Source organism: Ignavibacteria bacterium, assembly GCA_025612375.1.
Lineage (GTDB): Bacteria > Bacteroidota > Ignavibacteria > Ignavibacteriales > SURF-24 > JAAXKN01.
Map to the genome: position 1 here is coordinate 1 of JAAXKN010000002.1, position 57,671 is coordinate 57,671.

The window sequence follows — 57,671 nt, forward strand, 5'->3', positions numbered from 1 at the left end:
CGCTGTCTTTAAGGGATATTCCTTTTTAACTATGACTACTACCTAAATAGTTACCAACGTTCGACGTTCAACGGGAAGACAAAACAGGGCGATGGGAAGGAATTTTCCGTATGTTGGGTGATTTGGGGCAAGATTGATATTTAATGAATACAATGGGAGCGGCATATACGCAGAAACTTCTTTTGCCTTTATTCTTCATTATCTATATTGTATAATATCTTTAAAAATTACTTTATAAATAGAGATGAAGGATAAAAATGGCGTTTAAACTAGAACGACTGAATAATTTCCACGGCAGAAAAGGCCCCCTTTTACTTATAATAATGGATGGAATGGGACTTGGAAAGGATGCTGACAACAATGCAATCTATCTGGCCAAAACTCCCGTATTAGATAAACTGATGACAATTCCTCTTAAAACAAAGCTAAAGGCGCACGGCCCGGCCGTCGGCATGCCTTCGGAAGACGATATGGGCAACAGCGAAGTCGGCCATAATGCACTGGGAGCAGGACGCGTATTTGCACAGGGAGCTGCCCTGGTAAACCTGGCTATTGAAAACGGTGCGATATTTAAGTCAAAGACCTGGAAAAAGATACTTGAGATCGGTAAAAGCGGTCATACGGTTCATTTTATCGGGCTTCTTTCAGACGGGAATGTCCATTCGCACATCCGTCACCTTTTTGCGCTTCTGCACAACTGCGAGGCCGAAGGCGTTAGAAAAGTGCGCGTGCATGCACTTTTAGACGGGCGCGACGTGGGCGAAAAATCGGCACTTACTTATGTCTACCCCACCGAAGAGCTCTTAAAGAAGATATCCGGAGAAAACGGCTTCGACTATAAGATAGCCTCGGGCGGCGGCAGAATGAATGTTACAATGGACAGGTACAATGCCGACTGGTCGATTGTAAAGCGCGGCTGGGAGGCACACGTGCACGGCGAGGGAAGAAAGTTCCCATCGGCTACAGAGGCCGTTACAGCTTTCTACAATGAAGACCCCAAGATGACTGACCAGTATATGGATTCGTTTGTGGTTGTGGATGAAAATGAGAAGCCTGTCGGGAAAATTGAAGACGGCGACGCGGTTGTGTTCTATAACTTCAGGGGCGACAGGGCAATTGAGATTTCAAAGGCATTTGAAGACAAGACGCTGGATACATTCGACCGCGGAAGAATTCCTGACGTATTTTATGCCGGAATGATGGAGTATGATGGTGACCTTCATATACCATCGAACTTCCTTGTTTCACCGCCTGAAATCGAATGCACTGTAAGCGAATACCTCTGCGGCGAGAAAGTTACAAGCTTTGCCATTTCGGAGACACAGAAGTTCGGTCACGTTACATATTTCTGGAACGGCAACCGTTCGGGCTACATTGACGAAATGCTTGAAAAATACCTGGAGATCCCATCCGACAGGATTACATTCGACAAGGCTCCATGGATGAAGGCCAATGAGATCACCGAAGAGACAATAAAGCTCTTAAGGACCGGGCAGTATAAGTTCGGGCGCCTTAATTTTGCCAACGGCGACATGGTAGGCCACACAGGCGACATGCAGGCCGCAATTACGGCTGTTGAGACTGTGGACAAATGCGTGGGCGAGCTCCTAAAGGTAGTGGAAGAGCTGCACGGCATTGCACTTGTAACAGCAGACCACGGCAACGCCGAGGAAATGTTTACGGTTAAAAACGGTGTAAAAACGCCTAAAACCTCGCATACATTAAACCCCGTGCCGTTTATTATATTTGATCCTGAATACCAGGGAGAATATAAAATGGCAGAGGTCAAAAATGCGGGTCTCTCCAACGTGGCTTCAACTATATTGAACCTCCTAGGGTTTAAGAAAGTTGAAGAATACGATGAATCTTTGATTTCTGTTGATTAAATTCATAAAAAGGGCGGAGCAAATGAAGCGCTCCGCCCTGCTCTATCCGGGTGAAGCAATTTAACCTTGATTTTCACGCTTAATTTCTGAATTTTTTCGTTCAAAATTGCCACGATTAATACTTGTTTGGAGTTAAATAAATGCTTAAAAAAATGTTGCTTCCCGTCTTTCTGCTGGCCTTGTTCGTTACACAGGCGCATGCCCAGCTGAAAATCGGTAAGTATGCCGGGGAATTTATGGCCATCGGTGTCGGGGGCAGGGCAAATGCAATGGGAGGAGCTTACGTAGCCGTGGCAAATGATGTTACGGCGGGCTACTGGAACCCTGCGGCTCTGGCAAGGATAGACTATCCCGAGATCTCGCTTATGTATTCGCAGAACTTCGGCAACCTGGTAAACTATAACTACGCCTCAGCGGCCATTCCCTACGGGGAGGATATGAGCTTCGGGCTTTCAATTATCCGCCTCGGGGTTGACGGCATTCCCGATACAAGGCAGGCTCTGGTAGATGACAATAATAACAGCAATGTGATTTACAACATCTACAGCCCAAACGCTCACATTGACCCTTCGCGCGTAAAGGAATTCAGCAACGCCGACTGGGCATTTTATTTTACCTTTGCCAAAAGGCACTCAGACAAGCTTTATTACGGTGCAAACGTTAAACTGATAAGGCGCGACCTTGCCGAATACAACGCTATGGGCATCGGATTCGACGTGGGCCTTCTTTACCAGCCCACGAGCAGGCTTTCTCTGGGAGCAAACGTACAGGATATTACAACAACACTTGTTGCATGGAATACCGGTACAAACGAGCTTATTTCCCCGACAGCCAAAACGGGCGTTGCTTACACATTTGACTTTCTTTACGGAAAAGTTACCCCTGCAGCGGGTTTCGACATGAGGTTTGAGAACCGCAGGTTTGCAAGCCAGATGAACGTGGGGCCTGTAAGCCTTGACTTCAGGGGAGGACTTGAGTACAGCTACAACGATGTAGTTGCAGTCCGTATGGGCTACAACGACATAAAAGATTTTACCGTAGGCGCAGGCGTGCGTCTTCCAAAGCTCAGCATCGATTACTCATTCGCGCACTTCAGCGGTGCAAAGGATGATGCTCTGGGCGACTCGCACAAGATTTCTTTAATGCTTACGCTTGAATCCCCGAAGTTCTTAAGGGGAGCAAGTAAATAATATCTTAAGATGAAAAGACTTCCGGAAATATTAAAAATACTCTTCCGCCTAACTGTAATTCCGGCGGTCTTTTCATTTCCTTTTCTTCTTAATTCATGCGCTCCATCGCGGGTGGGAAGCGCAGTGTACCCCAATGCCGATTATCCACTTACAAACGATACCGTTTATTCAGCTTCAAGCGATCTTACTTTCCGCATCCCGAGGGGGTGGACGAGGGCGGAAAGTGGTGAAAATAAAACTTTAGACCTCTGGCTGATCAGAGACGATTTTTCCGCAACACTGAACCTGGTAGCGCTTAGTGCCGACAGCATTTTCAGGGCGCAGGCAGTTGAAGACTCGCTTTTATTTGCGCTTAACTACAGCCGCCAGCTGAAGATAAACAGGATGGGTGCGGGCTACAAGGCAGCGCGTGAGGATGAATTTTTTAATTTTAACCAGAAGAGGTTCGGCGCCTATGAATACGAAGGCACAGAAGGCCTACCGGTGAGGGTTGTAGTATTTACCTATAAGGGAAGGTATTTCGAGCTCTCGGCTGTACCCACGCAGAGCATAGGTCAGATAAAGGTGGACCCCAAAGATCTTTTCCGCGTGCAGCAGTCGCTGATTGCGACAATAAGGTAACCTTACAGTTTTCACCTCCTTATATGTGGATTAAAATATAATTCGATAAATTTCCGGGATATATTATATTGTCTATACGTGTAATTTAAGGAAATATCGACCGGCATTTAGCCACGGGGAGGAGAAATGAAATTTTTAAAAATTTTTGCTCTTTTGGTCTTATCTTCAGCCGCAGTTACGGCCCAGCAGCAGGCCCCAGGCGTACAGGGCGCCAACACTCAGGGTTTTAATACATTTAACGTCGAGACCGATTTTCTGCTCACTTCGCCGGGCGCCATGCGCTACGGCCTTCTGGGCTACGATAACCCGGCTATTTTAACATATATTGAAGGCCCAGAGCTCGAGTTCGACTGGTCGGATGAGCAAGGCCGCTGGAACGACTTTAAGCGCTACGGGCTTTTCGGCGCCATAAGAAATTTGGGGCTGGGAATGATACACAATAAAGTCGGTGACAACTCGGTTACAGATTACAGGGTTTCCTTAGGCTTCGGTAACAGGGCCTTCAGCCTGGGTTTGGGTTACGGCTGGTCGGGCGGGGACGTTGATCTTTTCGGGCGCTCAAAAATTATAAGGGGCGGAATGCTCATACGACCTTCCAGGTATCTATCGCTTGGGGCCTCAGGAATTGTCTCCACCACTTATTCAACCAAGGAATTATATACTGAACTTGCAGCCCGCCCGCTTGGAAATGAATTTATAACGCTTTTTGCCGATATAGTCTTAAGGAATACTGAAATTATAAGAGGAAAGAAAGAAATCTGGAGCGCCGGGGCGGCCCTGGAAGTAATACCGGGCTTCAGGATTACTGGCAGGTACTTCCAGACAAAAGCCTTCAGCGCAGGCCTGCAGCTTTCACTTGGAAACATAGGCTTTTCGGGGCAGGCGCACTATAACGACAACCAGGCGCATGCCTATAATACATACGGAATAAGGGTCGGGACATACGACAGGAATTTTTTCAGCTCACTTTTCCCTTCAAAAGATTACTTAAATGTTACGCTTAAAGGAGAGCTTAAGTACCAGCGCTACATGTTCTTTGATGAATCCAACACGCTTTATGACATAATAAGTCAGATAAACGCCGCAAAGACGGATCCCGGAATTAAAGGTATTGCCTTAAATGCCACGGAGCTCCGGGTGCCGGGTGAAATGCTGTGGGAGCTGCGTGAAAGGCTTCTGGATTTCAGACGCTCAGGCAAGAAGGTGGTGATTTTCCTGGAGCGCCCGGATATGGCAGACTACTACTTTGCAAGCGCGGCAGACAAGATTGTTTTAGATCCTCTGGGAAACCTGGCTTTTCAGGGGCTTATTGCAGGAAGAACTTTTTATAAAGGTACACTGGATAAGTTAGGCATCGGCTTCGATGAGCTGAGGTTTTTCAAGTACAAGTCGGCCATGGAAAGCTTTTCGAGGGAGGATATGACGGAAGCCGACCGTGAGCAGAGGCAGAGGCTGATTGACGTTTATTACGACCTTATGCGAGACGGGATAAGCCGGGCGCGCGGGATATCCCCTGAAAAGGTGGACAGCATTGTAAATTATAAAGTTGTCCTCCTTCCCCGTGAAGCCATGGAACTGGGGCTTGTGGATACTCTGGACCGCTGGGAGAATTCAAGCGAGGTGATAAAGAAAATTGAAGGGACGAAAAGGCCGCTTGTCTCGGCAGGATCGCTTGAAAAATATAAGCTTCCGGATGACAACAAGTGGGGTGAGTTTGAAAGAATTGCAATAATCTATGCAATAGGGGCAACTTCGATGGACGGGGGAATTAACGCGCGCAAGCTTGTCAAGGACGTAGAAAGCGCCGCCGAAGACCCGCACGTAAAGGCTATAGTAATAAGGGTGGACTCCCCCGGCGGCGACGCAATGGCTTCGGACTATATTGCTGAGGCGATAAAGAAGTACAAGAAGCAGAAGCCTGTTATTATTTCACAGGGCGCCGTTGCGGCATCGGGCGGGTATTGGCTTTCAATGTATGCCGATACCATCGTCTCGGCTCCTAACACAATTACGGGCTCAATCGGTGTAATAGGCGCGTGGGTTTATAACGGGGGCTTATCGGAAAAGCTGGGCTTTACGACGGACTTTGTAAAAAGAGGCGACCATGCGGATCTGGGCTTCGGGGCCTCGCTCCCCTTTATGGGCCTGGGACTTCCCGACAGGGCGCTGACGCCTGAGGAAAGAGGAAGAATTGAATACATTATTAAAGACAGCTACGACCTGTTTATTACAAAAGTTGCCGAAGGAAGGCGCTTAAAGCCTGAGTACGTGGATTCAGTAGGGCAAGGACGTGTATGGATGGGTCCCGATGCCCTGAAGCTCCGTCTTGTGGACATAATAGGAGGCCTCAACGAGGCAATTAAGGTAGCAAAGGAAAGAGCGGGTATTGAGAAGGATAAGGACATAAGATTTATACAGTATCCGCAGATGCCTCTTTTTGACCTAAGTTTCTTAAGGCCCGGAATACTGGGATTCGGGGCAAAGGAAATGGAATTTGCGGATTACATGAAGCTCATAATTGAGCATAACGGGCAGGCCATGCCGAGGCTTCCGGTAGAGGATCTGCACCTGATAAAATAAATTCATGGGATGCCGGGAATCTTTCCCGGCATCATTCGTCTCCTTGTTAAATAATCCTCATTTTATTATTTTATCCGGCAATAAAGAACATCAGTCTAAATAATGTATAAACCCGTAAAAAAAATCGCGCTCATCTTAATTCTTGTAATACTTCTCCCCGTTGTATTCCTCTCTGTTTATGAGCTCTCAAGCGTGAATGAAAATGAAGGGCTGATAGAAGAGACTTTTACTAATCAGCTGAACGCTATTCTCTTCAGCGTGAACCAGTACACCGAAGACGTTGCAAACGACTGGGTAAGCAGGATCAACTCTGGGCTCCTGGAAAAAGATCTGAAGCCGGAAAATTTCCAAAGCGCAGTTGAAAAGCTTCAGAGTGAAAATCCCATTAGCCTCATCTTTACGGCAGATGACATAACACTTAACAATTTTTCAGTTTTAGGCAGCCTGAAGGATAAGCGCAATCTGGAAGAAGTAAAAGAAGGGCTTAAGAAAATACTGGGCGAAAACGGGCAGAAAATAAAACGCCTTTATACGTATAAGCGCGGGGGATATACAAAAATTGAAGCCCTTTCAGGACTTCCGGGATATTTTACGGGACTCATGGTTTTTATTCCGGAGGGCACAGAGGGGAAAATTGCAGGCATCGGAATCAGCGCCGAGGACTTTGTGCGCAATAAAATGGGGCCCAAACTTCAGGAGATCTCGGGCGGGAGGATGCTTATTTCTGTATATAAAGGAGAAAACACGCCGGTCTACAGGACGGATGCGGCATATAGGACTGAAGCCACGCAGAAGCGCCCCATATGGCTTCTTCCAGGCTACAGCCTGGGCATAGCGCTTAAAGGCGCCACAATTGAAGAACTCGTTTCCTACAGGTCCCGCTTAAGCCTTATACTTGTTATTTCAGTTAACGTACTTTTAATTGCAGGCATATGGCTGGTATTTAGAAGCATAAAGAAAGAGATACGCCTGGCGCAGATTAAGTCGGACTTTGTTTCAAATGTTTCGCATGAATTAAGAACGCCGCTTGCCCTGATCAGCATGTTTTCGGAGACGCTTGAGATGGGGAGGGTGAAAACAGAAGAAAAGAAAAAAGAGTATTACGGCATAATAAGTCAGGAGGCAGGGCGCTTAAGCCGCATAGTAAATAAAATACTGAGCTTTTCGCAGATTGAAGCGGGAAGGAAAAAGTACAATCTGAAGGAAAGCGATCTTAACGGGGCGGTTCAGGAAGTTTTTAATACATATAAATTCCACATGAAAAATAACGGCTTCAGCTTTTCATTTGTGCCTAAGGAAGATCTGCCGCGGGTTATGCTGGACTGTGAGGCCGTAAGTCAGGCTGTAATTAACCTGATTGATAACGCCGCCAAGTACAGCAGTGAGAAGAAAGTTGTTAAAGTTATTACGGGTAAAGATGAGGATTATGTTTTTGCTGAAGTTATTGATGAAGGCATAGGTATTCCTCAGGAAGACCAGGAAAAGATATTTGAGAAATTCTTCCGCGTCTCAACGGGCGACGTACATAACGTAAAGGGTACGGGGCTTGGTCTTACGCTGGTAAAGCACATAATGGAAGCGCACAAGGGAAAAGTAACGGTAAAAAGCCGCGTTGGTGAAGGAAGCACTTTCAGGCTCAGTTTTCCTATTACAGAACAAAATTTGAGGAAAATGGTATGACCAGAATTCTGATTGTTGAAGATGAAGCCCACATGAGGATGGGGCTTGCAGACAACCTTGAGTTTGAGGGCTACGAGGTGGATCAGGCAGAAGAAGGTATGGAGGGCTTAAAGAAGATACTTGAAAATGAGTACAGCCTGATCCTGCTGGACGTGATGCTTCCAAACATGTCGGGTTTTGAGATCTGCAAAAAAATCAGGACAAAGGGAATTTCAACGCCGCTAATCCTTCTTACGGCAAAGGGTGAAGAGATTGATAAAGTCAGAGGTCTTGAGATGGGGGCTGACGATTACATAACAAAGCCATTTAGTTTAATGGAGCTCCTTGCGCGTGTAAAAGCCGTATTAAGAAGAGGCGGGATGAACTCTTCAGGAAAGACGTCCGCCATGGCAAAGATCGGGAGGCTTGAAGTTGACTTCCCTTCCTACAACGCCTTTTCGGACGGCTGCCAGGTGCAGATGTCGCACAAGGAATTTGAGATATTAAAATATCTTTACGAGCACAAAAACAGGGTTGTCAGCCGCGACGACCTGTTAAAGAACATATGGGGCTATGAAGAAAGGGTTACAACGCGTACGGTGGACAATTTCATTTTAAAGCTGCGTCAGAAGATAGAAGAAGATCACGAGCACCCGCAGGTGATCCTGACTGTGCACGGAACGGGCTACAAATTGTTGGGGTAGATTTTCATTTATTTTGGGAATCTCCCATCCACGAGCTAAAGCTCGTGGCTATTCAACTGAGAAAGTCCGCTGAAGCGGACTCAAAAATGTTTTCTAAATAACCCCCGCTAAATTATTTTTGATTGAATAGCAATAATCCACTATTTCCCTGCCCTTGTGACAATTTTTTACAAACCTTTACGGAACCATGACAACTTGTTTCAGATTAAGGCCGTCTTAACTAGTAGATTACAGATAGAAAGATCAACTAATTAAACACTTTATGGAGGCCCGAAATGAAACGCAATACTTTGAAACGCAGATTAGTGAAAAGCAGCAGTCTTTTAGCCGCAGCTTTACTGGTTATGATACTTTTAACTTCCACGAGCTCTTTTGCCCAGACAAATTCAGTCCCTGTTAAAGCTTTAGTTGTAAACAGGACTGCCATCGGCAATCTCATAATGGGAATAGAATCTGACAACACAGGCTTAAGCAGAAGCTCCATCTATTATGCCGGGCTCTACAGGGTGCCTGAGGCAGTGAAACCTCTTCTGGAGAAGATGAGGTCGGAAAGCGACGCTTCGACAAAAATACTCATTGCTTTGGCACTTTTCAGAATAGGCGACCCTGAAGGAATGGATATGATAGAATCCCTTTCAGTAAAAGACCCGGATTCCAGGGTCAGAAGAATGTGCAGCGCAATATTTAATGAATATGTTTCTCCCGATTCACTGAACTATGTCGCTCGATAACATGCGGGGAAAATAATTTTAATATAAATAAAAGAATTATTTCCGGAATTATTATATTTTAAGCCTCTATGATACAGAATAAATTAAAATTATTCGTAATTACGGCATCAGTCCTGACGATGTTAAGTCAAAATGCTTTCGGTCAGGAGAGCCAATGGAAGGCGTTCGGCCTTAAAGGGAAATGGAAGTTTTCCATAGGCGACGACAAAAAATGGGCGCGCCCTGACTTTAACGACAAAGCCTGGGAGGAGATCTATGCTCCGAGTCCCTGGGAGGACCAGGGTTTCCACGGTTACGACGGTTATGCCTGGTACAGGAAGCATTTTTATTGCCCCGCATCAGTTAAAGGGAAATCGCTTTTACTCCAAATGGGCTTTATTGATGACGTGGACGAGATTTATATCAACGGGAAGCTTGTTGGCTCTACGGGCTCATTCCCACCGGAGTACCAGACGGCTTATGACGCTGAGAGAAGATATCCAGTGCCGGAAAGCATACTTAAGATTAGCGCCGATAACGTAATTGCCGTTCGCGTCTACGACGCGGAGCTTGGAGGGGGCATCATGTCGGGAGAGCTGGGGCTTTTTGTCCGGCAGTATCCCATCTGGCCAGATGTTGCGCTCGAAGGCTACTGGAAGTTCCGCACGGGCGACAGCCCTGAGTGGAAGAATAAGGATTTTCAGGACAACGCCTGGAATGAGATTGTTGTTCCAGCTTTCTGGGAAAACCAGGGCTACGCCAACTACGACGGCTTTGCATGGTACAGGAAAAAAGTTGTTATTCCCTCGTGGCTTAACGGCAAACAGCTGGTACTGATGCTGGGTAAAATTGACGACAAGGATGAAGTTTATTTTAACGGGAGGCTCATCGGCCGCACGGGTGACCTGAGGGAAGAGTCGACAAATGACCGTGACTACCAGATGTTCCGCGGCTACTATATACCGAAGGATATTATTACAAATGGTAATAATACCATTGCCGTAAGGGTATACGACGGTTTCAGGGACGGGGGAATTTATCAGGGACCAATCGGCATTACCACGCAGGAAAAGTACAACCAGATGTGGAGAAAACAAAAGAAACACAAGTCGTTCTGGGAGCTCTTCTTCTAAAGGGTGTAAAATAAGCCCTTTAGTCCGGTTTGTCCATGTCCTTTTTTTTGCGTAAATTTCGTGGCATATTTTTGGAATGTTTGATTAGAGTTCTGGAAACTGGTAAATGGATTTAAGCATAAAGGATGTTGCGAACCTTCTGATGCTTGAAAAAAAGGAAATTGAGAAGTTAGTTAAAAAGAAATTAATCCCTTCCCAAACAATTCAAGACAAGGTCCGTTTCAATAAGCAGGCCATTATAGAATGGGCGCTGCTAAACAATAAGCCTCTTAACCTGTCGGATTCTGCGCAGTTCAGCGAATTCAGATTCGACGGATTATCTGCAATACTGGATGAGGAATCGTTCTACCCGAACTGCGGCTTTACCGAAGGCAACTACATCGAAGAGATGGTGCGCATGCTCAGGCTGAAGGAGGACATCGACCGCAATGTGATTACCGAGCTTTTGATAAGCCGCGAAAAACTGATGTCTACGGCAATCGGAAACGGGATCTCTCTGCCCCATCCAAGAATACCAATTATACTCGGACGCGAAAAACCGCTTGTCTGCTTTTTCTTTCCCGAAAAGCCCCTCAATATTGAATCTGTTGACGGCGAGGCTGTTCATACTCTCATACTGCTTGTTTCGCAGACAATAAAACAGCACCTGTACATGCTGGCACATTTGAGCTACCTGCTTTCAAAAGAAGAATTCCGCCTGGCTCTTAAAGGCCGCAAGGCAGCAGGTGAGGTCTTAAGGCTGGTTTCTGAACTTGAAATGCAGAGAAATAAAGTTTCTTGATATTCAGCCCAAGGCATGCAGTTTTTCATTCTCGTGCTAACCGGACATATAGTTTAACAGGAATAAAATGATTTTGAATTTATTTGCTATTGGACTCATAATCCAACTCCTGGGCGCATTAGTGCCCCTTTTTATTAAAGGCGACAAAAAGTTTTCGGCTTTAAGCCACTTTACGGCGCTTGCAGGCGTCGGGGTAAGCTTTATTGGAACGCTTGGCATGATGATCTTCCAAAACGCCGGAATTGTGGGCATCTTTGAAAGCCCTGCCTGGGGCGTTATAAGCCTCAGGTTCGACATGCTGGCGCTTTTCTTTACGGCTATAGTTCAGCTTTTAAGCATACCGGTCCTTGTCTACAGCTTCAGCTATCAGAAGCCTTATATTGAAGAGGGAAAAAGCATAAGGCTTCCGGTGTTCTCGTTTATTACGCTTACCATTTCGCTTCAGGTGCTTACAATTGCAAACCACGCAATACTGTTCCTGATATTCTGGGAGCTGATGGCGGTACTTTCATACATCAACATGATATTTGAAAACGAGAAGCCTGAGGTTCAGAAAGGAAGCTTTGTCTACTTTGTCGCAACACACGCCGCAACTTTTATTCTTTATGTCTTTTTCCTTATACTGCACGCCAGGACAGGCTCGTGGAATTTCTCTGACTTTCACCTTACAAATGACGGCACCGCACTTTATTACGTCCTGTTTGCCCTTGGCTTTATCGGTTTCGGCATCAAGGCGGGCTTCATGCCGTTTCATTTCTGGCTTCCCAAAGCGCACCCGGTTGCACCTACTTACCTGAGCGCATTCTTGTCGGGCGTAATAATTAAGCTTGGTATCTACGGCATCTTCAGGGTAGTGGAATTCTTAACTCCCAGTGATCCCTGGATCGGCTGGGCAGTTTTGGTAATAAGCCTTATAAGCGCCATTTTCGGCGTCTGGTATGCCCTGGCGCAGCACGACGTTAAGACTCTTTTGGCCTATCACTCAATTGAAAATATAGGCATTATAGGAATGGGTTTAGGCCTCGGCATTTTAGGCATGTCTTACGGCAGCCAGACAGTTGCAGTACTCGGTTTTGCAGGAGCGCTTCTTCACACGCTTAACCATGCAATTTTCAAAAGCCAGCTTTTTATGGGTTCAGGCATAATTTACCAGAACCTGCATACAAGAAATATTGAAAAGATGGGGGGCATTGTGCATTACGCCCCGTGGCTTACGGCTTTCTTTTTAATTGGATCCGTTGCAATTTCAGGCATCCCGCCATTAAACGGTTTTATCTCGGAATTTATAATTTATAACGGGCTCTTCCAGTCCGGAAACCTTGCTCCTAACTACACGATTTTTATGCTCATTGTTGTTGTGGGGCTTGCGCTTGTAGGCGGGCTTGCAGTTGCGTGCTTTACAAAGGTAAACTCAATTATGTTCCTGGGTTCAAAGAGAACTGATTTTAAGAAGTTTAATGTCTCTAAAGCCGAGTATTTCTCCATTGGGTTTCCTGCCCTTCTCTGCATTGCAATAGGGCTTTATCCCATGCCTGCCTTAAGGGTGGTCTCCGGGGTAATTGAAGGGCTTGGCCTCAAGGGCTTCAGCCTGGCGCATTATGGGGCGTCATTTAATATGCTGCCGGACTTTCTGCCGCTTACAATGATATTTGTGCTCCTTTTCGCCCTCATTGGAATATTCTACGGAATAAAGAAATTCCGCTCCTCAAGGGCTTCGGGAATAAGGGTTTCAAAAGCCTGGGGCTGCGCCTACGACGGGCTGACGGCAAGGATGCAGTACACTGCGTCTTCGTATGCTGACGAGCTTAATTCAATTCCGGCAAACATTCTTCTTATCAAAGAGCACGCATTAGTCCCGCAGGATATATTCCCTGTAAGAGGCGCACACTTTGAATCGCATTCTGAAGATTACACGGAAAAGAAACTGGTAATGCCGGTTTACACAAGGATAATCGAAACATTCAAGAAAGCCGGGATATTAAACAGGCACGACATCAGGGTTTACATTGCATACATGCTCGTGGCTCTTATAGCATACTGCGTAATCGGATTTTTATGGAAATATTAATAGCGTTATAAATAATGGAAATACTCTCTAAAATACTTATTTACCTCATTTTCATCTTTGCGGCCCCTTTGTTTATAGGGATCGTGAATAAGCTGAAAGCCCGCTTAACCGGAAGGATAGGTCCTTCAATATTCCAGTCTTATTACGATCTAAGGCGCCTGATGAGAAAGGAAACAATTTACGCCACCTCGGCATCTTTTATCAGCCGCGTGTCTCCTGTAGTAAGCTTTGCAAGCATACTCTTTGCCGGGATGATTCTGCCTATAGGTTTTACGAGGCCACTGATCAGCTTTAACGGCGATTTGATACTTTTTGCCTATCTGTTGGGGTTATCCAGATTTTTCCAGATACTGGGAGCCATGGACATTGGAAGCTCATTTGAAGGCATGGGCGCGGCTCGTGAGGCAACATTTGCGGTCTTTGCCGAACCGATCTACTTTTTTACGCTTGGAAGCCTGGCATTCATATTCGGGCAAACTTCTATGTATGAGATCTTTCACTCAATTACGCTTAACGATCCGTCGTTCCTCGTATTTATAGCTGTAGCCAGCATATCGGTTTTCTTCCTTATGATTACCGAGACCTCCAGAATGCCGGTAGATGACCCGAATACGCACCTGGAGCTTACGATGATACACGAAGTAATGATACTTGATAACTCGGGGCAGGACTTGTTTTTATACCAGTATTCAGCGTACCTGAAGATATTGATCTATGCGACTTTTACTTCAAACTTCTTTAATCCGTTTAATGCTCAGAACTATGCATTAGGATTTTTTGTCTATCTGGCGGTAATGATGGCACTAATAGCCTGCCTGGTATGGGTTGAAACCATGCTCGGGCGTTTTAAGATGAAGAGTATCCCGCAGTACCTGCTTTTTGCGGCATCAATAGGAATTCTTAATCTTCTGATTTATTCATTCTTTAAGAGATAAGTTTTACACAATGGGAAATGTATTAAACATACTGTTTTGTCTGAGCCTTCTTTATCTTGCAACCACAACAAGGGTGACGGCGTATCTTAAAGTGTTTGTCCTGCAGAGCATACTCCTCTTTTTTATTGTCATGCTCCCTCTGTTAAACCACATATCTGTCTTTACGCTGCTGCTTCCCTTGACGATACTGGTTGTAAAAGCGATACTGATACCCTGGTACATAAGAAAAAAGATCATCTACGAGCTGGAGATAAATACAACGATTGAGTCCAACATTCAGCAGTTCAATTTCCTTTTGCTTTCAGTCTTCTCGATGGTTGCTGTTTTTGTCTTCTGCAATATTATTACGAAAGACGCAGCTGTAGCCCCAATACCTTTTTCCGCCGCTTTCTCTAGCGTTGTAATAGGGCTTTACGTAATAATATTCAGGAAGAAACTGATTGTGCACGTAATAGGATTTCTTGTAATGGAAAACGGCATTTTCCTTCTGGGCATTGCCGTTGCAAGCGAGATGCCGTTTTTAATTGAGCTTGGGATGCTGCTGGATATTTTTGTAGTGGTATTCTTAATGGGAATTGCGATAAACAGGATTTCTTCGACCTTTGCCGCCGATGAAGTCTCGGCGCTGGACAAACTGAAAAATTAAAAGAATAACCGGGTCAAGAATCCGTATGGATACTTAACCTTAACCTAAACATTAACATTTTTTAAGATGCTCGTTTTAATTTACATACTCATCCTACCGCTTTTAGCCGGAGGATTGTTTTTCATACCGGGAGGCAGGAAGCTGAAGTATCAGCTTTCGCTTATGGTTTCAATAATTCATCTTGTTACCTCGTACCTGGTATTTACAGGCTTTGCCACGCCGGCAGATTCGCAGTGGTTCAGGTGGGATGCTTTTACAAAGCTTTTCCTACTGGTGCTTTCGCATATTTACTTCTGGGTAATTCTGAACTCATGGCATTTTATAAACCAGTCTTCTACCTACAGCCCGGAAAAGTCGAGGAAAAGTTTCTTCAGCATGATGAACCTGTATCTTTTTGCAAATACCCTGGCTTTAGTGAGCAATCATCTGGGGCTTTACTGGGTGGCTCTGGAATCGACGACGCTTTGCGTGGCGCCGTTGATATACTACTACCGCAATAAAGAGTCGCTGGAAGCCATGTGGAAATACCTGTTTTTGGTTTCAGTAGGTATTGCATTTGCTTTTATAGGGATACTATTTCTGGCGCTTTCGGCACAGGGAACGGATATATTTGAAAAGGGGCTTTTCTTAAACGATTTAATTGAAGGCTCCTCTAAGCTTAACCTCGTATGGCTGAAGGCGGGTTTTATATTTATTTTTGCGGGCCTCAGCACAAAAGCCGGAATTGCACCTATGCATCCGGGTGAAGTTGACGCCCTAAGCAACTCCCCGAGCCCCGTTGCGGCACTTGTTTCAGCATCCTTAAGCGAGACGGCCTTAATCGGAATTTTCCGCCTCCTGCAGATTACAGCCGGAACGCAGGTGCACCAGTTTGCGCAGGTGCTCATGATTACAGGAGGCGTCGTCTCACTTCTTGTTGCCGTGGTTTTTATGTTCAGGGTAACGAACTTTAAGAGGATGATTGCCTATTCGAGTGTTGAGCACATAGGACTAATTGTTCTTGGGGCAGGCATCGGCGGCCCGGCGCTAATTGGCTCAATGCTCCACATGGTATACAACTCACTAAATAAAACCGCAATGTTTTTAATGGCAGGCAACATTCACAGGGCATACAAGTCGCGTGAAGCCAAAGATGTAAAAGGCGTGCTTAAAAATATGAGGTGGACGGGAATACTTTTTATGCTGGCTTTCCTGGCTGTAGTTGCAATGCCTCCTTTCGGGCTATTCTTCAGCGAGCTTATGATATTCCGCGGGCTTATTGAAGCTGAGCGCTATGTGCTGCTTGCAGTAATTCTCTTTATACTTCTTTTCGTCTTTATAGGGATGAGCCGCCAGACATTTTCAATTTTATACGGGAAGACCGACACCTCTTCGGGCCAAAAGCCCGCGACGGATGAAAAATTCAATATATCTCACCTTTCGGCCATGGCACTGCTTCTTCTGCTGGCACTTTCAGGGCTTTTTATGCCGGGCAGTTTTATAGGTGTGATAAATCAAATTGCAGGAGAGCTTACAAGATGAAACGTTTAACCGTACAGAACCAGAGGCCTTTTGAACTCTCCCTGGTTCCTGAACTGACAGCTGCGGAATTTGAGGCAGAAGGAAGGCAGATTTTAAGCGAAGGAAGCCGCATGATGGGGCTTTTTGAAGTTGAAAAGACTTCAGGCGGCAAAAAAGTGCTTGCCGTTTTCGGCAACAATGAGACTTCGCAGATATACATCGTTAAATGTGTTTTTCCCAAAGAAGGTGAGCGCTTCAGGAGTTTTGCATATGAATTTCCAAACACAAACTATTTTGAATGCGAGCTGGCTGAAAACTCCGGTATTCTTCCGGAAGGGCACCCGTGGCTGCGTCCGGTAAGGAAGCAGAATACAATTTTGGGGAATATTCCCTATCAGTTCTACAGGGTGGAAGGTGACGAGGTCCACGAGGTTGCAGTAGGCCCCGTACACGCGGGAGTAATTGAGCCGGGGCATTTCCGTTTTCAGTGCCACGGTGAGACGGTCTATCACCTGGAGATCAGTCTTGGCTATCAGCACAGGGGTATAGAGAAGCTCCTTCTAAAGGCTGATGACAACAAGCGCGCCCTGCTTGTTGAATCCATTGCAGGAGACACGGTCATAGGCCACAGCATGGCATATTCACTTGCCATGGAGGCTTTGTCCAAAACAGGCGTTTCATTAAGAGCAAGCGTAATCCGCTCCATAGCCGAGGAGCTGGAAAGAGTTGCAATGCACCTCTCCGGGCTTTCAGGAGTGGCAAACGACGTGGGTTTTGCAATAGGTGCTGCTGCATACGGGCGCTTAAGGACTCTCGTAATTAACAGCCTTCTTCTGATCTCGGGCTCCAGGTTCGGGCGCGGGCTTGTGCGTCCCGGAGGCGTAATGTATGACCTCACGGAAGGCGCGGTAAAGAAAATTACAGAAAACCTCCTCATAGTGCAGAAGGATATTGCAGAGATCAACGACTTTATGTTCAGCTCCACTTCTGTTATGACGCGTCTTGAGGCAACGGGTAAAGTCCACTACAAGTGGGCAAGTGAGGTAGGGATGGTTGGACCTGCTGCCAGGGCTTCAGGTGTAAAGACCGACGTAAGGCAGGATTTCCCGTACGGAGCCTACCGCTATCATGCAACGCAGACCGTAACGCTGGACTCGGGTGACGTTTTTGCGCGCGCCCGGATCCGCTCGCTTGAAATTGAGGAGTCCCTTGGATTTATACTTGAAAGGTTTGTGGACATCCCGCAGGGTGAAATATTCTCTGAGGTGAAGGCTCTCAGGGAAAACACGGGTGTCATATCCTTAAGCGAGGGGTGGCGAGGCGAAATAATGCACGCCATATTAACAGGTCCCGACGGGAAGATCTCCTCTTACAAGGTTAAGGATCCGTCATTTAACAACTGGTACGGCCTGGCTCTTTCGGTAAGGGGCGAGGGGATTTCAAATTTCCCGCTCTGCAACAAGAGCTTTGACCTGTCTTATTCAGGGCATGACCTCTGATAAAGGACGGTTTAGAATAATTTTTAACATTTTACTTATAATTCTATGTATAAAGGCTTAAAGATACGCCTGGCTCAGGGAGAGCCGGCGATAAAAGATTTACAGAAGGCCAGCCTGCCTGAATTGTTCAGGGGTATGCCGCAGATTGACGGGCAGAAGTTTACAGACGGCGGCAAAAAGTGCCTTGAGGCGTGCCCGACAGGCGCAATTTTACCTGACCCATTAAGAATAGACCTGGGGAAATGCACATTCTGCTCACTCTGCACCAAAGCCAATCCTGAAGGAGCAATCAGTTTTACCTCTGAATACCACATGTCTTCATCGACGCGTGAAGGGCTCATAACAGACGGCAGTGTGAAGATGATAAGGCCGGAAATGGCATCTGAGAAGATAAGGAAGTATTTCGGGCGCTCACTCAAATTAAGGCAGGTTTCTACAGGCGGCTGCAACGGCTGCGAGCTGGAGCTAAACGCGCTGGGCAATGTGAACTTTGACCTCGGGCGATACGGGATTGAATTTGCCGCCTCGCCGCGCCACGCTGACGGAATTGTAGTAACGGGCCCGGTATCAAAAGCCATGTCAAAGGCGCTTTATGAAACCTATGAGGCCGTTCCGAACCCTAAGATCATCATTCTTTTCGGGGTGTGCGCAATAAGCGGCGGCGTCTTCCAGGATTCTGAGGAGATTGACCGCTCGTTCCTTAAGGACTTCAGGGCCGACCTTTACATTCCGGGATGTCCTCCCCACCCTTTGACATTCATCTCCGGGATAATGGACTGGCTGGACAGGAAGTAAACCTAAAAAAATCCTTTTAGCAGGGGCGGACTTTTGGATTTTAAGTCCGCCCAATCTGTCCCAAAATCGAACACGTGGCTAATAATGACCAAGTGACAACTCACTTCAAATAAAATAAGGCCCAAAATCTTCCATTTTCGCACTTTTTTCCCTCTTTCAGCCCGAAAATCAGGTGGTATATTCTTTGCACTTCTAAGCAAAAAATTACTAGATGAAATGAATAAGATTATCGTACAAATAGGGTTATTGGTTTTTTTTATTTCAGTCATCTTTTTCGGACAAAAAGAAATGGCAATCCAGGATATTCTCGTGCGCTCCCTGGTCTTGTTCGCCGCCTCTACAATAATGCTTAGTGTTTTGTACCTGGTTTTTGTAAGGTCGATAAACAAGATGTCCGTTTCCAAAAGGAAAAGTTTTTCAGATAACATTGGCAGAGGACAGTAACTATGAATACTGCGCTTTTATGGACCGAGTTTAAGCAGTCGCACAATTCTGATTTGAAGAAGCAGATCATGATGAACTATACGAATCTGGTTCATTATGTCATACACAATTCCAAGTTCATATCTTTGAACATTGTGGATGACAGGGATTACTTTCAGTTTGGAATCGAGGGCTTAAGCGAAGCAATAGACAGGTTCGATCCTGAATACGGCACGAAATTCGAAACTTATGCAATACAGCGTATACGCGGAAAAATAATAGACGAGCTCAGGAAAATTCAGATCAAGCCGAGGAGTGCCAACGGTACAGACGGCGATACAACATATACGAACGTCTCACTGAATAACTCATACGATGAGGAAGACGGTTATATGCTTTATGAAGTGATCCCGAATGAAGATGAATTACCCGATGAGACTCTGGACAAAAGTGAAGCTAAAGAACTGCTTATAAACGCAATTAAAAAATTAGAAGAAAGGGACAGACTGGTATTAACTTTATACTATTACGAGAATTTGAATTACAAAGAGATTGCACAGGTTCTGAATATTACGGTTTCGCGCGTTTCGCAGATACATTCTAAAATAATTCAGGAACTTAAACACAAGCTCGTAAGACAGTATGACTGAAACAACGCCGGAACTCCAGAAGAGAAAAGAAAAAAGCAAGTCGGTACTTGCGCAAGTCTATAACCTGCCTTCCATACCTCTGGTAATGATGGAAGTTACCAGACTTTTAAATAACCCTAATACAAGCGCAATTGAGCTTGCAAAAGTCATCAGCCGCGACCAGGCGCTTGTTACGAAAATACTTACTGTGGCCAACAGTCCCTTATACGGGCTGCCCAGAAGAGTTTCTACGATTGATTTTGCCATTATCATTCTGGGCTTCGACCATATTAAAAATATAGTCATTGCCCTTTCAATGATGGAGGCCTTTAAGAATAAAAGCGATAAAAACCTGAACCAGAAGAATTACTGGACGCATTCAATACTGACTGCAAGCGCTGCAAAGAGGATAGCCGACGACCTGGGGTTTCATTTTACGGGAGAGGCCTTTACAGCAGGACTGCTGCACGACCTCGGCATACCGGTAATTCACAAGTATTTCAACAATGAATTTATTAAGATCCAGGAGCTTGCAGAAAAAGAAGACATGAGCTTCAAGGAAGCACAGCAGGAGACAATAGGCCTCGAGCACCAGCAGATTGGAAACCTCCTGGCGCAGAGGTGGAACCTCCCCCTTTCGCTCAGCGACGCCATACTGAACCATCACATGCCCTCACAGGCCGAACAGAATCAGCCCCTGGCGGCAATTGTACACCTGGCGGATTATATGACGGTAAAGCTTGCTACAGGGAGCTTCCTCTGGGATAAAAATTACGAACTGGACAGGTCAGTGATTGCAACTCTCAACCTGAGGGACGAGGAGTTCCTGGAAAACTTTATTAACCGTTATAAGGAGCCCTTCCTTAGTCAGGTAAACTCAATTCAGATATAAGTCATAATTTTAACATAATAATAGCAGAACAAGAACAATGGATATCGAATTATTTAACAGGCAGGAAAAAAGAGAAAAAACAGAGCTGGTATTATCAAATGTTTATAATCTGCCAGCTATTCCCACGATCATGATGGAAATTTCACGCTTGCTGGAAAAACCTTCTACTACCACAGCAGAGCTTGCCAAGGTAATAGGCAGGGACCAGGGAATAGCTTCCAAAGTGCTGTCCATTGCAAATTCACCCCTTTACGGGCTCCCGAGAAAAGTCTCTACAATAGACTTTGCCATACTCATTATCGGTTACCAGGATATTAAAAATATTGTAACCGCGCTTTCAATGGTTGAGTCCTTTAAGAATAAGACCGATAAGAACTTAAACCAGAAGGATTTCTGGCTGCATTCAATTATGACCGGCCTTGCCTCAAAGAAGATGGCAGAGGATCTGGGTTACCGCTCGGGCTCTGAGGCTTTTGTTGCGGGCCTTATTCATGACCTCGGCATCCCGGTTATACATAAATATTTCCATACGAACTTTATTGTCATCTGCGAGAAGGTGACTACAAATAAAATAAGCTATATGGAAGCCGAATTTGACACCCTGGGCTTAAGCCACCAGGAAATAGGACGTTTTCTGGCTTCAAAGTGGAATCTTCCCCTGGCTTTATGCGACACGATACTTAATCATCATACTCCTTCGCTTGCGCAGGAGAACAGGACATTAACCTCACTTGTCCACCTTGCAGACTATGCGACGCATAAGCTGAATGTTGGGCATTTTTACTGGGATGACGAATACACGCTCGACAGCTCGATACTGGAGACATTTAAGTTCAACGACATGGCACAGCTTGACAAGTTTATTCAGGGCTACAAGGACATTTTTGTCCAGGAAGCTAATACACTGAGGATTTAAGTTTGAGACTTCTTAAGGACAATACACACAGATACGAGCCGTTTTTTACCTCTTTGCAGTTTACTTCGCGCTCTGGTGATGAGGAAAAACCTGTTCTGCCCCCGCTGGAAAGCCAGACGGATTCTCAGGCAGGGAGTCTCCTGGAAAAGTACCATCATATGGTGCAGAATATCATTGCCATGGAAAAGCAGATTTCCACCTCTGAGACTATTCAGGAGGTTTCCAGGACGCTGAAGCTTGCGCTTAAAAGGCTTGTTCCTCTGAAGAATGCAAATTTTTTCCTTTTCGATGAAACAAAATCGAGCCTCTTCCCTTTTGATAACGATGAGGATCAGGAATTTGTTTCCATGGTTAATAATGTCTATAAAGAAGGGATACTCGACTGGGTTTTTGAAAGCGGCAAGCCTACTGTTGTTCCTGAAGTCAATAACTATACGGTTGCAGGGCCCAAATTAAACTATCTTTTTTTCCCCGTCATTGAAGACAGGCAGTGCAGGGGGATACTTGCCGTACTGACAACGCTTTCCAAGGAGAATTTCAATGAACTGGAAAGCCACACAATACAGATTATTTTAAGCGCATGCATAGCCCGCATGGATAAGCTTTTCTTAAGGGAAAAGCTGAATAAAACCTACAATGAGCTCCAGACGTACCAGGCAAAGCTTTCTAATGATTTCAGGCTTTCTGCAATCGGGGAGCTTACAGAAGGGATTGTAGAAGACATCAAGTCTCCCCTTCAGGTTATTTTAAGCTATGCCGACTTCTTAAGCCGCGAGGAGTCTGACCAGAAGGCGGCCAATATTGTAAAAGAACAGGTTAAGAAGATCAACTTTGTCATAAACCGCCTTGTCAAGTTCTCGAGCCTGAATGAGGAAAAGGTGAAGGTCTACCCATGCGACCTTAATACGATCATAAGCGAATATTATAGCCTGGTTAAGTCGTCTCTGGAGAATGCAAACATCGAGTGCCTGCTAGATTTTGAAAACGACATACCGAGCGTTATAAGCCATCCGAGCTATATCTATCAGCTCTTAAGCAATGTAATAAGCATAATAAAAGCAAACAGCACCAAGGGCGGAGGAATAATAATCCAGACGAGGTATTATTCCGAAAGCATAGTGGTTAAGGTTATCAACACTGCACAGATCACTTCCTACAGCTCAAAGAGCCGGGAAGCTCTCATGCAGTCCCCAAATTTGAATTTTAAGATTATAGACAATATAATGAGAACTCACGAAGGCACATTCAGTATAGAATCGTTCCAGAAGAACAGTTCGGTTATACAAATGAAATTTCCACTCAGGAGAAGAAAAATACAATGAGAGGCCTTTTAGTTCCGGTAATTGCAGCCACAATGCTAAGCGCATCCACAGTTTCCTACGGGGAGCAGGATGCCAGGATAAACCTAAAGCAGATGGTTCAAAACCAGATCTCTCAGATAAGGGCCAGGGGGATTAAGCAGGAAGTGCCACAGGTTAACGGGAAAGCTCCTGTTCAGGAAAAAACTACTGCCGTTACGGAAAATATTGCGGGAAAGGAAAATGCAGGGATGGAAAATGCCTCATTAAGTGAGGCTAAGCCTTTAGCAGAAGATGCACACCAGAAGAACAGCGTAGTTTCTAAAGAAAAAGGGTCTCTTAAAAGCACCTCTTCAAAAAGCGGTGACAACCTTTTCCTGAAGGTTTTTGTGCTTGTTGACCTATCGCTTATGGCCGTGCTATTTGTCTACTGGAGAAGACGGAAGCTTAAGATAGGGATGGCTGAAAAGGCAAAATTCAAGAAAAACATTACAAAGTTAAGAAGTGAAGGCAGATTCCACCGCAGGGAAAAAACCCAGTCGGATGAAGTAAGAAAAAGGCTTCAGCTTGACCCCATCCTGGAAGTTGAAGACGAGGCCGCAATACGCCGACATGCAAAAAAGCTTTCAGTCACCCCGGGAGAGCTAATGCTGGCCTCCAGGATCAGGTCGCTTGAAAAGGCGCATGAATGATAGGCCAGGTTATTAATGTAACCGGAATTCAGCTTAACAGCCTTAAGGCACCGGATGCCGGGGCGACGCCGAAACTTCTGCCTGCGGAAAACTCGCTGGTGGAAGTTTCTGTTCTTGACAAGTCAAATGGAAACTACAAGCTCTTAATAGAAGGAAGTGTTTTTCAGTCGAAGCTGCCCGTAAGCCTGAACACAGGTGAGGCGCTTCTGGCAAAAGTTATAAGTGTAAATCCCTTTACACTTTCGCTCGACAAGATATTTACGGCAAAAATGCTGACTGAGGGTAACCTCGCATTAGTTCTTTCAAAGCTTGGCATAGCAGAAACTGAGGCCTCATCTAAAGTCCTCAAGGCCTTCTTAAAGGAAGAAAAGCCTTTAGTAAAGTCGAAATTAAAAAAAGTAATTGAGATGCTGGAGCATGAGGATGTAAAACTCTCTGAGGAGATGTTAAGCCTGTTCATACAGATGATTCACATGGATGAAGGCAGGGGGGCATTCTCAAAAAAATCCTTTGTAAAAGTCTTCCAGTACCCCCTGGAAACCCTGTCCGGAGAGATATTGGACTCGGTTAAAAGGCTTAACAAGATGGGAATTCCTGAAGAAGTGCTCCTTGGGATAAACAAAGCTCTTGTGCTTGACGGGGAATCTTTCAGCGCGCTTGAAGTAAAGGAGAAGTCGCAGTGTAAAGCCGGGGATATGCTGGATGAGCTTAATAGAGCAGGAAACATCGGTGAAAAAACCAGACAGGAGATCTCGGGTTTAAGAGAAATCCTAATCAGGTTTAATATGCTGAGAGCCTGTTACATGAAGACGGGCGTTTACCCAGGGTTTATACTAATTAAACCGGGTGATGAAATTGAAATGGCGGAATACAGGCTGGAAAGCGAGCCCGACGGCAAAGGACAGAAATCGTACAGGATAAAGCTCGATATGAATCCCGGTTTACTCGGCAAAGTAGCCGTAAAGGGATTTCTTTCCGGGCAGAACATCAGTGCCGCTTTCGGTGCTTCAGAGGAAACAGTAAAAGAGCTTGAAGAAGAAAAAGAAAGTCTCCTTATGGCGCTTGGCAGGCTGAATCTCGTTCCGCGCTTAAATTTTGGAAATCAGTCCCAGGCATCTGAGGCTGCAGGCGTAAATGTGCGGCAGATAAATGTCAGAGTATAAATCCAGATACATAAAAGGGGCCGTAGCCTTAGGCTATAACAGTGAGGAAGACGGGGCTCCAAGAGTAATTGCCAAAGGGCAGGGATTTCTGGCAGAAAAGATTGTAGAGGTTGCCAGGGAAAACAGGATTATGGTAGAGGAAGATCCTCTGCTTTTTGATTCTCTTTACAGGCTGGAAGTTGGCGATGAAATTCCGGCAAAGCTTTACCAGGTGGTAGCCGAAATTCTGGCTTATGTATATAAAATTAACAGGAAAAAACTTCAGGGGTAGTTTATGATAAAAGGTATGTACTTTATTTCACAGAACCTGGGCTATAAAGAGAGGAATATGCAGATTGTAGCCAATAACCTGGCCAACATCAATACTACGGGTTATAAGCGCGAGATGCCCTTTGTGGAAATTATGTCCAGGATTGCTGATGCCCCGGTTAAGCAGCTGACAGACTATACGCAGGGGAACCTCATCCAGACTTCAAACACGCTGGACATGGCAATTTCAGGCGACGGATACTTTGCGGTAAAAAACGACAGGGGCGGCGTTGAATATACGAGAAACGGCCGCTTCAGAATTTCGGATGAAGGATTTTTAGTCAATGAGGAAGGGCAGAAAGTAATGGGAAGAAGGGGTGAAATTGACCTTTCCGACTATACCTTCGAGCAGCAGCAGAACATTTCGGTTTCAAAGACCGGAGAAATTAAAGTAGGTGATACAGTTGTAGATGAGCTTTCAATATCAAGGCTGGACGACCCTTCAAAAATGCTGAGGCAGAACGGGCTTAATTTTGCGGCTACCGAAGGCCCGGCTCCAGAGGCAGAGGTGGGAACGTATGAAATTCAGCAGGGATATCTTGAGGAGTCAAATACAAACGCAATCCTGGAGATGCAGTCTATGATAGAGCTGGGCAAGGAATTTGAAACAGCCCAGAAAATGATGAACTACCTGGATGAATCTCTGGGTAAAGCTACTGAAATTGGAAAGGCCTAGTGCCGGGAAAATTTAATGCCGGATAGGCCAGGCGCCGGGAAAGTTTAATATAAAGTTTTGAGCCAGGGCTCAAGAAAAGGAGAACGGAATATGTCAACAAGAGCATTAAGGACAGCAGCCTCGGGCATGTTTGCGCAGCAGGTTAATATTGAAACCATTTCCAACAACATTGCCAACATTAATACGACGGGATTCAAGAAGAACAAGGCCGAGTTCAAGGATATGATGTACCAGGAGGTTTCCATCAATCCACAGTTTACCGGAACCCAGACGATGAATGAAAAAACCAGCGTGCAGATACAGGTAGGTAACGGTGTTCAGCCGGCCTCGACGCAGAAGCTTTTTTCGCAGGGCGATTTGACTTCATCGGGCAATCCTTTGGACGTGGCGATCCAGGGAGAAGGGTTCTTCCAGGTAAGAAAGCCTGACGGCACGTTCGCCTATACGCGCGACGGGTCTTTTAAGGTTTCATCCAACGGCGCAATTGTTACTTCAAACGGTTACACGCTTGAGCCGGGTATTACGCTCAATGAGGATATATCTGAAATTACAATTGCCAAGGACGGAACCATTGAAGCCAGGCAGACCGATGGCAGCACCGTTTCACTTGGAAGCATTGAGCTGGTAAAATTTATGAATCCGGGCGGCCTTCTGCCGGTTGGAGACAACCTTTATGTTGAAACTCCTGCCTCAGGCACACCGCTTACGGGTGCACCGGCACAGGACGGGTTCGGGGAGCTGAACCAGGGATTTTTAGAAGCATCAAACGTTGACATTGTGGAAGAGATGATCTCGATGATTACAGCCCAGAGGGCATACGAGATAAATTCCAAAACCGTAAAGACGGTTGAGGATATGATGACACAGGCTAACAACCTCAAACGTTAGGAGATAAAAAAATAAAATGAAATTACTCTATCTTCTCATCCCTTTTGTTTTCACTCTTCAGGCCGGGGACAGCCTGAAAGAAGAAATTGGAAAGCTCTTAAGCAAAAAGCTTCAGGGCTATGAGAAGATTAGTTTTGAAATTACATCAAAGCCGCTTACGCCTATGGGTGAGGCAATAGTTATAGATACTGTAAAAGAGATTAAGGTCAGCGGCAGCACGGCTTACGTTCCTGTTGTTTTAGTAGGCAGGGATAAAAGAACCTCACAGTCGTTTGTAAGCCTGAAGTTAAGCCTTTATAAAAAGGTCCTCACAGCAAAGAAATTATTTGCTGCCGGCAGTGAGCTTAAGCCTGAGGACTTTGAGCTTAAGACGCTGGAGGTGGCAAAGCTGAGGGGCGTTCCTGTTTGTGAAGCTGGCGCCATTGAGCACATGAAGGCGAAGCTTACCATAAAAGAAGGTGAAGCCTTAATTCAGGAAAAGCTTCAGGCCATGCCTGTCGTTAAAAGAGGCGACAGTGTGACGGCCTTTGCAGTTAAAGGAAATGTGGAAATATCATTTGACGCGCAGGCGCGTCAGGATGGCAGTGTGGGGGAAGTGATCAGGATCATGACTCCTGAGAAAAAGATTTTCAGGGCAAGGGTTATCGATCAATACAGTGTAAAAATTGCAGAGTAAAATTATGAAACGTTTATTATCGGTTGTGTGTGCAGTATTAAGCCTCTCTGCAGTGATATCTGCGCAGGACATGAGGCAGAATTCCTACTATTCACTCTTTGCCGATCAGAAGGCCAACAAGGTTGGCGATGCGGTTACAATAATTGTTGTTGAATCTTCTCAGGCATCCAACAATGCCGAGACACAGGCCGGACGGTCGACTGACGTAAGCTTTAACGGGAGTGCTGGTGCGGGGACGACAACTGTTCCCGAGGTAAAGCTGGGAATAGGGGCAAAGAACGATTTCAGCGGTTCGGGCTCGACCAAGACAACCGGGCTGATAAAGACAAAGATTAGCGCTACAATTGATTCTGTTATGTCGAACGGCAACCTTTTGATAAGAGGAAGCAGGAAAATTGTAATTAACGGTGAAGAGCAGCTGGTTACGATCAAGGGCGTTGTAAGGGGTTCCGATATAATGGCGGACAACTCTGTGCTTTCATACAATATTTCGGAGGCGGTTATTACTTTTGAAGGAAACGGCCTCATAAACGACAGCCAGAAGCCGGGCTGGCTTACAAAGTTTCTGCACTGGCTTTTTTAAGCCCCGGGGCAAAAGATTATAAAACCTGAATAAATCTGTCTGGAATTAAAATGAAAATTAAAAGTATAATCATTTTATCTTTGCTTCTTGCCTTTGAGACGCTGCATGCGCAGAGGATCAAGGATATTGCCTATTTCAAGGGTACAGGTTCGGAGCAGATACTGGGCTACGGGCTTGTTGTAGGCCTTCCGGGCTCGGGCGACACCTACCGCTCCAGCTTTACCATACAGTCGGTTTCAAGTATGCTGAAGAGGTTCGGAATTACGGTTCCGCAGACAGACATGAAGACCAGGAACGTGGCTGCCGTAATGGTTACGGCAAAGCTTAACGGGGGTCTTAAGGAAAAGGCTGAATTTGACGTTACGGTTGCATCCATGGGTGACGCAACAAGCCTTCAGGGAGGGGTTCTTCTTATGACGCCAATGTCGGCCCTGGACGGTAATGTATATGCATTTGCGCAGGGTCCTATATCGGTTGGGGGATACGACGTCAACACGCCTTCAGGCGGAAGGGTCTCCAAGAACCACACGCTTACAGGCAGGATCCCGCGAGGCGGAATTCTGGAAAGAGCCGTATCTGTGAACAAAAATGCCGGGCAGACCGTAAGCATAATGCTGAGGGATCCGGACTTTACAACTTCAAACAACATCGCCGCTGCAATTAACGGCAAGTCGGGAAGTGAAATTGCAAAGGCTCTTGATGCGGCCGAGATAACGGTTCAGGTGCCTCAGGACAAGCAGAACAACATGGCGGCTTTTTTTGCCGAGATTGAATCGATACCCGTACAGAGCGACGTAACGGCAAAGGTAGTCTTAAATGAAAGAACGGGGACGGTTGTTGCAGGAAGCAATGTAAAGATACTCCCTGTTACGATTTCACACGGCAATCTGAGCATCAACATCCGTTCTTACCCGGTAGTCTCGCAGCCGGGGTCGTTTTCCAACGGATCCACAATATTCTTTAATAATCTTGTACCTTACCAGCAGGAAGATTCAACCAAGGCTGTAGCCTTAAGCGGGGCGGCTACTGTACAGGAAGTGGCTGCGGCACTCAATTCCCTTAAGGTAGCCCCAAGAGACATAATTGCCATTTTCCAGGCATTAAAGGAAGCAGGGGCACTTGTAGCAGAACTGGTAATAATGTAACAAAAAACTCCAGGCTAAAGAGAACCATGGACCTGAAAATAACAAACGATGAAAAACACATAAGCAAGACTCCGGAGATTACAAACAGGTATTCTCCCGCCGAGAAGGAAAAGCTTGCCAAAGCCTCGAGGGACTTTGAAAGCCTTCTTACTTCCATGATGCTTAAATCGATGACGAAAACCACCAGTGGGCTTTTCGGCGATGAAAGCTATGGCGGCGATACGTTTGAAACTTTGTTTGAGGGTGAACTTTCTTCGTACATTTCAAAAAACCAGAGCCTTGGTGTTGCAGCAAAGCTTTATAAAAAGCTTACAGGGGAGGATCTTGAGACAGGTGCAGGGCTTCCCGTAAAAAAAGTTTCAGACCATAACGCCTCATCCAAAACCAACCCCACAGAGGATGGCAGTTCCGGAAGTGACGCAAAACCTATACACATAAAGGGTGCGAATAATAATCCTGCAGTTGAGCCTTCCCAAAGCTCCATGAACAGGATCGGCAAGCTTGATGAAGTCATTGAGCAGGCCTCAAAGGATTTCGGCGTGGATTCAAATATAATCCGTTCGGTTATCCTGGCCGAATCAGCCGGAAACGCAAAAGCGCGCTCTGTTTCGAATGCCAAAGGGCTAATGCAGCTCATGGACTCAACGGCAAGCTCCATGGGAGTTAAAAATGTATGGGATCCAAAAGAAAATATTTACGGCGGCACTAAATATTTGGCCGGATTGCTTCGACAATATAATGGGGAATTAAAGCTCGCTTTGGCGGCTTACAATGCGGGTCCCGGAAATGTTGAAAAGTATAACGGGGTTCCTCCCTTTAACGAGACCAGAAACTATATATCCCGCGTCATGGGGTATTTAAAGCATCTAAACGGATAAAAATGGAAGTAAAAGAGCTTACAACATCACTGGTGAATCAGAAAAACAACCTCACCTCGTTGCTTGACGCTGCCCTGCAGAAGCAGAGGGCACTCGTAAATTTCGATTACGCGGGACTTGAGGAATCGATTGTAAAAGAGGAAAAAGCCCTGTCTTTTGTTACAGAAGGGGAAAAAGGAAGAATTAAAGTACTTTCAGAGCTGTATAAAAGACATTCAATTTCAAACAAGACATTCAAGCTTTCCGAGTTCGTGGAAAATACGAAGGGAATGCTGGACATAAGATCGCAGAAGCAGATTGCCCTGACTGAAAAGGAATTAAGGGAGCTGATTACGAGAGTATCGATGGTAAATCAGCAGAACAAATTCCTGATTGAAAATTCAAGGGCGTTTATAAAAGACACTGTGAGCGCAATACTTAATGCCCGCAGGTCGTTACTGGATAAAAAAGTTTAATCAATAAAAATTAAAGAAAATGGGCCTTTCAAGGATATTTGACATCTCAAGCCGCAGCCTCGGGGTTTACCAGAGAGCACTCGACGTTACCTCGCATAACGTGGCTAATGCGAACAGTCCCGACTATGCCAGGCAGAGGGTTGTCTTCGGAAGCGAGCGTTCTGAGACAACAACAAACGGGAGTTTTGGTGCAGGCGTTAAAATTGATGACATCGCCAGGATTAAAGACAACCTGACGGACGTTCAGGTCAGGACCTATAACCAGAAGTTTGCCGACGTTGACAAGCGCTCGGAGGTCCTGGGGCAGGTGGAAACCCTGTTTTCTGAACCTTCAGACCTGGGATTGTCAAATTTAATATCTTCTTTTTACAGCTCATGGGACGAGCTGGCCTCAACGCCTAACTCTACCCCGCTAAGGAACAGCGTTCTTCAGGCAACTGACAGCCTCAGCAGTAAAATTAAGAGCATTTATGATGGTGTAGGGCTTTTAAGGAGCGACCTGAACGGACAGGTAACTGAAAAAGTTGAGGAAGTAAACTCTACAATTCAGGAGATCCAGAGCTTAAACCGTCAGATAAAATCGGCCAAAGTTGCAAACCAGTCGGCTAATGATCTTTTTGACAGGCGCGACAAGGCAATAGACGCCTTAAGCAAGCTGGTTAACATAAACTCTCATACTGATGACCAGGGTTCGGTGAGCATTTCCATCGGCGGCGTCTTTGCCGTGGATGAATACAGTTCCACCAAGTTTAAGGCAGCCAACGTAAACGGGAAACTTTCGCTTACAACTGATGACGGGAGTACCACGGCGCAGCTTTCCGGCGGGGAGATCTATGCGAGCATGGACCTCTATAACAATCAGCTTTCCAGCTATCAGGACAGTGTCAACACAATAGCCCGGAATATAATGGATTCTGTAAATTCCGTGCACCGTACAGGCTACGGGCTTAACGGTGCCCCTCAGGGTGACTTCTTTACCGGGTATTCCGAAGGTGTCCTCAGCTTTACTCATGACACGAATGCCATTGCAGCTTCAGGTGCCCTGGGAAATGACGGCAATTCGGACAAGGCGGTTGAAATTGCAAAGCTTGCAGACAACTGGAAAATAGGCGGAAAGACCATAAGCGAATACTACAATTCTTTCATCAGCGGCATAGGCACAGAGAAGAAATTAAACGAGCAGAGCTCAGAGTCAAATCAGCTTGTCTTAGACCAGCTGAATAATCAGAAGGCCTCGTACTCCGGAGTCTCAATTGACGAGGAGATGACAAACGTCATAAAATTCCAGAAGTCATACGACGCTTCTGCAAAGCTCATTAAAATTGCCGATGAAATGCTTGAGACTTTATTAAACATGGTATAAAAATGAGAATTTCAGATTCAATACTCTCAGCCAACTATCTGGCCTCTCTTAATAAGAATAAGGAGCAGGTCTCGGAACTTCAGACGCAGATAGCCTCGGGTTCAAAGATCAACAAGCCCTCGGATTCTCCGAGCGGGATCTCCCGGGTCTTAAGGCTGCAGGAGCAGCTGCAGAGCGGTGAAACCTATACAAAAAATATTGAAGACAGCCAGGCTTTCATGCAGACCACAGCTACTGTTCTGGAAGGGATGCAGAATGAAGTTCAGGATACACTTGTTCTGTTTACTAATGCCATCAACCCTGTAAATGTTACGAACTATGAGTCTTACGCCAAGCAGATAGACCAGACGATGACTACGCTGATGGATCTTGCCAACAGTGAATTTAACGGCAAATACCTCTTCGGGGGAACCGATTTTTCGTCAAAACCTTACGGCTTAAACGGGACACGGGTTGAACAGAACGTTGCCTCCACGGCTGGTCAGCAGAAAACCAGGATCAGCAAGTACATGGAAATGACAGCCAACATTCCCGGTGCCGACCTCTTCGGAACGCTCCCTGTATCAACTGATCCGGCAGGCGGCACATACAATGATATTTTTAACACGCTGCAGCGCGTAAAAAACAGTTTTCAAAGCGGCACGGCTCCCTCGGACAGTGATGTTAGCGCCGTAAAAGCGTTTCAGGACAGCCTTGCCAAGCAGCTTACAACCGCAGGAGACACAATAAACCGTCTTAGTTCGACGCACGAGCTTACGGACAGCCAGCAGCTTGAATTAAAGGGGCTGCTTTCGAAGGAAAAGGATGTGGACGCGGCCGGGGCTGTAATTGACCTGCAGAACAGGCAGTATTACCTTGAGCTTTCCTATAAAATGTCGTCAATGATTTTACCCAAGTCTCTTCTGGATTACATGTAATGCTGAAAAAACTGGGAGGAATAAACGGACTGATACTCGGGGTACTCTCGATTTTTGGGGCTTTCTTAATTGAAGGAGGCTCCATGAAGGCGCTTTTCCTTCTGCCCCCGCTTATTGTTGTATTCGGCGGGACTTTTGCTTCCGTAATAATAGGTTTCGGGTTTGACAGGTTCAGTAAGATTTTTTCTCTGGGCAGGCTGGCTTATTTTCCTCCGGAGTATGACGTAAAGGGACTGATCTTAAATTTTATAGAGTTTTCAATCATCTGCAGAAAAGAAGGGCTCCTTTCACTGGAGCACCAGCTGGAGAAACTTGAGTCGCCTTACACCAGAAAAATGGTACGCCTGCTTGTAGACGGGACGGATGCCGAGAGCCTTCAGAACATAGCCTACGCGGAAACGAAAGCCATGCAGGAAAGGCATTTGTCAAATATATTTATTTTTACTAAAATGGGTGGTTATGCTCCCACTATGGGAATACTGGGAACTGTAATGGGACTAGTTATGACGCTGGCGCAGGCGGGCGGCGATCCGAACAGCCTAATACACAACATTGCCTCGGCATTCATAGCCACGTTATGGGGAGTTTTAAGTGCGAATCTTATCTGGTTACCAATTGGTGATAAATTAAAGCAATGTCATTTAGAAGAAAAACATATGATGGAGATATCATTGGAGGGAGTGCTGGCTCTTCAGAGCGGCGATATACCCTCGGTGGTGAAAGCCAGACTTATAAGCATGCTTCCCCAAAAAGAGCAGGAAAAAATCCTCGCCAGTTAGAAGAAGGCGAATCCCTGTTCCAGGAAGAGGGCGATAAGGACAGATATCTTATAACTTATGCCGACCTGATTACACTTCTGCTTGGGCTGTTTATAATTCTTTATGCTATTTCGAATGTAGATACTCTTAAATATCAGAAACTGATGAAAGCCGTAGGCAGCGCTTTCGGCATGCAGAATGATGCGGCGCCAACCGGCAAGTTCGGCATAAAGGCTCCCCAGCAGCATTCTGCCGGAAACCTGAAAAACAGCCTGCAGAATCTGGTTGATGAAAACAATCTAAATAACTCCATAAGGCTGGAAGAAAACGAAAGGGGTATAATCATTCACATTCTGGATGACATTCTTTTCCCTTCCGGAACGGCCGAGTTAAATGACAGTTCACGCGTAATTTTAATGAAAATAGCCTCGCTCCTGAAGAATCTGCCGAATGATATCAGGGTTGAAGGGCATACTGATAACATTCCTATCAGTTCGCCTTCATATCCTTCTAACTGGCACCTGTCGGTAAGCAGGGCCTTAAATACGGCATATTACCTGATTAACAAGCAGGACCTATCGCCCGACAAGGTATCGATTGTGGGGTATTCGGAGTACCGGCCTGTAACAACGAATACCACATTTGAGGGCAGGCGGAGCAACAGGCGTGTAGATATTGTAATATTAAACAAATAAAGTAAGAAGATGAAAATTAATACGAATCAATTTGGTGAAGTTGAGTTTGACGAATCTATGATTATCCATTTCAAGGATGGGATCCTTGGATTTGAGAGCTATAAGAAATATCTCTTGATCAATTCCGGCTCGGAGCTGTTTTTGTGGCTTACTTCAATTGATGAGCCGGAACTCGTCTTCCCTCTCTTTTCGACGCGTGTATTGATGGAAGAATACCCCGGGCCGGAGGGATTTGAGGCCTTCGGCATAGTAAAACTCGACCCCGACCCCCTCAAAATTACAGTTAACATGAAAGCCCCGGTATACATAAACCAGGACGAAAAATCGGGATTTCAGAAGATTTTAGATGAAGATGAGCTTCCTATTGATTATATTCTGTTCAAAGAAAATTAGGTGGATGAGCAATGTTAATTTTAACCAGAAAATTGAATGAAGAGATCAGGATCAATGGTGATATTGTAGTGAAAATTGTTGCGCTTTCTGACACACAGGTCAAAATCGGAATTGACGCTCCGGGCGAGGTAAAAATCCTGCGCGGCGAAGTATATGAGAAAGTACGCGATTATGCCATCGAGGCATCACAGAAGAGTAAAGAAAAGCTTTCTGTAGATTTGACAAAACTAAGAGTTAATAAAGTTAAAAAGTAATGGAACAGCAAACAGATAGAATAAGAATTCTGGTAGTTGATGATTCGGATGTTATACGTCACGCACTGAAGACATTCTTTGAAGATTACAATCTTGAAGTGCTTACCTGCACAGACGGCCTGGAAGGACTTCAAAAAGCAGCGGAATTTAAGCCGAACCTGATTTTTCTCGATCTTATGATGCCTAACTTCGACGGGCTCAAGATGCTTCAGGTAATTAAAGTTCTGGATAACTTAAGGCACATTCCGATTATTGTCATCAGTGCAAATACAGACAGGCGCAATGTGCTGGCTGCAGTTGAAGCAGGAGCTGAAAGGGTACTTTCAAAGCCATTGCAGAAAGAGATGATAATTAAGTATGTAAATGAGATTCTGGGCAGTGAAACCCTCTCAAAATCAAAAAAGAAGAAAATAATCTCTGAAAATGAGAAGTCCGACATACAAAAGAGCCTGGTGAGATTTTTCCTGAGCAGCTTTCCCGATAAAAAGAAAAGGATTGAAGAATCCCTTAATGCAAAAAACAAAGACATGCTTAAAATGGTAGTGCACGAGATAAGGGGAAACGGGGGTACAATAGGCTATCAGTCGCTTACAGCCTTAAGCGGCGAAGTGGAGGATAAGCTTGCACAGGGGGAATCCGACTGGTCATTCATAAAGCTCAAGTGCGGACAGATCTTTTCCATGGTCAAAGAAATTGAAAACATCAACATGTCGCAGGATAAAAAGTAATGTTCGTTATTATCGGTTTTGTTGTGGTGCTGGTTTCAGTTCTGGTTGGCTTTACAGTTGCAGGCGGGCAGATTCCGCTTCTGATTCAGCCCGCAGAATTTCTTGTTATCGGCGGTGCAGCCCTGGGAAGTGTTCTTATTACGGCTCCCCTGGCTCTCATCAAAAAAATTATTGCCGCAATCCCTTCTGCAATCAGCTTTAAGGGTTACAGCAAGGAAGATTACCTGGAACTGTTAAAGAGCTTCAACGATCTTTTTCTTGTTGCACAAAGAGACGGCCTTATTGCAATTGAAAAGCACATTGAAAAGCCGGAGGAAAGTGACATACTTTCACGCAACAAGAGATTTATTAACGATAAATTTGCAAAGAGCTACTTCTGCGATACAATGAAGGTCATGCTCTCAGGCGGCGTGCCGCCGCATGAGATTGAAGCCCTGCTGGACACGGAAATTGAAACCTATGAAATGGAAGAAAAGCCTGTTGCAGGTGTTTTAAGCAAGACAGGCGACGCCCTTCCGGGACTTGGAATTGTGGCCGCAGTGCTTGGAATTATCGTTACCATGGGTGCCATCAGCGACGGGGCAGAAACAGTGGGGCACCACGTAGCCTCGGCTCTGGTAGGTACATTCCTCGGCGTACTCATGGCATACGGTTTTGTAGGTCCTTTAGCCTCAAATATTGAGCACAACCTGGAACATAAAATAAGGTATCTGGAGACAATCAAAGCCTGTATAGTGGCTTATGCAAAGGGTAACCCCCCTATTATTGCAGTTGAAATTGCACGCAGGACCATATTTACCGACGAACGCCCTTCTTTCAGCGAACTGGAAAACTATATCAGAGGAAAAAAAGAATAACATATGGGTCTTGAAGAGGGGCAGGGTCCCATAATAATCCAGAAAAAGAAAAAATCTCATGAAGGCCACCACGGCGGAGCCTGGAAGGTAGCCTATGCGGATTTCGTGACGGCCATGATGGCCCTCTTTATAGTGCTCTGGATTTTAGGTCAGAGCGAACAGGTAAAGCAGTCGGTTTCAAGCTACTTCAAGGATCCCGTAGGTTTCAGCAATAAAAAAGGAAAGTTTATCTTAGACGGCAAGGGCCCTTCGCCCGTGAGCCTCAAAGTGCAGTCGGAAATGGCAGCCAAGGAGGTGGAAAAGGAGAGGCTGAACCGCATGGGGCAGGCCCTTTACAACGAGATGTCGCAGGCCCCGGAATTCAAGGACCTGGTTGACCAGGTGAAAATTGAATTTATAGATGAAGGGATGAGAATTGAGATCATGGAATCCTTCAACGACATATTCTTTGAGATAGGCACCTCGGAGCTGAAGCCAAAAGCGCTTTCGATAATAAAGAAAATAGGGGCTGAAGTGTCCAAGCTCCCGAACAAGATTGTAATTGAGGGACATACAGACTCACGTCCATACAGCGGAAACGGCGTAGGATACACAAATTTTGAACTTAGCGCTGAAAGGGCCAATTCAGCCAGGCGTGCCCTTACATCGGCAGGCGTAAGACAGGAACAGATTGACGAGGTACGCGGCTACGCCGACAAACGCCTCAGGGACAAGGAAAACCCACTTGACGTAATTAACCGAAGAATAAGCATCATCGTTAAATATTCAGGGAAATAAAATGGAAAAGAATATCATTATTGTTGAAGACGATCCATTTACACAGGAATTCTACAAGTACCTTTTCTCCAAAACAAAATATAAGACCACTACCATTGAAGATGGTGACCTGCTTATTGAAAAGATCAAAGAGGATAACGTCTGCCTCATCATTATGGATATCAACCTTAAAAATACCTATATGAACGGGGAGAAAGTAGACGGCGTTATACTTTCCCGCTTTATCAAGCAAAACGAGCAGTTTTCCGGAATTCCTATACTTCTGGTTACGGCATACCAAAAAAATGTCGGGCCAAATAACTACTTTGAAGAGAGTCTGGCAGATGATTATATTGTAAAACCGATAATTGATTATAATGATTTGTTGAATAAAGTTAACAAAATGATAGTGGACTAGATGGATAAGGATAAGATACTAATAGTAGAGGACGAGGAAGATACCAGATTTATTCTGGAACGCCTCCTGAGCAAGAATAACTATGAGGTGAAGACTGCCAATAACGGGCAGGAGGCGCTGGAGCTATTGGACAGCTATATGCCGAAGGTAGTTGTAGCGGACTGGACCATGCCTGTAATGGACGGTATTGAGCTTTGCAATATTATCAAGAAAAACGATAAATATAAGCTGATTTATTTCATTCTTCTTACGGCAAGGGCATCTCTGAAGGACAGGGTGACGGGGCTGGACATCGGGGCCGACGACTTTCTTGTAAAGCCTATTGAGAACCAGGAGCTTCTGGCCCGGATACGTTCCGGCATAAGAATTCATAACCTTCAGAATGAACTGAAAAGCATTGAGCATAATAAGGCTTTGGTGGAAATGGCATGTACGATAGGCCATCAGATAAATAACCCCTTAAGCAGCCTTATCATGTCGCTTAAAAGCCTTGAGGCCGAGATGGAGACGGCTAAAATGAAAAAGCCTGACGAGGACTTCTATGTTATAAATGAATCGATTGAAAGGATAAAGAAGTTCGTACAGGCCCTGATCAACCTTGAAAATCCGGAAATAGTAAGCTACACGCCGGACAGCAAAATGCTCAAAATAAACTCCAAATAAATATTCCTCTTTGTTGAACTAGTCTATTTCCTTAAGGAATTTCCCGGCTTCGGCTGAAGGATAATTTGTTTCGAAATAGACTAGTTCATCATCCCCGGTCTTCCTCATTGCCTTAAGAATCCCGTTTTTGCTTACAGATAATAGAGCTTCGGGAAGGTTCTTAAAACCTGCTTTTTCGTGAAAGTCCTTCATATCCACGGCTGAGGAAAACTTAATCTTTGCGATATAAGCGTAGCCTGAAGAGGTTTCAATGGGAAGAATGTACATGGAAAAATTCCCGTAGCGGTCGAACTGATCGCTCCAGGCGGGAAACCCATTCTGGACTCCGAGCTTCCCGTGGAAGAGTTTCAGTTCACCCCTATAAGGCTGAAAAATGTCTTTCTGAAAAAGCATGGGAATTTCAATTGAATCCTGTGCGATTTTACCTGTAATTATCCTTACCAGCTCCTTGGAAAGGAAGATTTCTTCATTTGTCCCGTTATCGTTTATTGCCGAGATGTAGTACCTGTCGCGTGCAGCCACTGTCTGGTAATTTGAAATGCAGTTAAAGCCCGGAAGAGAGTCTGCAGGAGAGCACTTAAAGCGTGAGATTGAAAAGATACCGAATGAGGCCTGCGGGTCCTTCATCCTGTATACTTCAAGCTTAAAGTGATGATTTTTATAATTTACTTCCTGGAGGCGGAGCCTGGAGAATCCGTATTCCAGGTAAACGTCGGCACCACCGTCTATATAGCCCCAGAGAGACTTTCCGTCGAAGTAGTCGTTTCTGAGGATTTCTCCTGACGGTAAATCCTGAGGGTTGATGCCGGGCATTTCATCAGTCTGGCAGAAAGCAGGAGCTGATGCTGCCAGAAACAACAGAATAAAAGCAATAAAAACTTTCTTTTTCAAACTAATCCCTTAAATTGTAATTTTTTCAAGCTGAATCCGTTCAAGTTCAGCCGTTCCCAGGCCAAGGTTCTGCGCAAGATCCATATATTTGCGGGCAGCCGGGTAGTCGGCCTTCTGGATTTTCTCCTCGATTCTTTTCTTCAGGACAATTTCATAGCCAATTCTGTCCAGGGCAACGGGGTCCGTTGAGAAAAGAATGGTTTTATAATCAGCAAAAAACTGCGGTTTAGCCTCGGGGCCACCCTGGAAGCAGCCTTTTATACCGTCTGCAATATTAAGAACGACTTTGTCCCTTAAGGGCGGAAAAGCACAAACCTCGGCGCAGGTCTCGGCCCAGAGCTCTTTATGGAGCCTTGAGGTATTGGAGATACTTCCGAAGGCGAGATTTTTCATGGCAAGTGTAACCGAAGCCCCGGCATTTTTAAGAATCGGGATATTTATAATTTTATCCACCTGCTGGGTTACGATTTTTGTAAAATAGGAGTACTTACCCTCGTTTGTCATATAAGGGATAGTCTCAGCGTCGTACTTTTCCTCCACGTCGGCCCAGTAGTACCAGTTTTTGTCTATCATATCTTCGCTATAGAGTTTTCCGTTTGCGTCGTAGTAGCTTCCCTGTTTATCCTTAAACTCTGTAGCTTTAATGCTGACTCCGGGGAAATTAGCCTCAGTAAAGCCTGCCTGTTCCAGGTCCGGCATTCTTCTATCCCAGATGACAATATTTTTCTTAGGTATGCCCGCTTCCTCAAGCTGGTTAATTACACTTTTTACCACTTCAGTGCTTGTTGAAAGCAGTGCGCCGCCGATCGGGTTTACCTTGAGGCCTATGATGTCACTTTTTTTGACGAACATTTGCCAGGCCGATGGGATGTCGGACTTTCCGGTAAGCTTAAGGATACCCTGTCGCAGCATTTCATCTGCGGCATTAAAATCGATCTTGTTATTTGCGATGCACTTATCGTGTAAGACCTGTACGACTTTGCCGGGCAGGCGGCCGGGCATTGAAAATTCTGTCCTTGGGTATTTCATTGCATCAGCGATATTGGTCAGAGGTTTTTCCAAAAGAACTGACTTTGGGAAAATATCCTTCAGGAGGACGGGAGAGAGTGCTGTTCCCAGGCCTCCAAGAGTAAGGAGCTTAAAAAATTTGCGGCGGTTCATTTGTCTGATCTCTATAAATGTGAGTAAATTGCTGAGAAGGAACAAATAATTAAAAATTAAAAATTAAAAAGTGAAGACAAAATGAATATGATCAATAAAGGATTTTCTTTGTAATTAAATTTAGTTATTAAAACTAAAAATTGCATAAATTTGTTAAATATTTAACTTAAAACTTACAATTCAAAACTTAAAACTTCTCCAGAGAGAAAGGGATGAGCTATGGCAAAAGAGCAATACCGCAGGCCTACAAAAGAGGAGGTTCAGGCGGCAGTAAATAAAAAGGTGCCGGATATAATTGCGCCCGGCCTGAAGGTTCTCTTCTGCGGCATTAATCCCGGGTTGTATACGGCTGCCGTGGGGCATCACTTTGCGCGGCCGGGCAACCGTTTCTGGCCGGTAGTGCATCTGTCGGGTTTTTCGGAAAGGCTTCTATCCCCTTTTGAGGAAAGGGAGCTGCTGAAAAACGGCTACGGCATTACAAACGTGGTTGAGCGTGCAACCGCAGCAGCAGATGAATTAAGCCGTGAAGAATATATTGAAGGGGGAAAGGTTTTAGAGGGCAAGCTTCTTCAGTATAAACCTGAATATATAGCAATACTTGGAGTAGGGGCATACAGGACAGCCTTTAACGTGCCCGATGCCAGAACAGGACTGCAGGAAAAGAAGATCGGCAGCACACGCGTCTGGGTATTACCCAGCCCCAGCGGCCTGAACGCCCATTACCAGAAAAGTGAGCTTGTGGAACTGTTCAGGCAGCTTTACCTTGCAGTTCACGCCAGGGGTTAAACAGAGGCTCTGCATTAAATTTAAGGCTTTTAAAAAGGCACCCCGAAACTTCCCTCGCCGGTTTTACCGGGCTCAGGGGGCATAACTGGTTTATCAAGTATTTTGGATTTCTGGTATTCGCGGTAGAACCTGGGGTATTTTGCCTTAATTGAATCCACCAGGCGGTCCAGTGTACCCTGCAGAAACTCATGCGCATTTATAAAAAGTCTGTCGTGTTCTTTTTTCCAGTTGTTTTTCTCGATTAATGTGCTGCCCGGTCCCTCAGCTGCATAGCCGAAGTTATCCATTGCGTCTTCGCATTCGACAAAAATTTCATGATAGATGCCGAAAGGATTAGGCGCCTGAAGGTATTTCCGGGCGTGTTCTAAAATCCGGCTGCTCTTAAACAAGAGAATATGGTCGCTCTGGTTTTCAAGGTTATCCTCATCTACAGACGATTCTGATATCAGCTCATTGTTTTCAGTCATGACGCCATATGTACTGACTGCTGTGGCGAGCCTGCACGTAAATTTTATCAGGCGGGCTCTTGTGTCTTTATACATGCCTGAAATTTTATTAACGTAACCTTCGAATGTATCCAGTGCCTGGACAAAAGTTGGAAGTGACTGAACAATATCTGTATTGGTGCAAAGCGTGAATTTAACATTATTCAGCATCCGGAATTCATCTTTAAAGCATTCCGGGATAGGGCCATTAGGTTCATCATTCCTTTCCGTCTTCTCAGTTGCGGGTGCTGAGATAAAAAATCTTTCAGGCATCGTTTCCTCTTTAATTTTTTGGTTATAAAATCCCCTCTTAATTGCATTTAAGACTGCCTCATTGGCCCGAAGTAACAATTGCCGGCAGTGTTCTTTCTCTCAGGCTGTGTAATACTTCATCAGTTCTTCCTTAAACTTTGCGTCCTTAAGGCTGGCCGGGTGAAATTCCGGGCTGTTTTTAATTTTCTCCTTAGGAATTCCGATATAGATAGACTGCGCTTCGGCGTCGACCTTTGAGATGAGGATAACAGGGATAAGGACTTTTTTCCCTCCCGGGAGCCAGTTTCTTAAGTTTACGCACAAATATTTGACCTTCCAGTTTGAGTCATCAAAGAGAAGGTCCTCCACGTGACCGATTTCCCCGTCCACAGCATGGAGCCTGAAACCCGTAACTTCCCATGAACTTCTCAAGTGAGGGTCGTAATGTTCTTCGTCGTGTCTAAAGATTCCGTCTTTACTTAGTTCGGATTCAGAGACAACGTCGGAGTAAAAGCTCTCGCTTGTTTCAAAGAAATTGGGCCATCCGTATTCATTAACGAGATAGGCGTTACGGTGGACTTTGATTTTTTTAGTAGAAATGTCGGGGCTCTGTTCAATTTGTTCTTTAGTAAGAACGACCGGGAAGATTTTCTTCTCCGGGTCGGGCTGAAGGAGGTCCTGCGGTTCCAGCAGAACAAACTTGCCATATAGCCAATGCCCGATGTCGGCGATCAGGTATTGAACAAACCAGTCGGAATCGCTGAAATAAAATTCATAGACCTTACCCATCTGCCCGTCTGCAGCGAGGATGTCGTATCCTTCCAGTTCTTTTACGCTATGTAACATGCTGCCCTCCTTGAAGAATTAGCTATTTTGATTCTGCTCACCTGGAGCATTTAAATATATTCAGCTTAAAATGAGCCGGCATGAAAAGGAGTAAGTGGTATATCTACCAGGGAAAGTAATAACTGGGATAAAATACCGGGACTTTCCCATTAAATGTAAGGGCATTGATATTGTGTGTAAAGTTTAACCAAGATAGATATAATTTGCAAGGGATTATGATGTCTCCATTTCCAAAGACAATTACGGATAAATTGACAAAATTATGCGTGATTTCACTCACTATTGGCCAGGGAATATGCTTGTTGCAAGTAAAGAGGGGATTTGATATGTTAAGTCTGAAACTGTGTGGAGTAAACTTTTTATGAGAGTTATTTCAGCTTTTCTTCTGGTTTTGATCTTATCAGGAATTGCCCTGCCGCAGGGAAATGTGCCTCTTAAAAGGCAGAAGGTTATTATTGACTGCGACCTGGGAGGCGATATTGACGACGCTTTTGCCCTGGCACTCATGTTTTCAAGTCCTGAGTTTGAGATCATGGGGCTTGTTATGGAAAACGGGCAGACGGATAAAAGAGCGCAGATTGCCTGCAAGATGCTTTATATGATTCATAAGGAAGAGATACCTGTTGTTGTGGGGCGCGAGACCCCGATGGTTGTAGGGCGGGATACGGGTAAAAGCATCTATAACGACCAGTTCTACTGGGCTGAAGGCTTTAAGGCTCTGAAGCCGATTGAAAAATCTGCACCCGACTTTATAATTGAAACTCTCAGGAAGTATCCCCATGAAGTTATACTATTCACACTTGCACCATTATCAAACATTGCCGACGTAATAAAAAAAGACCCTGAAGCCTTAAGGCTTGCAAAGCACATCTATTCCATGCTGGGATCTTACTATATGGGTTACGACGGGGGCCCAAAGACTGATGCCGAGTGGAACGTCTATGCGGATATCGAGGCGGCAAAAATGTACATGAAAAATGCTCCCGAAAAAGACGGCTCAAACCTCACGCTTGCGGGACTTGATATTACTACAACAGTAAGACTGCCGAAGGAATATATGACAAGGCTCCTTATGCGGCAGTCCCCTCTTACAAACGCCATAACAGGACTTTATTCCCTCTGGGGAGACGGCAATCCGACGCTTTTTGACGCCGTTGCAGTATCCATGGCGATCTGGCCTGATCTTTTTACCACGCGCGCGGCATCCATATCCATTACAGATAAAGGTTATACGGTGGTAAACGATGGGAGCGCGCCCAACTCTTCAATAGGCATTTCAATAAATAAAGATGAATTTATTAAACGCATGATTGATCGCCTGTTAAGGCAGGATCTTGGTTCAAACCGTAATGGAAGGAATATGTGATGAATATGGAACCACTACGTGGTTCTGAAATTATTTTTTCATATTTGCTACAAATAGGTATCCGCTAACGCGGATAGAAAATGTGGCGGTTTTTCAATTTGCGTACCGCGATAGCGGTTCCATATTTGTAGAAAAATGGATTCCAAGCCAATTCAGAACCGCGTAGTGGTTCTATATTTGTAGGGGAAAATTCTTCCATCTTTGGAATCAGTTAATAGAAATTAGTATTTTTGTGGCCGGAATTAAACAATAAAGTTGAATGAAACCTCTTTTGGAGCATGAGCCTTTTATAAACATTCATACTCACAGGGATAACTGCGGCTCAGGTGAACTGTCCTTAATCAATATCTTTGCCGAGGAGTTTGAGTCTTACGCTCTGAAAGAAAGCTGCTTTTACACTGTGGGCCTGCATCCATGGCATATGATGAAAACAGACAGGGAAAAGGCAATTGGAAATGTGAAGAAAGCTTCTATGTATCCCATGGTTAAGGCAATAGGAGAGGCGGGGCTGGACCGTGCAATTGACGTCTCATGGGAAGTCCAGACGGAAGTTTTCATAAGGCACCTGGAGATTGCAGAGACTGTACAAAAGCCCGTAATGATACACTGTGTAAGAGCTTTTTCTGATATAATTGCACTTAAGAAGAAATATAAATTCAGTACTCCCTGGATCATACACGGCTATAACAGTAATCTTCAGACCGCAGGCCAGCTTTTGAAATACGGATGCTATCTGTCTTTCGGAAAGTTTCTCTTCAACACTAATTCCAAAGTGCCGGAGGTGTTTCCTCAGGTTCCAATGGACCGCTTCTTTCTGGAATGCGACGACTCGGATCTAAGCATTGAAAATGTTTATGAAAGAGCCTCGGCACTTAAAAATGTAAGTCTGGGCACCTTAAAGCGCCAGATGAAAGAAAATTTCTTAAAACTGTTTTAGATGGAGAATATGGAAAATACCGCCTGGATGTCGAGGACCGAACTCTTAGTTGGAAAAGAAAAACTTATAAACTTAATAAATTCGCACGTGCTCGTAATGGGTTTAGGTGGCGTGGGCTCCTATGCCGCTGAACTCCTCTGCCGCGCGGGTGTGGGAGAGCTTACAATTGTTGATGGCGACAAGGTTGAATTAAGCAACCGCAACCGTCAGCTTCCCGCACTTAACAGCACTTTGGGCAAACGTAAGGCCGAGGTGGTTTCGATGAGGCTACTGGATATAAATCCCGATCTGAAGCTGAACGTGATAACGAGCTATATTGAAGACAAGGATATGGAAGCGCTTCTTAAAAGTAAAAAATTTGACTACGTTGTTGACGCAATTGACACGCTTTCGCCAAAGGTCAATTTAATTTATCAGTGCATGATGAATAACATTCCCGTTGTAAGCTCCATGGGCGCAGGAGCGAAGTTTGATCCATCGCTTGTAAGTGTTGCCGACGTATCGAAATCCTACAACTGCACGCTTGCCCGGAAGCTGAGAAAAAGGCTCTATAAGCTTGGGGTTTACAAAGGCTTTAAGGTGGTGTTTTCTTCTGAAGAGATCGTTAAAGAGTCGGTTATTATAGATGAGCAGAGGAACAAGAAGTCGACCGTTGGTACGATATCATACATGCCGCCCGTCTTCGGGTGTTTCTGTGCATCGGTTGTTTTGAGGGATCTTCTGGGTGCGGATAGTAAGGCACAGGGGCTGAATCCGCCAGAGACGGCATTCTCCGAAAACTAGTTTGCTGGTTTTGTGTTTTGGCCCTGCGCGGATCTGGGGCTAAAGCCCGAATATTTTTTTAGCTCTTTTCCACGACCTAAAGGTCGTGGCTATTCAGGTCGTGGCTATTCAGGTCGTGGCTATTCAGGTCGTGGCTAGTCATGTCGGAGTTCAGACGAACAATAATATATTGTCCCGCAGTTCTTGCCAGACTTCGGTTTTTGCAAACTCATTGAATGCCTCTTCACCGTTGGGGAAAGAGGCCTTTAGCTGGCCGAATGTAACGCCTTCTGTTGAATTAATATCGGCTTTCAGTGCAGCCTCTTTTAGCCAGGCGGCTGTCCTATGGTCAAGATTCCATTCGGCTGCAACCGAGTTGCCGTGAACCGTTACTACCATCTCCCCTTTCCCAAGTTTTTTTATTACGGGGCTTGAGCCTGTCCAGAGGGCACGCCTTTTGCCGTCGGGCATGTACATGTCTAAAGTGTCGTGAATGAAATTCTTGACGAGCGATTTATCAACGGTGCTTTTGGGCACGCGGAACTCAAACCACTTTGTTACATCCCAGTCGAGCCCGATGCCGTGCATATAGTTGTAAAGCGCCTTGCTTAACCCGCCTGAGAATATACTGTGGTCAATTCCAGAGAGGTCCTTATAGCCGAGGTCGTTATTTGCAAACGGGTTTTCTTTGGATGAAGTCACCTCAACGTTAAACTTTTCAGGAGTCAAAGCAATGGGGCTGTGTGCTGTTAATGAAAACTGGTGCCAGAAGCCCGACTGGAAGAGGTTATGCTTTATGAACTGGCGCACCAGTTCGAGGCTGTTAATAATTTCCTGTGCGGTTTCCGTGGGAAATCCGTACATAAGGTAAGCATGCACCATAATGCCCGAATCCCTGAAGCCGCGGCATACCCGGGCTACCTGGCTTAAGGTGACGCCCTTATTTATGAGACTAAGGAGCCTGTCGTCTGCAACTTCAAGCCCTCCGCTTACGGCAATGCATCCCGAGAGAGCCATGAGGCGAGCCAGGTCCTCCGTAAAAGCTTTCTCAAAGCGGATGTTTCCCCACCAGCTTACGGCAAGATTCCGCCTAAGGATTTCGAGCGATACCTCTTTTAGGAGTGCCGGGGGTGCGGCTTCATCTGTAAAATGGAAGGCTGTTCTGCCCGTCTGGCTGATCATGTCTTCCATCCAGTCGACAATTGTTACGGCTCTGGCCGGGGAATATCTTTTTATATAGTCGAGGGATATGTCGCAGAAAGTACATTTATGCCAGTAGCACCCGTGGGCCGCGGTGAGTTTGTTCCAGTAGCCGTCGGACCATATCCTGTGCATCGGGTTAAGCATTTCTGTAACAGGGATGTACTTTGAGGCATCAATACCCTCAAGTGACGGAGGGAACATATCCTCATGGCTGAGGTTTTTCTCAGGAGCGTCATCCTTGAAGGTGAGCTTCCCGTTTTCTCTTAAAAGTGTGCGGACAAACGAAGAACTCTCGCCCCGGAGGCTTTTTATGATATTTAATAAAGGGAGCTCCCCGTCGTCATAGGTTATATAGTCCGCAAAGTCAAATATCCTTTCATCCCTGAGCGTTCTGAGCTCAGTATTGACGTAGCCCCCGCCAAAGATAATTTTGATTTTGGGGTAACGGGATTTTATAAATTTTGCCGAGACCAGGGCTCCAAGCAAGTTGCCGGGGAAAGGAATTGTAAAGCCCACAACGTCAGGCCCATAGGCCTCAATTTCTTTTTTAAGCTCTTCAATAATCATTTCTTCAATTAAATTCATGGGGCGCTTTAATTCATTTAAGAGGGGATCAAAGTGCGGGGGGCTCTGCGCTATTTTTTCCGCGTAGCGGCTAAGGCGGAAGTGCGGCGTTATAGTCCTGCTTATTATGTCCGTGATGTCGTCGATTAAAAGTGAAGAGTAATACTTTGCCTTATCCTGCAGGCTGAAATATCCGAAGGCGCCTTTTTCATCCGTTTCCCTTGAGAATGCCTCCCCCTGCGGCAGGAATCCGTCCTGAACGATTCTATAAGCAAGGTTGGGATTTTTCCCCTGTAGGAAATTTATCACCGGATCTATCGTGCTTACATATTTATTGCGGAGAGCCAGTGCCCTTTTAACCACGTCATCTTCACTTCCAGCAATGCAGGAGAATATCCTTTCCAGTCCCGGCCTGGAAAATAACTTCAGGGCTGAGGTGAGGGAAAGGTCAAACGTCCTGGCCTCAATCCCCCGTGACCTTAAGAATCCCGAAAGCTGCGGTGCAGAGGGATAAGGGGTATTGATCTGTGAAAAAGGGGGAATTATGAGTAAAACTTTCATTAAATATCTCAAAGCAATTTTAAGGAAAAACTTCAGGAAAAACTATGAATAATAAAGTTTTCAATCAAGGAATAAGCGTTTTCTGTAAGCAAAGTACTTACAGTAAATTCAGAAAATACCCTATGTTTTATTTGTTTTGAGGGGTTTAATTTTGATTAAGTGCAGAAAGAATGGAAATGGTATTGTGCATGTGTTCTAATATAAATTTTATTTCAAATTAATATTAGAGAAACTTATGAACGATATTGAAAAGAAAAAGTATGGTATGTATGAAGACGTACTGAATCTGCTGACAAGAAATATAGATCTTTCTTTGGGGCTTGGGCCGGCAGCTTTTCTGATGACAAGGCTGCGCAGGGTTATGGATGAGATTGAGCAGACAGATAAAGACGCATCGTCAATTGTTCTGGATGCAGCTGCTGAAAACGCGGCAGGAAGAGACGGTTTGATAGCTGACCTGGCAGCGGTTTCTTCGGCGCTTTTTAATTTTTCCAGGCAGTCGGGCAACGTGGAATTAAGGGACAGGACAAGGTATAACCAAAGCTATCTTATGCGTTTATCGGACTTAGAGCTGTTAAATAAAGCCGAAGCTCTCCGGATGCTGGCACTGAAATATGTAGCTGAAATAAGGCGCATGGGCATTACGCCGAACACAATTCACAACCTGGGCTTAAAGATAGAGTATTTCAGGAGGTCGCTGGAAAAAAGGGTATTAAATTCAGGCGCTGTTTTAGAGAACCGCCAGATGTCTGAACTTTTTTCAATTGCAGACGGGATCCTTGAAAGTACGGATAAGCTTATAGATCCGCTTTCGGGTGATTTTGAAGAGTTTTATGAGAAATATGTTTATTTAAGGGACTTTGAAAACCAGGATGGCCGGAAAGCCTTATGGGGTTTAGAGGAGGATGAGAGGGCGAATAATTAATTGAATAAGGGCAATTCAATTAAATAAGGAAAGGGCAAAGTAAGCTTTGCCCTTTTCCCGTTTAATGCGTGAGTATGCATTATTTTGTCTTGTTCATTTTCCAGTCTTCCAGGTCTTTTATCTGGCTTTCATTTTCACTGATCATCTTTTTTGCCATTTTTATCAGTTCGCTGTCTTTCCCCTTATCCAGATATTCATTTGCCATATCGATTGCGTGCTGATGATGAATTACCATCATTGAGGCATAATCCTCATCCTGGTTGCCTGTCATTTCCATGTTCTGCATTTTATCCATCATTTTTTGCTGCGATGATCCGGTCATATCCTGCATGTCTTTTCTCTTCTGCATCGAGGTATCGTTCATCTGTCCGGTTCTCATGCCTGTTTGTGACTGGTCGGTTTTGACAAATTTCTGCAGGTCCTGAATTTCATTTGTCTGGTCTTTAATCACCTTTTCTGCCATTGAAATTATTTTCTGGTCCTTGCCTTTGTTGACTTCCTCCTCGGACATTCTGACAGCGCCCTTGTGGTGCTGGATCATCATTGCGGCAAAATCCTGGTCCGGGTCCCCGGTCTTCTGAATGTTCATCATGCTGTCGCGCATCTCTCCCATCATGGCTTTCATATCGCCATGGGACTGCATGCCGCTCTGGTTCTGGTGTATCATACCGGTATCTGCCGGCATATCCTTATTCATCTGATCTTTCTCCTGAAGAGAAAGGCTGAAGGCGGCATAGCTTTGGGTGCCCGCAGCAAACAATAAGCCTGCAATCATAACAACGGTAAAAAGTAACCATCTTCCTGACATATCTCTTCCTCCTAATGTTTTATAAGTCATGCAAAAATAGGATAATAGCATTAGCGCCAAATGTCAATGCATTAACTAAAGCATGTGGTAAAGAAGATGAGTGCTGCCGGATGTGAATACTTTTCTTCACTTAAATTGTGAGGTTATTTTGATATAATGAATAGGATAACCTGAAAAGAACCTTATGAATAAAGAAACAGAATTTATTAACGGCATTAGTACAAAAACCTCACCGGGAAACCCCTTTAAGAATTTCTTAAAGAGGCTGGGCCCCGGAGTTATTACCGGAGCATCGGATGACGATCCGAGTGCAATAGCCACATTCTCGCAGGCGGGAGCGCATTTCAGTTTTAATCTGCTCTGGACGGTTCTTTATACATATCCCCTTAAGAGCGCAACGCAGGAGATCTCGGCCAGGATAGGGCGCGTTACGGGGCGGGGGCTGGCAGGCAATATGCTGAGGTATTATCCTCCGTGGATCAGCATAATAATAACTTCTTTAATGATCATTGCAAACGTTATAAATATCGGCGCCGACATTGCGGCCATGGGAAGCGCAATGAATCTTCTGATCGGCGGGCCTGAGATAATCTACTCCATATTACTTGCCGCGCTTTCGCTGGTGCTGCAGGTATTTATTCCATATACAAAATATGTAAAGATACTCAAGTGGCTCTCACTTGCCCTGTTTTCCTATATGTTTACGGCGTTTATTGTGGACGTTGACTGGAAAATGGCACTAACGGCAACGGTTGTTCCTGAGCTCAGGTGGGACACAAAATTCCTGGGTGCCGTTGTTGCCGTACTTGGGGCAACAATAAGTCCTTATCTTTTTTTCTGGCAGGCAAGCCAGGAGACCGAGGAGGTGAACACCACGCCTGAAGAGGAGCCTCTTAAGGTTGCCCCCCGTCAGGCGCCGGAGCAGATGAAAAGAATAAAAATTGATACGTACCTGGGCATGGCGTTTTCGAACATAATTATTTTCTTCATCATTGTAACTACGGCAATGACGCTTAACACGCAGGGGATAACAGAAGTAAACAGCGCCGCTGAGGCAGCCGGAGCGTTAAAGCCCCTGGCAGGGCGCTTTGCTTCCCTTCTTTTCAGCGCCGGGATAATAGGAACGGGAATGCTTGCAATACCGATACTGGGAGGCTCATCGGCATATGCAATCGGCGAACTTTTCAAGTGGCCCGTGGGGCTGGAGCAGAAGCCTTTCCGCGCGGTTAACTTTTACCTGGTGCTCAGCGTGGCCACGCTTCTGGGGCTGGCCCTGAACTTTACGCCAATAAACCCTATTCAGGCACTAATCTGGGCCGCCACAATAAACGGGCTTATTGCGGCTCCGGTAATGATAATAATGATGCTTATGTCATCAAACAGAATGGTTATGGGGAGGTTCATTATTCCTGCGGGGCTCAGGATTGGGGGGTGGGTTTCTGTTGCACTAATGACGCTTGCGGCACTGGGGCTTATTTATTCGTGGGTGGTGTAAGGTAAGCCCATAAAAAAAGCTCCTTAAACTAAGGAGCTTTTTTTTGTTCAGGTGTTCTTCCGCAGAATGATCTTAAAGGTTGTGCCTTCAGGCCCCGTATGCTTTACATAAATCTTGCCCTTGTGGTAATCTTCAACTATTCTTTTCGAAAGGCTTAAGCCAAGTCCCCAGCCGCGTCTTTTCGTGCTGTAGCCCGGGCGGAATATGTCTTTTTTCCTTTTAGGGTCTATGCCTTTACCTGTGTCCTTTACGTCTATTTCGGCGTTCTTGTGGGTTTCGGAAACATAAAATGTTATGCCTCCCTTTTTCCCCTCAATTGCGTCCAGGGCATTTTTAATCAGGTTTTCAAGCACCCATTCAAAGAGTTCGGGGCTCAGCCTTGCGCACACGTTTTCATTCCCCTCGATTTTCAGCTGAACGCTTTTGCCGATCTGGGGGAGGCGGCGTTCAAAATACTTTGTCGTCCTTTCGATCACTTCGTAGAGGTTGGCTTCCTTAAGTTCCGGATTAGATCCGATCTTGGAGAAGCGCTGTGTGATCTTGTTCAGGCGGGCAAGGTCGTTGTTGATTTCTTCGGAGATGTCCAGAACCTTATCGGGGTTATTGTGGCTTAGCTTCAGGATTTCGCTCCAGCCCATGAGGCTTGAAATGGGAGTGCCAAGCTGATGGGCTGTTTCCTTGGCCATGCCGACCCAGATGTTGCTCTGCTCATTCCGTTTAATATAGCTGAAGCTGATATATCCGATAATGATGAACATTGCGGCAAAGAGTATCTGAAGGTAAGGATAGTTCCTGAGCTGGTTTATAAGGTCGGAGTCGCCGTAGTGGATCTTGCCGAAAATGATCGAATCGTTGTATTTAATTACGATAGGGGGATTTATGGCATCCATTTCATTTATCTTTTTATAAAGGAACTCCTCCTGTTCGGCCGGGGTCTTTGTAGAATCGAGCGTGAGGTTGCGGTAGCCGGACTTATTCTTCAGGTTTACCTTGTCCTGTGTATCGGTCAGTATAATCGGGAAATCGATCGGCTTTATTACATTTTCAAAAATGAAGGTGAGGTTAGTGGAAGTATCCTCCGTATTGGCAAGATACTCCAGGCTCTTTGCATAAAGCTCCACAATCTGCTTTTCCTTCTGCTGAAGCTTTTCTACGATCATGCGCGTATAGAAAACAGTGCCGAAGGCAATTACCAAAGCTATGGCAAGCAGTATGATTTTGATGTTTCTGGTTCCGGGGCCGCCCGACATTTTCATTCGCTGTATTCCTTATAAAAGCTATCCAGTGCATCCAGGACCGAGCGGGCTATCTTTTTCTGGAAGTCGTCCGTCTTAAGAAGCCTTTCCTGTTCAGGAACGATCATAAATGCAGGTTCAATTAGTAATGAAATTGATTCCGGGATACGGGACATATAAAGGTTATCCCAGTAAAGTCCGAAATCCTTCAGCTTAATATTCTTAAGCAGGTTTTTGTGTATCATTTTTGCAAGCGGAAGCGCCTGCGGATAATAATAGTAAACCGAACTGCCGTTATGAACTAAAGGATCCACCCCCTGCGGCACGGCATTATTGTGCATGCTTATTGATACTTCAGGATCAAGGGAGTTAACCACGGCTTTTCTTTGCGTTAAGGGGAGGCTTTCCCCCTGTTTATGCGTCATGTAAACCACGGCTCCTTTATCCTCCAGCATTTCTTTTAACTTCAAGGAAATTTCGTAATTAACGTCTTTTTCCTTTATACCCCTGGGTCCTACGGCCCCGTATTCGGGCGTATGGCCGGGATCAATTGATATAACACGCCCTTTAAGCTGATTGTTCCGGAATATTGAGGCGCTGATTTTCTTTGCCGGCTTATTAACTTTAAGTTTCAGAATGCTTCCGTCGTATTCGGGTTTATAGCCCCAGTGAGTCTTCTGATTCAAGAATATTTCAACCTTAAGGACGCCGTCAGAAGGCTGAGAATGCTTGATTTCCTTTATAAAATCGCACTTTTTGTCGTAAAACACCCAATCGATCTCGGACCTTACGTTATAGAGCGTCACTTCAAGCCTCTGAGGGCTGGTGTATTCTGTTACGTTAAAGGGTACACGTTCACTAAGGCTGAATTCCACTGACGTACAGCGCTCAGAATCTTTGGTTCTTATGATCGGTATTGAGCTCTGGGGCACCTTGCCGCCCGGAATGTAATTAACTGAATTTTCAGGAATATAAACAGATTCGCCCTGGGAAAGTTTTGCCCTCAGCCAGCGGCCCTCTTTGCCGGTAACTTCAAGCCTGGTGCCTGCGTGGAGAAAAAGCTTATATCCGGCAGCAGGGGCATATCTTCCGACAACGAGGTTGGGATCGGGCTTAATTTCCACTATAGGGTGCATGGCGCTGTTTAAGGTTGAAACCGTGCCTGAAGGGCTCCAGTTAAGAGTTCCGAGCTTAGGGTGGACAAGCGTAACTGTAATTTTTGCGTTACTGAGCGTCCTGTCGGCAGAAAAGTGCCCTTCATAGACGCCTTTTATTGTGTCGCCCTTCGTTTCCAGGCCGTCTCCGAAGACAGCTTCACCCCAGTAGTAAGAGTTAACGAAGCGGGTTTCCTCCATGGGGAATTTCTCCTGACCCTCTCCCACGGTAAAATAAGCCTTGCAGTTTGGGGTAGCTTTTATACGGACGTTTACGTTTTCCCCCTTTCCAATCCAAAGGGTATCCGAAGGGGTATTTGTCCATTCTGTGTCCACCGAGAGGGAGTCCTCGCCGGAAGTCCTGAAGGGGAGCTTAACGGTATAGGTCCTGTTAATTATTTTCGAGTCCTTGCCTGAAGTTATTTTAACTTCAATTTTGCCTTTATTAAAGCCCGAGCTATCCTTCTGATTTAAGAGAACGATGGGGGCGTAGACCAAGAAGGCGCCGTCCTCATCCACAGAAGCCGCGGCCCCGTTTACAGTTACGCGGGAGTTAGCGGGTGTGACGATGCCCGTAAAGTAGAAGGGTCTTCCGTTTAATTCCAAAACGCGGTTTGTATCGGGGAATGACATTTTAATGGAGATCTTGCCATTATCCCGGGCCAGTACAAAATTAAAAGCGAGCAGGAATGAAAAAGAGAGAATGAGAAATTTTTTCACAGATGATATTCCTTGAATTTACATGAGTTATGGGGAAGATGAATGTGCCCGAACGGGGCAAATCCTGAAATAAATACGGATGTTAATATGCGGGAATTATTTGAAAAAATAAACAGGAACATGCCGCGGCTCGGGGGCGGGGGTGGAAATGAAAAATGCCCCGGGGTGCGGGGCATTTTATGAACTAATATTTGGAATAACTCTGCTTAGAGAACTATTGTCTGTGCACGCTTGGCGCCGACGGAAATGAGGCTGATCTTAAAGCCGCAGTAGCTCGATATAAATTCCAGGTAATCCTTTGTGGCCTTCGGGAGGTCATTGTAGGTCCTGGCCTGTGATATATCGCTCTTCCAGCCCGGAAGGGTCTCATAAACGGGCTTAATGCAGTCGAGCTGGTCAACGTCATTCGGGAAAGCTTTCAGCATTTTACCCTTGTACTCATAGCCAACGCAGACCTTAATTTCGTCGAAGCTGCTTAAGACGTCGAGCTTTGTAATTGCGGCCGAGTCAATTCCGTTTACCATGGTGGAATATTTGACCAGAAAAGCGTCAAACCAGCCGCAGCGCCTCGGGCGTCCTGTTGTAGCGCCGAATTCAGCGCCGATTTTCCTTAATTTCTCGCCGTCTTCGTCCAGAAGTTCTGTTGGGAAAGGCCCTAAGCCCACTCTGGTAGTATAAGCCTTGACAATTCCTATTACTGAATCGATCTTTGTAGGCGGAATTCCTGTTCCTGTACATGCACCTCCTGAAGTCGGACTTGAGGATGTTACGTATGGATAGGTCCCGTGGTCGATATCAAGCAGGGCTCCCTGGGCGCCTTCCAAAAGGACAGACTTTCCTTCTGCAATGGCATTATTTAAGAAAACCGGGGTGTCTTTTACGTATTTATCTATTCTCTTGTCGAATTCCATATATTCGGCAATAATGGCCTCAACGTCCAGTTCCTTGTGATCATAAACCTTTTTTAGAAGGTTATTTTTCTCAGCCAGGTTTTCCCTGATTTTTCTCTCAAGTATATCTTTATTTAAGAGGTCAACAATTCTGATCCCTTTTCTTGCATACTTATCTATATAGCAGGGTCCAATGCCGCGGCCTGTAGTTCCAATTTTATTCTGTCCGCTTTCGCTTATTGAATCCAGAAGCTTATGGTACGGCATGATAAGATGTGCGTTATGGCTGATAAAAAGGCGCCCGTCTATTTTTATGTTATTTTTTTCAAGAAAGCTGATTTCGTCCAAAAGGGCCTGCGGATCAACTACGACGCCGTTACCAATTACGCAGGTTACGTCTTCCCTTAAAATTCCTGACGGGATAAGGTGAAGAATGAACTGCCTGTCACCGATTTCCACGGTGTGTCCTGCATTGGCTCCGCCCTGATACCTGGCCACAACCTCGTACTTTTCGCTCAGTATATCTACAACTTTGCCCTTGCCCTCATCGCCCCACTGGCTGCCGACTAAAATTGACACACTCATTTTAACTCCTGTTTCACTCCTAAATTATATGCATAAAAAAACTCCGAATGAGCTATCCGGAGTTCACAAAAATACTCAAAATGTAATAATTCTATCGCCAGAAGACTACTTGCTATAGCTCTTTACGGCTTCCTCAACAGAATCATAATTTTCAAAGATAGTTACCAGCTTTGTAATCATGAGCAGGCTGTAGATCTTTTCAGTAGCATTTGCCAGGACCATGTTACCGCCGGCATTCTTCATTGTGGTATAACCACTAATAAGCATTCCAAGACCGGAACTGTTCATAAACTTAACTTCGGACAGATCAATAATTACATGCAGCTTCTTTTCTTCAACCAGTTTGTGCAGAATATCGCTCAGTTCAGCAGCTTCGGGTCCGCCCATAACGTTGCCCTTCAGCTCTACAACTACTGCTCCGTACTGTTCGTTGGTTTTGATTTTCATGAATGCTCCTATTTATTAACTGATTAAATTTACTCTATTAGGCCAATTTTTGCAAGCAAATTAAAAGATTTTGTTGTTATTTTTATAGAATTCAGATAATTTTTGGCTGAACAATAAAAAAAATAGCTGCGGGAAATTTTTCACATTATTTATTGGATAAATTTCTTAGTTTTAAGCAGCAGGTTTCTTTCAGGGGGCCGGAGGAGGTACGGGGTATTCTGTCTCAACGGAACAATAATTAATAAGTAGCGTCTAAATTAATGGATTTAACAAAAGATGAAGTCGGCCTGAGTCACGGTTCAGCATCAAATACAGATGATGACTTTGCGCTGATAAAAAGATTTATTGACGGGGATGAATCCTCCTTCAGGGTGCTGGTTTTAAGGCATAAGGACAAGGTGCGGAATCTTGTGTTTCTGACCGTGGGCAACCGTGAGATGGTGGACGATATCTCGCAGGACGTATTTATTACTGTTTTTAACAAGCTGAAAAGTTTCCGCTTTGAGTCGCAGTTTACAACCTGGCTTTACAGGATTACCGTGAACAAGTGCAAGGATCAGCTGAGAAAACAGCGCATCAGGAGCATTTTTGTTCCGATGAAGGATACCGAAGAGGAATTAGGCGGCATGAGGCATGAAGCCGAGTACGTGGATACTACGGAGATTGTGCAGCAGGCCATACAAAAGCTGCCTGAAAAGCTGAGGGTGCCTCTTCTCATGAGGGAAATTGACGGCCAGAGCTATAAGGAAATTGCCGATTCTTTGGGATGTGAAGTGGGAACCATTAAGTCCAGGATCTTCAGAGCAAGAGAAAGCTTAAAATATCTGCTGCAGCCTTTTGAACGTGATTTGATGATATAAGATTTTTTTTGTTGTTTTCCTTCCTCTGTTCTGATTTATCTTTCTTTTTTCTGAAGACTTCTGCTTAAAAAAAGTGTTCCCTTATTATTCTTCCATTATGAAAGCTGACTATGGCAAAACAGAGCAAATATAATCTAAGAGGAATACTTTTCTCCAAAAAAGCCATGTCCCTGGCGGGTCTGATGGCACTTACAATTGCGCTTACGTTTTATTTTAAGGTAAATAAATTCCAGGATTTTTTTGAGGCGCAGAAAGGGAGCCTCTTAAGCTTTTACACCAAAAGCCTGAAGCCGCTTTTCTTAGGCCGTGAGGTCACAAACGAGGACATATTTAACTTTGCTTTTTATCATGAACTTCCACTCGACCGCCAGAACCGGCAGTATCTGCAGCTGGGAGTAGACACTTTGGGCAAGCAGTACGTGGAGTTCAGGGATGTTTCAGCGGTTCAGAAGACCAATAACCTGGAGGCATTCAGCAAAAACATGGAGCTGAACCCCCGGCAGCGCCATCAGATGGATTCTATTCTCAGTTCATACGGTGAAAAGATTAAGTCGCAGATACTTGTAAACGAGAACAATACAGTTGCCATAAATGAAAACCTCTGGA

General features: G+C 45.2%; 57 protein-coding genes and 1 pseudogene (1 of these 58 running past the window's edge). 48 read left to right on the top strand and 10 right to left on the bottom strand.

The annotated features are described in order from the left end of the window. The first annotated feature begins 257 nt into the window (after positions 1 to 257). The 40 genes and pseudogenes from HF312_01765 (at position 258) to HF312_01960 (ending at position 38,132) form a co-directional block, all read left to right on the top strand. A complete protein-coding gene (locus HF312_01765) occupies positions 258 to 1,886 on the top strand; it encodes a 2,3-bisphosphoglycerate-independent phosphoglycerate mutase (protein ID MCU7518911.1) in 1,629 nt (542 codons plus the stop codon). A 140-nt stretch (positions 1,887 to 2,026) separates the two neighbouring features. Then, on the top strand, positions 2,027 to 3,076 hold the full coding sequence (locus HF312_01770; GenBank protein ID MCU7518912.1) for a PorV/PorQ family protein: 1,050 nt from the start codon (positions 2,027 to 2,029) through the stop codon (positions 3,074 to 3,076). Positions 3,077 to 3,085: 9 nt separating this feature from the next. Continuing rightward, positions 3,086 to 3,697 carry a hypothetical protein gene (locus tag HF312_01775; GenBank protein ID MCU7518913.1) on the top strand — a complete coding sequence of 204 codons (612 nt, stop codon included), beginning with the start codon at positions 3,086 to 3,088 and terminating at the stop codon, positions 3,695 to 3,697. A 126-nt stretch (positions 3,698 to 3,823) separates the two neighbouring features. Beyond that, a complete protein-coding gene (gene sppA / locus HF312_01780) occupies positions 3,824 to 6,277 on the top strand; it encodes a signal peptide peptidase SppA (GenBank protein MCU7518914.1) in 2,454 nt (817 codons plus the stop codon). Between the two features lie 102 nt (positions 6,278 to 6,379). After that, positions 6,380 to 7,957, top strand: coding sequence for a HAMP domain-containing histidine kinase (locus HF312_01785; protein ID MCU7518915.1), 1,578 nt, complete (start codon positions 6,380 to 6,382; stop codon positions 7,955 to 7,957). Further along, the gene (locus HF312_01790) at positions 7,954 to 8,640 is read left to right on the top strand and encodes a response regulator transcription factor (GenBank protein MCU7518916.1); all 687 of its coding nucleotides are present in this window, start codon (positions 7,954 to 7,956) and stop codon (positions 8,638 to 8,640) included. The genes HF312_01785 and HF312_01790 overlap by 4 nt, the downstream gene beginning before the upstream one ends. 275 nt (positions 8,641 to 8,915) lie before the next feature. Further along, positions 8,916 to 9,371, top strand: a complete 456-nt coding sequence (locus HF312_01795; protein ID MCU7518917.1) for a HEAT repeat domain-containing protein — start codon at positions 8,916 to 8,918, stop codon at positions 9,369 to 9,371. 68 nt (positions 9,372 to 9,439) lie between these two features. Further along, entirely contained in the window at positions 9,440 to 10,483 is a 1,044-nt protein-coding gene (locus tag HF312_01800; protein ID MCU7518918.1) for a glycoside hydrolase, read from the top strand. Between the two features lie 106 nt (positions 10,484 to 10,589). After that, entirely contained in the window at positions 10,590 to 11,264 is a 675-nt protein-coding gene (locus HF312_01805; GenBank protein MCU7518919.1) for a PTS transporter subunit EIIA, read from the top strand. Between the two features lie 67 nt (positions 11,265 to 11,331). Next, a complete protein-coding gene (locus HF312_01810; GenBank protein ID MCU7518920.1) occupies positions 11,332 to 13,332 on the top strand; it encodes a hypothetical protein in 2,001 nt (666 codons plus the stop codon). A 14-nt stretch (positions 13,333 to 13,346) separates the two neighbouring features. Further along, a complete protein-coding gene (locus HF312_01815; protein ID MCU7518921.1) occupies positions 13,347 to 14,267 on the top strand; it encodes a hydrogenase in 921 nt (306 codons plus the stop codon). Between the two features lie 10 nt (positions 14,268 to 14,277). After that, positions 14,278 to 14,913: a hypothetical protein gene (locus tag HF312_01820; GenBank protein MCU7518922.1), complete on the top strand. Its 636-nt coding sequence runs from the start codon at positions 14,278 to 14,280 to the stop codon at positions 14,911 to 14,913. A 114-nt stretch (positions 14,914 to 15,027) separates the two neighbouring features. Then, a complete protein-coding gene (locus HF312_01825; protein ID MCU7518923.1) occupies positions 15,028 to 16,434 on the top strand; it encodes a hypothetical protein in 1,407 nt (468 codons plus the stop codon). Then, positions 16,431 to 17,912 (top strand): hydrogenase, encoded by a 1,482-nt coding sequence (locus tag HF312_01830; protein ID MCU7518924.1) that lies wholly within the window; start codon positions 16,431 to 16,433, stop codon positions 17,910 to 17,912. Before HF312_01825 ends, HF312_01830 begins: the two co-directional genes overlap by 4 nt. 45 nt (positions 17,913 to 17,957) lie before the next feature. Then, complete coding sequence (locus HF312_01835) at positions 17,958 to 18,707, top strand: NADH:ubiquinone oxidoreductase (protein ID MCU7518925.1); 750 nt, start codon at positions 17,958 to 17,960, stop codon at positions 18,705 to 18,707. Between the two features lie 446 nt (positions 18,708 to 19,153). Next, positions 19,154 to 19,780 (top strand): sigma-70 family RNA polymerase sigma factor, encoded by a 627-nt coding sequence (locus tag HF312_01840; protein MCU7518926.1) that lies wholly within the window; start codon positions 19,154 to 19,156, stop codon positions 19,778 to 19,780. Further along, entirely contained in the window at positions 19,773 to 20,651 is an 879-nt protein-coding gene (locus HF312_01845; protein MCU7518927.1) for an HDOD domain-containing protein, read from the top strand. The genes HF312_01840 and HF312_01845 overlap by 8 nt, the downstream gene beginning before the upstream one ends. Positions 20,652 to 20,688: 37 nt before the next feature. Then, entirely contained in the window at positions 20,689 to 21,567 is an 879-nt protein-coding gene (locus HF312_01850; GenBank protein ID MCU7518928.1) for an HDOD domain-containing protein, read from the top strand. 2 nt (positions 21,568 to 21,569) lie between these two features. Next, positions 21,570 to 22,889 carry a hypothetical protein gene (locus HF312_01855; GenBank protein MCU7518929.1) on the top strand — a complete coding sequence of 440 codons (1,320 nt, stop codon included), beginning with the start codon at positions 21,570 to 21,572 and terminating at the stop codon, positions 22,887 to 22,889. Beyond that, positions 22,886 to 23,557 carry a hypothetical protein gene (locus HF312_01860; protein MCU7518930.1) on the top strand — a complete coding sequence of 224 codons (672 nt, stop codon included), beginning with the start codon at positions 22,886 to 22,888 and terminating at the stop codon, positions 23,555 to 23,557. Before HF312_01855 ends, HF312_01860 begins: the two co-directional genes overlap by 4 nt. Beyond that, positions 23,554 to 24,720: a hypothetical protein gene (locus HF312_01865; GenBank protein MCU7518931.1), complete on the top strand. Its 1,167-nt coding sequence runs from the start codon at positions 23,554 to 23,556 to the stop codon at positions 24,718 to 24,720. Before HF312_01860 ends, HF312_01865 begins: the two co-directional genes overlap by 4 nt. Continuing rightward, positions 24,707 to 24,991 carry a flagellar biosynthesis protein FlhB gene (locus HF312_01870; GenBank protein MCU7518932.1) on the top strand — a complete coding sequence of 95 codons (285 nt, stop codon included), beginning with the start codon at positions 24,707 to 24,709 and terminating at the stop codon, positions 24,989 to 24,991. The genes HF312_01865 and HF312_01870 overlap by 14 nt, the downstream gene beginning before the upstream one ends. Before the next feature lie 3 nt (positions 24,992 to 24,994). Next, positions 24,995 to 25,705 carry a flagellar hook basal-body protein gene (locus HF312_01875; protein ID MCU7518933.1) on the top strand — a complete coding sequence of 237 codons (711 nt, stop codon included), beginning with the start codon at positions 24,995 to 24,997 and terminating at the stop codon, positions 25,703 to 25,705. Positions 25,706 to 25,795: 90 nt separating this feature from the next. Beyond that, positions 25,796 to 26,593: a flagellar basal-body rod protein FlgG gene (flgG, locus tag HF312_01880; protein ID MCU7518934.1), complete on the top strand. Its 798-nt coding sequence runs from the start codon at positions 25,796 to 25,798 to the stop codon at positions 26,591 to 26,593. A gap of 16 nt (positions 26,594 to 26,609) precedes the next feature. Further along, positions 26,610 to 27,269 (top strand): flagellar basal body P-ring formation protein FlgA, encoded by a 660-nt coding sequence (flgA, locus tag HF312_01885; protein ID MCU7518935.1) that lies wholly within the window; start codon positions 26,610 to 26,612, stop codon positions 27,267 to 27,269. Between the two features lie 4 nt (positions 27,270 to 27,273). After that, positions 27,274 to 27,852, top strand: a complete 579-nt coding sequence (locus HF312_01890; GenBank protein MCU7518936.1) for a flagellar basal body L-ring protein FlgH — start codon at positions 27,274 to 27,276, stop codon at positions 27,850 to 27,852. 50 nt (positions 27,853 to 27,902) lie between these two features. Continuing rightward, positions 27,903 to 28,997, top strand: coding sequence for a flagellar basal body P-ring protein FlgI (locus HF312_01895; GenBank protein ID MCU7518937.1), 1,095 nt, complete (start codon positions 27,903 to 27,905; stop codon positions 28,995 to 28,997). 26 nt (positions 28,998 to 29,023) lie between these two features. Then, positions 29,024 to 29,875: a transglycosylase SLT domain-containing protein gene (locus HF312_01900; protein ID MCU7518938.1), complete on the top strand. Its 852-nt coding sequence runs from the start codon at positions 29,024 to 29,026 to the stop codon at positions 29,873 to 29,875. A gap of 2 nt (positions 29,876 to 29,877) precedes the next feature. Further along, entirely contained in the window at positions 29,878 to 30,330 is a 453-nt protein-coding gene (locus HF312_01905) for a flagellar protein FlgN (GenBank protein MCU7518939.1), read from the top strand. Between the two features lie 19 nt (positions 30,331 to 30,349). Next, on the top strand, positions 30,350 to 31,693 hold the full coding sequence (flgK, locus tag HF312_01910) for a flagellar hook-associated protein FlgK (protein MCU7518940.1): 1,344 nt from the start codon (positions 30,350 to 30,352) through the stop codon (positions 31,691 to 31,693). Positions 31,694 to 31,695: 2 nt separating this feature from the next. Further along, entirely contained in the window at positions 31,696 to 32,610 is a 915-nt protein-coding gene (locus HF312_01915) for a hypothetical protein (protein MCU7518941.1), read from the top strand. Beyond that, on the top strand, positions 32,610 to 33,389 hold the full coding sequence (locus tag HF312_01920; protein ID MCU7518942.1) for a chemotaxis protein MotA: 780 nt from the start codon (positions 32,610 to 32,612) through the stop codon (positions 33,387 to 33,389). The genes HF312_01915 and HF312_01920 overlap by 1 nt, the downstream gene beginning before the upstream one ends. A gap of 80 nt (positions 33,390 to 33,469) precedes the next feature. Continuing rightward, positions 33,470 to 34,063, top strand: a pseudogene (locus HF312_01925) (OmpA family protein). Positions 34,064 to 34,072: 9 nt separating this feature from the next. Next, positions 34,073 to 34,456 (top strand): flagellar assembly protein FliW, encoded by a 384-nt coding sequence (locus HF312_01930; GenBank protein ID MCU7518943.1) that lies wholly within the window; start codon positions 34,073 to 34,075, stop codon positions 34,454 to 34,456. 11 nt (positions 34,457 to 34,467) lie between these two features. Further along, positions 34,468 to 34,710 (top strand): carbon storage regulator CsrA, encoded by a 243-nt coding sequence (gene csrA / locus HF312_01935; protein MCU7518944.1) that lies wholly within the window; start codon positions 34,468 to 34,470, stop codon positions 34,708 to 34,710. After that, positions 34,710 to 35,438, top strand: coding sequence for a response regulator (locus HF312_01940; GenBank protein ID MCU7518945.1), 729 nt, complete (start codon positions 34,710 to 34,712; stop codon positions 35,436 to 35,438). Before csrA ends, HF312_01940 begins: the two co-directional genes overlap by 1 nt. Beyond that, on the top strand, positions 35,438 to 36,295 hold the full coding sequence (gene motA / locus HF312_01945) for a flagellar motor stator protein MotA (GenBank protein ID MCU7518946.1): 858 nt from the start codon (positions 35,438 to 35,440) through the stop codon (positions 36,293 to 36,295). Before HF312_01940 ends, motA begins: the two co-directional genes overlap by 1 nt. A gap of 3 nt (positions 36,296 to 36,298) precedes the next feature. Then, positions 36,299 to 37,072 carry an OmpA family protein gene (locus HF312_01950; protein ID MCU7518947.1) on the top strand — a complete coding sequence of 258 codons (774 nt, stop codon included), beginning with the start codon at positions 36,299 to 36,301 and terminating at the stop codon, positions 37,070 to 37,072. 1 nt (position 37,073) lies between these two features. After that, positions 37,074 to 37,469 carry a response regulator gene (locus tag HF312_01955; GenBank protein MCU7518948.1) on the top strand — a complete coding sequence of 132 codons (396 nt, stop codon included), beginning with the start codon at positions 37,074 to 37,076 and terminating at the stop codon, positions 37,467 to 37,469. Next, positions 37,470 to 38,132, top strand: a complete 663-nt coding sequence (locus tag HF312_01960; protein MCU7518949.1) for a response regulator — start codon at positions 37,470 to 37,472, stop codon at positions 38,130 to 38,132. Between the two features lie 18 nt (positions 38,133 to 38,150). Here the strand turns inward: HF312_01960 and HF312_01965 are convergent, their stop codons facing one another. Both HF312_01965 and HF312_01970 read right to left on the bottom strand, forming a co-directional pair. Further along, the gene (locus HF312_01965; protein MCU7518950.1) at positions 38,151 to 39,023 is read right to left on the bottom strand and encodes a hypothetical protein; all 873 of its coding nucleotides are present in this window, start codon (positions 39,021 to 39,023) and stop codon (positions 38,151 to 38,153) included. Positions 39,024 to 39,032: 9 nt separating this feature from the next. Further along, the gene (locus HF312_01970) at positions 39,033 to 40,184 is read right to left on the bottom strand and encodes a DUF362 domain-containing protein (GenBank protein MCU7518951.1); all 1,152 of its coding nucleotides are present in this window, start codon (positions 40,182 to 40,184) and stop codon (positions 39,033 to 39,035) included. 219 nt (positions 40,185 to 40,403) lie between these two features. Here HF312_01970 and mug point away from each other — a divergent pair, with 219 nt between their 5' ends. Beyond that, positions 40,404 to 40,970 (top strand): G/U mismatch-specific DNA glycosylase, encoded by a 567-nt coding sequence (gene mug, locus HF312_01975; GenBank protein MCU7518952.1) that lies wholly within the window; start codon positions 40,404 to 40,406, stop codon positions 40,968 to 40,970. A 29-nt stretch (positions 40,971 to 40,999) separates the two neighbouring features. Here the strand turns inward: mug and HF312_01980 are convergent, their stop codons facing one another. Continuing rightward, positions 41,000 to 41,728, bottom strand: a complete 729-nt coding sequence (locus HF312_01980) for a hypothetical protein (protein ID MCU7518953.1) — start codon at positions 41,726 to 41,728, stop codon at positions 41,000 to 41,002. A gap of 99 nt (positions 41,729 to 41,827) precedes the next feature. After that, the gene (locus HF312_01985; GenBank protein MCU7518954.1) at positions 41,828 to 42,553 is read right to left on the bottom strand and encodes a PRC-barrel domain containing protein; all 726 of its coding nucleotides are present in this window, start codon (positions 42,551 to 42,553) and stop codon (positions 41,828 to 41,830) included. Between the two features lie 361 nt (positions 42,554 to 42,914). On the opposite strand from HF312_01985, the gene HF312_01990 reads away from it, so the two are divergent. The 3 genes from HF312_01990 to HF312_02000 all read left to right on the top strand — a co-directional run bounded on the left by HF312_01990 (position 42,915) and on the right by HF312_02000 (position 45,639). Then, entirely contained in the window at positions 42,915 to 43,919 is a 1,005-nt protein-coding gene (locus HF312_01990; protein ID MCU7518955.1) for a nucleoside hydrolase, read from the top strand. A gap of 259 nt (positions 43,920 to 44,178) precedes the next feature. Beyond that, positions 44,179 to 44,856, top strand: coding sequence for a TatD family deoxyribonuclease (locus HF312_01995; protein MCU7518956.1), 678 nt, complete (start codon positions 44,179 to 44,181; stop codon positions 44,854 to 44,856). Positions 44,857 to 44,865: 9 nt separating this feature from the next. Beyond that, positions 44,866 to 45,639, top strand: coding sequence for a tRNA threonylcarbamoyladenosine dehydratase (locus HF312_02000; GenBank protein ID MCU7518957.1), 774 nt, complete (start codon positions 44,866 to 44,868; stop codon positions 45,637 to 45,639). Between the two features lie 150 nt (positions 45,640 to 45,789). On the opposite strand, the gene HF312_02005 is transcribed toward HF312_02000, so the two are convergent. Beyond that, positions 45,790 to 47,946 carry a radical SAM protein gene (locus HF312_02005; GenBank protein ID MCU7518958.1) on the bottom strand — a complete coding sequence of 719 codons (2,157 nt, stop codon included), beginning with the start codon at positions 47,944 to 47,946 and terminating at the stop codon, positions 45,790 to 45,792. A 235-nt stretch (positions 47,947 to 48,181) separates the two neighbouring features. On the opposite strand from HF312_02005, the gene HF312_02010 reads away from it, so the two are divergent. Further along, positions 48,182 to 48,871, top strand: a complete 690-nt coding sequence (locus tag HF312_02010) for a hypothetical protein (GenBank protein MCU7518959.1) — start codon at positions 48,182 to 48,184, stop codon at positions 48,869 to 48,871. Positions 48,872 to 48,950: 79 nt separating this feature from the next. On the opposite strand, the gene HF312_02015 is transcribed toward HF312_02010, so the two are convergent. Beyond that, a complete protein-coding gene (locus tag HF312_02015) occupies positions 48,951 to 49,679 on the bottom strand; it encodes a DUF305 domain-containing protein (protein MCU7518960.1) in 729 nt (242 codons plus the stop codon). 184 nt (positions 49,680 to 49,863) lie between these two features. Here HF312_02015 and HF312_02020 point away from each other — a divergent pair, with 184 nt between their 5' ends. Beyond that, positions 49,864 to 51,174, top strand: coding sequence for a divalent metal cation transporter (locus HF312_02020; GenBank protein ID MCU7518961.1), 1,311 nt, complete (start codon positions 49,864 to 49,866; stop codon positions 51,172 to 51,174). A gap of 47 nt (positions 51,175 to 51,221) precedes the next feature. Here the strand turns inward: HF312_02020 and HF312_02025 are convergent, their stop codons facing one another. From HF312_02025 to HF312_02040, 4 genes are all read right to left on the bottom strand, one after another. After that, positions 51,222 to 52,430: a HAMP domain-containing histidine kinase gene (locus HF312_02025; GenBank protein ID MCU7518962.1), complete on the bottom strand. Its 1,209-nt coding sequence runs from the start codon at positions 52,428 to 52,430 to the stop codon at positions 51,222 to 51,224. Next, a complete protein-coding gene (locus HF312_02030; GenBank protein MCU7518963.1) occupies positions 52,427 to 54,283 on the bottom strand; it encodes a hypothetical protein in 1,857 nt (618 codons plus the stop codon). The genes HF312_02025 and HF312_02030 overlap by 4 nt, the downstream gene beginning before the upstream one ends. Positions 54,284 to 54,489: 206 nt before the next feature. After that, the gene (locus tag HF312_02035) at positions 54,490 to 55,758 is read right to left on the bottom strand and encodes an adenylosuccinate synthase (GenBank protein MCU7518964.1); all 1,269 of its coding nucleotides are present in this window, start codon (positions 55,756 to 55,758) and stop codon (positions 54,490 to 54,492) included. A 105-nt stretch (positions 55,759 to 55,863) separates the two neighbouring features. Further along, entirely contained in the window at positions 55,864 to 56,205 is a 342-nt protein-coding gene (locus HF312_02040) for an STAS domain-containing protein (protein ID MCU7518965.1), read from the bottom strand. Between the two features lie 260 nt (positions 56,206 to 56,465). On the opposite strand from HF312_02040, the gene HF312_02045 reads away from it, so the two are divergent. Next, positions 56,466 to 57,065, top strand: coding sequence for a sigma-70 family RNA polymerase sigma factor (locus HF312_02045; protein ID MCU7518966.1), 600 nt, complete (start codon positions 56,466 to 56,468; stop codon positions 57,063 to 57,065). A 110-nt stretch (positions 57,066 to 57,175) separates the two neighbouring features. Continuing rightward, positions 57,176 to 57,671, top strand: partial view of a hypothetical protein gene (locus HF312_02050; GenBank protein MCU7518967.1) — the start only. Its footprint extends 824 nt past the window's final position; the window shows 496 of its 1,320 coding nt (coding positions 1–496); the start codon lies at positions 57,176 to 57,178; its stop codon lies beyond the right edge, outside the window.

Excerpts from the sequence above, each read along its gene's own strand:
- HF312_01850 (MCU7518928.1), top strand. The coding sequence starts at position 20,689 with ATGGATATCGAATTATTTAACAGGCAGGAAAAAAGAGAAAAAACAGAG.
- mug (MCU7518952.1), top strand. The coding sequence starts at position 40,404 with ATGGCAAAAGAGCAATACCGCAGGCCTACAAAAGAGGAGGTTCAGGCG.
- HF312_01840 (MCU7518926.1), top strand. The coding sequence starts at position 19,154 with ATGAATACTGCGCTTTTATGGACCGAGTTTAAGCAGTCGCACAATTCT.
- HF312_01960 (MCU7518949.1), top strand. The coding sequence starts at position 37,470 with ATGGATAAGGATAAGATACTAATAGTAGAGGACGAGGAAGATACCAGA.
- HF312_01775 (MCU7518913.1), top strand. The coding sequence starts at position 3,086 with ATGAAAAGACTTCCGGAAATATTAAAAATACTCTTCCGCCTAACTGTA.
- HF312_01930 (MCU7518943.1), top strand. The coding sequence starts at position 34,073 with ATGAAAATTAATACGAATCAATTTGGTGAAGTTGAGTTTGACGAATCT.
- HF312_02000 (MCU7518957.1), top strand. The coding sequence starts at position 44,866 with ATGGAAAATACCGCCTGGATGTCGAGGACCGAACTCTTAGTTGGAAAA.
- HF312_02010 (MCU7518959.1), top strand. The coding sequence starts at position 48,182 with ATGAACGATATTGAAAAGAAAAAGTATGGTATGTATGAAGACGTACTG.
- HF312_01860 (MCU7518930.1), top strand. The coding sequence starts at position 22,886 with ATGAGAGGCCTTTTAGTTCCGGTAATTGCAGCCACAATGCTAAGCGCA.
- HF312_02025 (MCU7518962.1), bottom strand. The coding sequence starts at position 52,430 with ATGAAAATGTCGGGCGGCCCCGGAACCAGAAACATCAAAATCATACTG.
- HF312_01995 (MCU7518956.1), top strand. The coding sequence starts at position 44,179 with ATGAAACCTCTTTTGGAGCATGAGCCTTTTATAAACATTCATACTCAC.
- motA (MCU7518946.1), top strand. The coding sequence starts at position 35,438 with ATGTTCGTTATTATCGGTTTTGTTGTGGTGCTGGTTTCAGTTCTGGTT.
- HF312_01845 (MCU7518927.1), top strand. The coding sequence starts at position 19,773 with ATGACTGAAACAACGCCGGAACTCCAGAAGAGAAAAGAAAAAAGCAAG.
- HF312_01810 (MCU7518920.1), top strand. The coding sequence starts at position 11,332 with ATGATTTTGAATTTATTTGCTATTGGACTCATAATCCAACTCCTGGGC.
- HF312_01955 (MCU7518948.1), top strand. The coding sequence starts at position 37,074 with ATGGAAAAGAATATCATTATTGTTGAAGACGATCCATTTACACAGGAA.
- flgG (MCU7518934.1), top strand. The coding sequence starts at position 25,796 with ATGTCAACAAGAGCATTAAGGACAGCAGCCTCGGGCATGTTTGCGCAG.
- flgA (MCU7518935.1), top strand. The coding sequence starts at position 26,610 with ATGAAATTACTCTATCTTCTCATCCCTTTTGTTTTCACTCTTCAGGCC.
- HF312_02020 (MCU7518961.1), top strand. The coding sequence starts at position 49,864 with ATGAATAAAGAAACAGAATTTATTAACGGCATTAGTACAAAAACCTCA.
- HF312_01990 (MCU7518955.1), top strand. The coding sequence starts at position 42,915 with ATGAGAGTTATTTCAGCTTTTCTTCTGGTTTTGATCTTATCAGGAATT.
- HF312_01800 (MCU7518918.1), top strand. The coding sequence starts at position 9,440 with ATGATACAGAATAAATTAAAATTATTCGTAATTACGGCATCAGTCCTG.
- HF312_01820 (MCU7518922.1), top strand. The coding sequence starts at position 14,278 with ATGGGAAATGTATTAAACATACTGTTTTGTCTGAGCCTTCTTTATCTT.
- HF312_01815 (MCU7518921.1), top strand. The coding sequence starts at position 13,347 with ATGGAAATACTCTCTAAAATACTTATTTACCTCATTTTCATCTTTGCG.
- HF312_01890 (MCU7518936.1), top strand. The coding sequence starts at position 27,274 with ATGAAACGTTTATTATCGGTTGTGTGTGCAGTATTAAGCCTCTCTGCA.
- HF312_01765 (MCU7518911.1), top strand. The coding sequence starts at position 258 with ATGGCGTTTAAACTAGAACGACTGAATAATTTCCACGGCAGAAAAGGC.
- HF312_01865 (MCU7518931.1), top strand. The coding sequence starts at position 23,554 with ATGATAGGCCAGGTTATTAATGTAACCGGAATTCAGCTTAACAGCCTT.
- csrA (MCU7518944.1), top strand. The coding sequence starts at position 34,468 with ATGTTAATTTTAACCAGAAAATTGAATGAAGAGATCAGGATCAATGGT.
- flgK (MCU7518940.1), top strand. The coding sequence starts at position 30,350 with ATGGGCCTTTCAAGGATATTTGACATCTCAAGCCGCAGCCTCGGGGTT.
- HF312_01790 (MCU7518916.1), top strand. The coding sequence starts at position 7,954 with ATGACCAGAATTCTGATTGTTGAAGATGAAGCCCACATGAGGATGGGG.
- HF312_01770 (MCU7518912.1), top strand. The coding sequence starts at position 2,027 with ATGCTTAAAAAAATGTTGCTTCCCGTCTTTCTGCTGGCCTTGTTCGTT.
- HF312_01875 (MCU7518933.1), top strand. The coding sequence starts at position 24,995 with ATGATAAAAGGTATGTACTTTATTTCACAGAACCTGGGCTATAAAGAG.
- HF312_02040 (MCU7518965.1), bottom strand. The coding sequence starts at position 56,205 with ATGAAAATCAAAACCAACGAACAGTACGGAGCAGTAGTTGTAGAGCTG.
- HF312_01905 (MCU7518939.1), top strand. The coding sequence starts at position 29,878 with ATGGAAGTAAAAGAGCTTACAACATCACTGGTGAATCAGAAAAACAAC.
- HF312_01920 (MCU7518942.1), top strand. The coding sequence starts at position 32,610 with ATGCTGAAAAAACTGGGAGGAATAAACGGACTGATACTCGGGGTACTC.
- HF312_01980 (MCU7518953.1), bottom strand. The coding sequence starts at position 41,728 with ATGCCTGAAAGATTTTTTATCTCAGCACCCGCAACTGAGAAGACGGAA.
- HF312_01795 (MCU7518917.1), top strand. The coding sequence starts at position 8,916 with ATGAAACGCAATACTTTGAAACGCAGATTAGTGAAAAGCAGCAGTCTT.
- HF312_01870 (MCU7518932.1), top strand. The coding sequence starts at position 24,707 with ATGTCAGAGTATAAATCCAGATACATAAAAGGGGCCGTAGCCTTAGGC.
- HF312_01785 (MCU7518915.1), top strand. The coding sequence starts at position 6,380 with ATGTATAAACCCGTAAAAAAAATCGCGCTCATCTTAATTCTTGTAATA.
- HF312_01915 (MCU7518941.1), top strand. The coding sequence starts at position 31,696 with ATGAGAATTTCAGATTCAATACTCTCAGCCAACTATCTGGCCTCTCTT.
- HF312_01805 (MCU7518919.1), top strand. The coding sequence starts at position 10,590 with ATGGATTTAAGCATAAAGGATGTTGCGAACCTTCTGATGCTTGAAAAA.
- HF312_01985 (MCU7518954.1), bottom strand. The coding sequence starts at position 42,553 with ATGTTACATAGCGTAAAAGAACTGGAAGGATACGACATCCTCGCTGCA.
- HF312_02045 (MCU7518966.1), top strand. The coding sequence starts at position 56,466 with ATGGATTTAACAAAAGATGAAGTCGGCCTGAGTCACGGTTCAGCATCA.
- HF312_02015 (MCU7518960.1), bottom strand. The coding sequence starts at position 49,679 with ATGTCAGGAAGATGGTTACTTTTTACCGTTGTTATGATTGCAGGCTTA.
- HF312_01900 (MCU7518938.1), top strand. The coding sequence starts at position 29,024 with ATGGACCTGAAAATAACAAACGATGAAAAACACATAAGCAAGACTCCG.
- HF312_01940 (MCU7518945.1), top strand. The coding sequence starts at position 34,710 with ATGGAACAGCAAACAGATAGAATAAGAATTCTGGTAGTTGATGATTCG.
- HF312_01895 (MCU7518937.1), top strand. The coding sequence starts at position 27,903 with ATGAAAATTAAAAGTATAATCATTTTATCTTTGCTTCTTGCCTTTGAG.
- sppA (MCU7518914.1), top strand. The coding sequence starts at position 3,824 with ATGAAATTTTTAAAAATTTTTGCTCTTTTGGTCTTATCTTCAGCCGCA.
- HF312_02035 (MCU7518964.1), bottom strand. The coding sequence starts at position 55,758 with ATGAGTGTGTCAATTTTAGTCGGCAGCCAGTGGGGCGATGAGGGCAAG.
- HF312_02005 (MCU7518958.1), bottom strand. The coding sequence starts at position 47,946 with ATGAAAGTTTTACTCATAATTCCCCCTTTTTCACAGATCAATACCCCT.
- HF312_01950 (MCU7518947.1), top strand. The coding sequence starts at position 36,299 with ATGGGTCTTGAAGAGGGGCAGGGTCCCATAATAATCCAGAAAAAGAAA.
- HF312_01970 (MCU7518951.1), bottom strand. The coding sequence starts at position 40,184 with ATGAACCGCCGCAAATTTTTTAAGCTCCTTACTCTTGGAGGCCTGGGA.
- HF312_01830 (MCU7518924.1), top strand. The coding sequence starts at position 16,431 with ATGAAACGTTTAACCGTACAGAACCAGAGGCCTTTTGAACTCTCCCTG.
- HF312_01835 (MCU7518925.1), top strand. The coding sequence starts at position 17,958 with ATGTATAAAGGCTTAAAGATACGCCTGGCTCAGGGAGAGCCGGCGATA.